The organism is Virgibacillus senegalensis, assembly GCF_000821245.2.
In the GTDB taxonomy this organism is placed as follows: domain Bacteria; phylum Bacillota; class Bacilli; order Bacillales; family Amphibacillaceae; genus Sediminibacillus; species Sediminibacillus senegalensis.
The window spans coordinates 1144871-1188803 of the sequence record NZ_LN611424.1; the positions used below are offsets into that span (position 1 = coordinate 1144871).

The following is a 43933-nucleotide window of genomic DNA, read 5'->3' on the forward strand; positions in this document are numbered from 1 at the left end:
GGAAAAAGGAATCCATGTGGTGACCGCCAATAAAGAGCTTCTTGCTAACCAGGGAAATGCATTACGGGAAAGCGCAGATAACGGTAAAGCCAGACTTAAATTTGAAGCAGCGGTTGCAGGAGGAGTTCCGGTAATAGGGACGCTGCAACAGCTGCTGCAGGTGAACGATATTTCCAATGTAGAAGCCATTTTGAACGGGACATCCAATTACATCCTTACCGAAATCGCAACAAACCGGGTAAGCTTTCAAGAAGCGTTACAATCCGCCCAGAAGCTAGGATATGCTGAAGCAGATCCCGGGAATGATATTGATGGATGGGACGCATTTTATAAGCTGATGATTTTGAGCGATTTATTGCTTGGCCAACAGCCGGAATGGACACAAGTGGCAAGGCGCGGCATTCGTGGTATCACGCTTGCTGATATTCTGGCCGTTGAGTCGGCCGGATGGAGAATCAAGCCTGTTGCCAGTTTCCGACTTAAGGAAGGAAAGGCACGCCTTCTGGTTGAGCCGATGGCGGTTCCTGCTGGTCATCCATTATATGAGGTATCAGGAGTGGATAATGCTGTATTCATTCACGGAGATTTGGCCGGCAACTTAAAATTACAGGGGCCCGGGGCCGGTGCACTGCCTACTGCTAGCGCCATTTTAGAAGACTTCGTCCAGTTATATAAGGATTCAGACAACCAAAAAGCAGCCGTTGAAGCTGTATTCTCTGCACATGATTCCAACCGATTGCAGGATTGGTTGATTACGGCTCCCTCGACACCGAGAAAAGCTGCCGTCAAACAGAGGTGGAGTACGGATCAGGAGCATATCAATACGTACCTTGTTTCGGCTACCGCTGAAGGATTGGAGAACATGGTGAGGGCCGGTGAAATAAATAATTTCTTTAGACTGGCAGGCGCAGCACAGGAGATTCCGGATAATAATCCGGTTCTGATTTGAATTTGTTTCTACTATATTTCTGAAATTCTTTAACATTGGAATACTAGGTTAAATCGCTTGAAGAACTGATAGGTAACAGGAATTATAAAAAGTAGTGGATAATATAGTTGATATTATCCACTACTTTTCTTTCCCCAAAAACAAACCATAATGAGGCGTAACTCTATTGGTTAACAGCCTCTTCATCCAAAATAGATATAGCCTTCTTTAGGACGTTCTTCTCATCCTAAACATTTGACCAAATAAAAAAGTTTTTTCAATTGAAAGAAAGATTTGTAAAAGGGTTTTCCCTTAATTGTGAAGGTGGGTACGGTACGATATAATAAATGGATAAATACTTAGAATGCTATCAAATAAGGGGTTTTTGAATGAAATCAATCGGCAGCTTTTCCTCAACAATTAAGGATTCAACTAAAATTCTTGAAGCGATTGGTGAAAATATTATTGTCGCTGATTCAGACTATAATGTTATTTGGATTAATCCAAAAGCTACAGAGTTGTTGTCGGAAATTATTCCGTATTTTGATATTGATGAGATCGAAGACCTTATTGGTATTAATATGAATCATTTTCACAAAAGACCAAGCTATCAGAATGAAATCATGGATAATTTAACGAGTACTCACAGCTCGCGGATAAATATAAAGAATCAATATGTGGCAGATATCGTCATTACTCCAATAAAAGACGAGACCACTATTATTGGTTATGTCGTCATGTTAATGGACGTTACCACTACGGTACAAGAAGAGAAAAGAAAGAATCAGATGATTCAAGATTTATCTGGACCGACTCTTCATGTATGGGATAATACAATAGCCATTCCATTAATAGGATATTTGGATGAAAAACGTTTTAGTTTTGTATTAGAGAAGTTAATGAAACAGTGTGAGAACGACAATGTCGAAAATGTCATCATCGATTTTAGTGGGATCAAGGAATGGAATGAAGAAATGCCATATCAAATCAGGGAAATGACTTTAAGTCTGTCTATGATGGGTGTTCAGTGTATGATAGTCGGTATCAAGCCAGCATTGGCTAGAAGCTTAGCTGAAAAAACTGATTATAATGTCCCGAAATTTGGAACTACCAAAGCAGCAATAAAATACATTATTTCTCAGAGTTTTGATGTCTAGTTCAGTATGATAATAACGCATGGTTGACTATTTTTTGCTGCCTAGAACAACGGCAAACGGAATAAGAACGCTCTCCTTTAAAGTTGAATTAGGATGTCCAGTTTATGAAAAAAGGAAAATCAGAAAGAACGGAAGGAGAAAGATAGTGTCTGGATATTTAACCGTTAAAAATAAGAGAATCTATTATGAAATTCATGGTGATGCCCATCTACCTGTATTTTTATATTTGCATGGCGGACCGGGGGCTGGTTCCTATGATTTCTTGGAACATCAAGGACAGCGGCTTTCAAAATTCATGAGGATTATTGCGATTGATCAAAGAGGGGTACTTCGATCAGACCGAGTCGATGATGAAGAAACATTTGGGCTGCATGATCTGATAGATGATTGTGAAGCTATTCGTAAGCAACTGGGTGTACAAAAGTGGGGGATCATTGGCCATTCTTTTGGCGGGTATGTGGCGGGATTATATCAATTNAAAAACAAACCATAATGAGGCGTAACTCTATTGGTTAACAGCCTCTTCATCCAAAATAGATATAGCCTTCTTTAGGACGTTCTTCTCATCCTAAACATTTGACCAAATAAAAAAGTTTTTTCAATTGAAAGAAAGATTTGTAAAAGGGTTTTCCCTTAATTGTGAAGGTGGGTACGGTACGATATAATAAATGGATAAATACTTAGAATGCTATCAAATAAGGGGTTTTTGAATGAAATCAATCGGCAGCTTTTCCTCAACAATTAAGGATTCAACTAAAATTCTTGAAGCGATTGGTGAAAATATTATTGTCGCTGATTCAGACTATAATGTTATTTGGATTAATCCAAAAGCTACAGAGTTGTTGTCGGAAATTATTCCGTATTTTGATATTGATGAGATCGAAGACCTTATTGGTATTAATATGAATCATTTTCACAAAAGACCAAGCTATCAGAATGAAATCATGGATAATTTAACGAGTACTCACAGCTCGCGGATAAATATAAAGAATCAATATGTGGCAGATATCGTCATTACTCCAATAAAAGACGAGACCACTATTATTGGTTATGTCGTCATGTTAATGGACGTTACCACTACGGTACAAGAAGAGAAAAGAAAGAATCAGATGATTCAAGATTTATCTGGACCGACTCTTCATGTATGGGATAATACAATAGCCATTCCATTAATAGGATATTTGGATGAAAAACGTTTTAGTTTTGTATTAGAGAAGTTAATGAAACAGTGTGAGAACGACAATGTCGAAAATGTCATCATCGATTTTAGTGGGATCAAGGAATGGAATGAAGAAATGCCATATCAAATCAGGGAAATGACTTTAAGTCTGTCTATGATGGGTGTTCAGTGTATGATAGTCGGTATCAAGCCAGCATTGGCTAGAAGCTTAGCTGAAAAAACTGATTATAATGTCCCGAAATTTGGAACTACCAAAGCAGCAATAAAATACATTATTTCTCAGAGTTTTGATGTCTAGTTCAGTATGATAATAACGCATGGTTGACTATTTTTTGCTGCCTAGAACAACGGCAAACGGAATAAGAACGCTCTCCTTTAAAGTTGAATTAGGATGTCCAGTTTATGAAAAAAGGAAAATCAGAAAGAACGGAAGGAGAAAGATAGTGTCTGGATATTTAACCGTTAAAAATAAGAGAATCTATTATGAAATTCATGGTGATGCCCATCTACCTGTATTTTTATATTTGCATGGCGGACCGGGGGCTGGTTCCTATGATTTCTTGGAACATCAAGGACAGCGGCTTTCAAAATTCATGAGGATTATTGCGATTGATCAAAGAGGGGTACTTCGATCAGACCGAGTCGATGATGAAGAAACATTTGGGCTGCATGATCTGATAGATGATTGTGAAGCTATTCGTAAGCAACTGGGTGTACAAAAGTGGGGGATCATTGGCCATTCTTTTGGCGGGTATGTGGCGGTATTATATCAATTGCACTATCCTGAAAACGTGACATCCCTTTTGCTGGAATGTCCGATGTTCGATCTCAGTAGTTCTGCTCGCTCCCTGATCAAAGGGGCTGTTCAGGAGTATAAACGATTAGGAAAAGAGGAAATGGTCAAAGAATGCCTGGCTGCTACAAAATTAACGGTTACAGAAGAGGTTTGGGATAAATGTATAGAAGTTCTTCGAGATTTGGGGGAGTATAAAGACAATTTATATGTCCATGGAGAAGATAAGCATTTCTTTGATCATCTTGTTGAAAAGTCGGGTATTCCTCAGGAAAATTGGGAACGGGCGGCGAATCATCAAGAAAAATTGTATCAAGAAGGGAAAGTATTTGAATCACTGTTACCTCATTTAGACTCTATTAATTGTCCCATGCTATTGATCAAAGGTGAATATGACTGGGTAACTAGTAAAGAGCAACTGACAGCTTTTAAGAACGGTCATTCCAACCGTAAGCTATCTATATTTAAGCAAAGCGGACATTTTCCGAGGTTCGAGGAACCAGAATTGTATGCCAGGGTGATAAAGGAATTCATCTCGGTTTACTGATACAATTAATTAATATATCTGTAATATGGGACAAGGTATAAGCGTGTTATATTGGATGTTATTTTCATGGCAAATAAAAAGTATATTAGTTGATTAGCTGTTCTATATACTGCGCAACAGTGAATTTGAATCCCATATTTTATTGATTTGCAATTGAGAAATTTAATTTATACTGTGTAACAAGTTTATACACTTTAAAAGGACTCTTAGTAACTGACTTGTCATATTCTAGTTATCCAATCATTTTTCTTAATCAATTTCTTATAATATTACTAGAACCTCCCACAGTGTGCCCATAGATATCTTTCGTTTTTTTACCCAACTGTATGATCAACCAACTACATCTTTCCACCGCATTTATCCCTAAATTGGGAGGGAGAGCAGTGGCTTATTTTTTTAAAGTGTTTATAGAAACTAGAAATATTTTTGTATCCTACTTGAAAGCAAATTTCCGTGCAGGTATGAGATGTATCCAATAACAAATTCTGGGCTTTTTGAATTCTTATTCTTTCTAGGTATTGAAGTGGGGAAACACCTAACTTTTCTTTAAAGATTCGGCTTAAATAATACGGACTTACAGCAATATGGAAAGCTAGGATGTTTAAAGATATCTTTTCTTTATAGGACTGTTCTAAAAAAGCTATTGTCTCTTCCACTATTTCTTGCTTAGGCTCGTATATGTCAGCAGACTGCTCTGGCTGACATCTTTTACATGGCCGAAAACCTTGTTGCTTAGCCTTCAAAGCATTATCAAAGAAACGTATATTCTCATAATTTGGAGTTTTAGATTTACAAGATGGTCGACAAAAAATACCTGTCGTCCTCACCGCATAAAAAAATTTACCATCATATCTTTTATCACATGTAACTATTGCTTTCCACATTAAACTGGAAGGCAATTCAGTATTGGATTTCATAAATAATCGCTCTCCACTCAATGTAAAAATTAACTTTCGTTACCCAAAAATCAATAAAATAATAATGCCAAAATCAGAATTTTTACTGTATAGGTTTCTTGATATTTGAGGACCATTTTTGAAACGTCATATAGCTAATATATAAAGCGATAACAATTACCGGCACAAAAATATACAAATGAAAAAATGGTAGCACCAGGATACAAAAGATTAGTGATAAAAAAGAGGACCACCAGGGTAACGTTTTAGTTTTAAAAAGTTTAATACCAGCAGCCATAGAAAAAATATACACTATTACACCTAACGAGGTCGGTATAAATAAAATATCATTAAACGTCATTCTAAAAGACTCAGTAAAAATAACTCCAATACATGCAAATCCAATTACAAAAACAACCATACGTCTAGGGATTTGTTTATCTGAATGTACATATGATAGACGTTTTGGAAACGCACCATCTCTGCTTAAAGAGTACCCTAGTTGGGTCAGACTTGCTACAAAAGCATTAGAAGTACCAATACATATAAAAAAAGCTAAAATAGCGGTCACAATTTGTGCACCTATTCCTAAAATTTCTCCCATTATAACACCAATCGGTGAAAGTTCTTCCTCTATATTCCCATATGTTCCGGTTCCAATTGTTACAAAAATTAGTGCCAAGAACATTACTCCTATGAGTATTACGGTAATGACCGTACTTTTAGTTATATTTTTATCAGGATTTCTAAAGTGACTAGCAAGATTACAAATGGCTTCCCATCCAAAAAATGCCCAGAATATTACTGTTATTGCCGTTCCGATTGAGTACCACCCTTTTGATAAAAATGGAGTGAAATTTCCCAAATTAATATACGGTAAAGAAAGTAAGACTACAATTGTAAGTAATAAAAGTAAACAACCACTTAAAATCAAAGCCATCCTACCACTTGTATTAACCCCATTATAATTAGATATCCCTGCAATAAATAAGATAGTGAACGCAATCCATGGTCTTGTAAAATCGGATAAACCAAAAGCCTCAGTAACATAATATGCTCCTGTTAAAGACACAATGGTTTGTCCAATCGCAGCAGTAACAAAGTAAAACCAACCTACAATATTTCCAAAATGAAATCCAAATGATCGTCGGACAAAAGTAGCTGCCCCTCCTGCATCTGGAAATTTTTGTGCTAAACAAGCAAATGTGTACGCAAGTGGAAAATTAGCTAGAATGACAATTATCCAGGATAATATGGATGCAGGTCCTGCGATTGAAGCAGTTGTTTATGGCATTCTAAAAATGAAGGGTTTGGCAATTAATTTATGCCTGCCCGGCCGGGCAGGCATAAATTAAAAAAGCCACTTGCCAACATTCCCAAATAACTTTAAACTCCTCGTTGGACCAACAACGTTTGACAGGAGGAAATTTAGGAGATGTTAGCAGTGGCACAAATGGATTATATCAGATTTGAGGTAAATCAAAAAGGCAATACATATGCTGATGTGGCAAGAAATATGGGGATTGATTCCAGAACCGTCAGTAAATATGCCAATCAAGAAGCATTCAATCAGAAAGAAAAACAAGTGAGGCCATCTCCTGTAATGGATCCGGCCAAGCCAATTTTAGACAAGTGGATCAAGGAGGATTTGAAGAAAAAGAGGAAATTTCACCGAACAGCCAAAAGAATGTACCAGCAGCTAGAAAAGTTTCATAGTTTTAAAGGGTCATATCGGTCAGTGAGAAACTATGTTTCCAGGAGAAAGAAAGAGTTGAAGGAACAGTCGGAAGCTTCGCTCCCATTGGAATCTGTATCAGGAACAGCTCAAGTAGACTTTGGGGAAGCGCCTTTCCAGTATGGCTCGGAGATTATTAACCTTCCTTATCTGGTGATGTCCTTTCCCTACAGTAACGCTTTTTATTTTCAGGTATTTCCTTCTGAGAATACAGAATGCTTACTAGAGGGGCTAAAAAGAATGTTTCATTATATGGGTGGAGTACCAAAGACGATTCGATTTGATAACCTTTCTCCGGCTGTAAAGAAAATCTTATCCAAAGGGGAACGGGAATTAACAGATACGTTTGAGCGATTTACCCTTCACTACGGATTTTCTTACGAGTTCTGTAATCCTGGAAAAGGAAATGAAAAAGGGCACGTGGAAGCCATGGTGAAATATGTGCGAAATAACTTCCTTCTTCCGGAGTGCACTATTGTACATCTTGATCACTTTAATGAAACGTTATGGGGACTGGCAGAACAAGATAGGGATCGGATTCACTATGAAAAGAAACAGCTCCAATCCCAACTATTTAAAGAAGATCAGAATGAGTGGCTTATGCTTCCGGAGAAAGAATTTGAATGTGCTGCTCGTCGAACGGTGAAAGCTGATAAATCAGGAATCGTATCCATCGATAAGAAACTCTATTCCACCTCTCCGAGGTTTGCCAAAGAAGAGGTGATCGCCAAGATCAGCTATAACTATGTTGAACTGTTGAATTCCAATTATGAGTTAATTGTTAAGCATCCAAGGTTATACGGCGCTAGGAGGAAGTCGATGATCTGGCAGCCATACCTTGAGTTACTTTCAAGGCGGCCGAGAGCTATCAAGTATACCAGTATCTTTCAGCAGTTTCCGCCTGAATGGACAGAATATTTAAGCCAGTGTACAGAAGAAGAACAAAAATCAGCTTTGCGATTACTGGGCAGGCTGTTGAAAAACGATGACTTTTCCCTATTGAACCAGGCTTTACAGAAAGCAAAAGAATATGGCGGCCATCCGACTTCCGATCAAATCAAGCATTGCTTTTATTCAATCGTTGAACAGAATGATCAATATACCACGATTACTCCTAAATCTCCATTGCCAAAAGTACCTTTGGCAACGAGAGGGCTCTCGCATTATGATGCTTTCTTCTCGAAGGGAGATGAAGCACGGTGAAAGAACTGATTCAGGGATACGCAAAACGACTGAAGCTGAGCTGGACAAGGGAACACTTTGAAGAGATCAAGGCAGATAGTAATGAGGAATACTTATTGAAATTGTTTGAACAGGAGATTTATCACCGGGAAGAACGAAAGGTTAACTTACTGTTAAAACAGGCTCAGCTCCCCAAAACGGGGACACAGCCTTTTGAGTGGCAGCACATTCAAATCCCGCAAGGGATTGACAGAAGCAGCGTGCTGGAAGGACATTTCATCAGGGAGAAAGAGAACCTCATCTTGTATGGTGGCGTTGGAACTGGAAAGACCTATTTGAGTACCTTGATTGGCATGAATGCCATACGTACATTTGGCAGTCGGATCAAGTTCTTTACGGTGGCTTCATTGGTCAATCATCTAATGGAAGCCAATCAAAAAGGGAACCTTCAGAAAGCCTTCAATCAGATTAAGAAGCTAGATTTATTAATCTTGGATGAGCTGGGATATATACCGTTAAATAAGCAAGGGGCAGAGCTACTGTTCCAAGTAATCTCTATGTGTTATGAGACAAGAAGCATCATTATCACTACGAATCTACAATTCGGTCAATGGAATCACGTCTTTGGTGATCCTATCTTAACAGAGGCAGTCATTGACCGTCTGATTCACCATTCGCACCTTCTTGTGTTTACGGGAGACAGTTTCAGATACAAAGAGTCATTATTGAGTCAGTAAGAGATCGGGAGATTGGCAGTGGCAGCATACAATTTTGTTTGCCATTTCATACATTTTTTACTTGCCAAATACAAAGCAGTAACCGATGAAATAAAAAGAACACCCGAACCAAGTACTGCAGCGAAATAAAATGCTATTCCTTCATATAAACCAATAGAACGTTTTTCCATTAGACATCCCTTCCTCAGTTTAAATTTACCACTTAGGAGGCATTAAATTCTTCTCTATTCTTGCGTTCTAATCCTAATCATTCAAACTCTCTAAATTCAATGGGTTAATAATATGGTAAGTAATGAAAAAAGTGTGATTTTTATGATTAGGAAATAGTTTAAATTAAAAGAACCCTGGATTGGCTTCTTAGATTGAGGGCTTTACTCCAATAAGAGGTAAACGATTTAACACGTTTCTAAAACAAAGGCGCTGGTTTTTTGGATGCTTTTAGCACGATAATGACAATTACAGTAGGAATTTTTATTTCTTATTTAGGTTATCTAATCGGAGTAAAACAGATGTTAACTTTAATAATCGGTTTTAAGGATAGTACATTTTACGGTGATAAAGATGAATATGCTAAAAGAGTGGGATTATCTACAATAATTTTAGGAATTGGCGTTCTCGCATTTCCGTTTATAGTTTTGTTTTTTGGTGAGGGAGTTGCACAAATATATAAATCATTATTTGTATATATGTCGTGATATTGCTTATTGTTGCTAATTATTGGAGATTCGATTTTTGATAGATGTTATAGGGGTAGCGTTGGCTGTAATTTTTAATACCTCACGAAATCGCCCTTTAACAGTTAGGGGTAATATTAAAACTTATTTAACCATAACTATAACCCATTTTCGGGGGAAGGATCAGGTATTTGAAAAAACGATAGGTGAATGGATTGGTATTATATTAGGAATGTTTTAAACATTTCATTAAGGAAAGTGGAACTATATGATAGGGAGTGGGAGATAATTTCTTTGTTAGGTGTTCTCGGAACGTTATCGTGATAAGATAAAGAAAACCATATAAGAGGAAGTGAAACATGCCCAAACATAAAATTTATACAATGAGTTTCGCAAGTGTGTATCCCCATTACATTACGAAGGCGGAGAAAAAAGGACGCACGAAAACAGAAGTCGATGAAATCATCCGTTGGCTGACAGGATATAGCCAGGAGGAGTTAGAAGCGCAACTGGAAAAACAAATAGATTTTGAGACCTTCTTTGCGGAAGCTCCCCGAATGAACCCGTCGCGCGATTTGATTAAAGGAGTAATTTGCGGAGTACGAGTGGAAGAAATCGAAGAACCAACGATGCAGGAAATTCGGTATTTGGATAAATTGATTGATGAATTAGCAAAAGGAAAAGCGATGGAAAAAATCTTGCGGTAGTATCCATAAACGTAAAAAAACTGGTTCTATAAAGAATAGAACCAGTTTTTTTACTTAGATGAGTAGTTTAAATTTTTATAAGGAGACTCATCCATCCAACATTTGGTGGCATCCTTTTTTCGAAAGTAGTTTTACTGCTGTTTCTTAGTGGTTTATAATGGGGTGTCACTAGAAGAAAAGATGGGAAGTGCCTATGAAGAAACGTAAGTATAGTGGAGATAAAAAGATGGGAACAAAACGCAATCAATCAACTAAATCCCACTCAAAAAAGCATTCAAAAGTGGCCACGCGTGATAAATTACAAGGCCAGAACCCGCATAAAAACCAGCGTCCAGGTAACAAGAAAAGCGTAACCGCGAAGGTGAACTGTACAGGCCTGACCGACGACGGGAAAGGGATTGTCCAGTGGGAAGGTAAGCAGCTGGAGGTAGAGCATCTATTACCTGGCGAAACGGCTGAAATCACCGTGTCCACTAGCGGGAAATATGTTGCTGTCGAACTGAAGCGAGTAATCACCCCGTCTGAAAACCGGGTCAAGCCAGCTTGTTCCTATTATTATGAGTGTGGCGGATGCCAACTGCAGCATATGAACGGACAGGCGCAAATGCGCTTTAAGCAAGTAACAATCGAAAAGTTAATGGAGCCGTTCGGTAAACCGCAACCGATTTTAACCATGGACCATCCGTATGGTTACCGGAACAAGAGCCATACGACTTTTGGTCTAAATAAGGACCGGCAGATCATTGGCGGCCTTTACGCTCAAAATAGTCATCGGCTTATTTCCATGGATCGGTGTCTTATTCACGATCCAAAAGCAGACGAGATCTGGCAAACCATTAAGGACATGATGAAGTCTTTTAGAATCCAGCCTTATAATGAAGATACTGGACAAGGCTTCCTGCGCCACGTACTGGTAAAGGTCGGCAAGGTAAGCGGTGAAATAATGGTGGTGTTGGTTGTAGCTTCCCCTGTGTTTAAGGGGAAAAATAATTTTGTCAAAGCCCTCAGGAAGGCGCATCCAGAGATAACGACCATTCTCATGAACGTGAATAACAAGAATACGAGCATGGTTTTAGGTGATCAGGAAAAACTGTTGTTCGGAAAAGGGACAATAACGGATACTCTTTGCGGGCTAAAGTTTGACATTTCCGCGAAATCCTTCTATCAAATCAATCCGATTCAAACGGAAAAGTTATATGCAAAGGCGATAGAAATGGCCCAGTTGACTGGAAAGGAAACGGTAATTGATGCATACTGTGGAATCGGCACAATTGGCCTGATTGCCAGTCAAAAAGCAGGTAAGGTCATTGGCGTGGAGCTAAATAAGGATGCTGTTCGAGACGCCATCCATAATTCCAAGCGTAATGGAGTGAAGAATGCCCGTTTCTATCAGGGAGATGCCGGTAAATTCATGGTGGAGATGGCAGCGCGCGGGGAGAAAGCGGATGTAGTCATCATGGATCCACCTCGAAGCGGAAGTGATGAAGCGTTCTTGTCCAGTGTGGTAAAGCTGAAGCCTAAGCGTGTCATTTATGTGTCCTGTAATCCGGAAACGCAGGTGCGTGATATGAAATATTTAACTAAGAATGGATATGAGGTGATAGGCATTCAACCAGTCGATATGTTTCCGCAAACAGTGCATGTAGAAACGGTAGCAGAGTTGGTGTTGAAGTAGTGTAATTAAAAGTTAAATAAACATTTCCGACTTAGATCCGGTTTTCGTGAAATAAACATTTCCGAATTCAGGATCTTTTTTATGCCTATCCCTTGCTTTACTTGGTTTGGGAGGAAAGGCAATTATTAAATGCACAGTGAATGTCCATCCTGAATTCCACAAACAATAACTAGAATACAATATTAAATATTCTATAGTAATCAATTCTATTAATTATCTTCGAGATTTCACTACAAGCCTTTTTGTCGAAAAAATCATTTTTATTTATTATATCTTATAAAAATAGAGTATAATTATTTTATCTATTAGTTGGAGGATTGTTATTATGGGAGGATTTTTAAAGTTCCTTTCTGTTTTATCTGGTAGTAAAGAAGAAACAATCTTAAAAGCACGTCCAGAGATTGCTCAGTCCCTAAGGTTGACGCAGATAAGTAATAGCAGGGAAAAGGAATATGTATTTAAATGCTACTTAAATTTCATGTCTCATTATACTGATCCAAATAAAGTAAGTAAATATTCGCTTGGTTACATACTTATCGAACTTACAGATTATATAACTCAAAATTTTATACACGAAAAAGAAATGTTGGAATTTCTCCAAACTGTAAATCGAGTATTAGTCCATCACTATGGTTTTATACTTGGGGATGACAAAACTCTAGTCCCGGCATTTGAAAGAATGGGAAATGAACTGGATGTATATTTTAAAAAGTTACTATAAAAGGGGGATTTATTGATGTCAAGCTTTAAAACATTACTTAAAGAGAAGTATCCAGATAAAGAAAGATATGAAAAGGTAGATTTGTATTTAATAGCGTTAGATGATGCTTTGAGTGGATTAATGGTCGAAAATAATATAAAACAACCTGTTAGCAAACAAATATATACCAAACTTTATAGTGAAGTTCTTTCAGATTATATGACCGGAAATGCTCCTCGAGAATGGTCAGACAGAGTTAATCAATTAATGAATGATATTCTAACAATCCTCACAGAGCTTGTTAAGGATTTCTACTATCCTAATTTAGAAATGAATGATATGGATGATTTCAGGAATATTATCCAAAAATCGGGTGAGGTTTTATTTAATGAATACTATTCTCAGATAAGGTAGTCTTCTAGTTTTCAGAATGACCTAAACTAGAATAGAAGTACTTTTATTAGATTACAATAAATAACATTCTCCTTGGTGTTATTTTACAAAAGGGAGTATTATTAATGAAAAACATTGAATTTAAAAACCAAAAAAATTGTTATGGAGTTTTAGCTGTAAATAGTTTTACTCAAAGTTCTCATTTATTTGGTATTTTTACCTCAGTGGATGAAGCAAAAAGTTATATTAATGAAAGCTATGATAGACATACATCTAATGGATTGATCAATTTTAAAGTTGTTAATTGGGATAGAATAAAATATGATTCTGCTGATTTTGTAATTGGTGATGCAATGAATATAATTACTTTTTCAAGTATGAAAATATAGTCAAGTAAATACATATTTGTTAACTATACTGAAAAAGGAAAAGGTTAAGTTATAATTTATTGTAAGGGGCAGTTAAGTAATTAATTTGGTAATTGATTGTAGATAGAGAAAGAGATGATAATAGAATAATACATACAAATAACTCTACATCTTATCTCTATAACCCATCTATCTAATATGTCTAACTAAAATAAACATTTCCGGGTCTTTTTCATGCCTATCCCCTGTCTGACTCGGGATGTATATTAGCAGTTGAAATCAATCCCCTTTAAGGATTCTGTCATTAAAGAAATTTCTGCAAGCCCGATTTTTTGTGATTCTTCATCATTTCAAGCCGCTGATTTATGGTGTTATCTCCTTCTACCACCCAATCAATATACTGTTTAATTCTACTGCGTGTTTTTTAAACAAATGACCGTTTCAAGTAGCGACATTTGATCTTTTGAAAATAATCGCCTTCCAACTTCATCACGCTCAATTAGTGGAAGTAATCCTTTTTTTTCATAATATCGTACGGTTGATTGTGGAATAATGAACTTGGCAGCAGCTTCACTTAATGAATAGTACCTCATTTGGAGACCTCCAAAATTTGAATGATTTCACTCCGTCGACAGAGTCATCATACAACTTAAACTATGGTTTAGGTCAATACAGAACTTCAAAAAATTCACTCTTAGAATATATAACAAAGTTTGTGAAATAGTGTACTTCAAGTAACGTACTCCTTTACTTGAATAAGTAAAATCCCTCCGTTTTTATTCACATAGTAGAGAAAAGAAAGTTCGTTTTAGTTTGTAATATTTCGTCCAAAATGTGGGACAAGAGGGAAGACGGAGAAAGAAGAGATGGCTAATTATCTTTCTCTTTAATGCGTTCTATTAAGGAATTCACACAATGGTAAATATAGGAGAATTAATAGTTTGGGAAGATATTTATAAACTAACGAGGTAAGTTAGTAAAACAAGTGAGGGGAAAGTTTACTTTTCTTTATGTGGCATTGGCATATATGGTGTATGAAGAAAATCAGAATTTAGTTTACGTCCTCACTAAATAAATTATATCCACTAAGAAACGGTTGGTTCAATTACAGTCAATGTATTTTCTGTTGCATTTAGATTCACATTAGCACCTATTGGAATAGCAGCTTTATAAATGCCATGACCTGTAGAAAGGTTGATTACCAGTGGTTTTCCTAAGGGGACTAATAAAGCATTAATTAAATCTTCATATGTTGTACCATAAGATACAGGGCAATTCGTACATTCTCCCATAATAATACCTAGACAATCTTGAAATTTACCAGACATTAATAATTGAGTTAAATACCTGAAAATCATATTAGTTGGAGCGTGGGTTTCTTCTAAAAAAAGTATTTTTCCTTGTGTGTTAATTTCGTATGGTGTACCGAGTGCATTTACTAACGAAGTCATATTTCCACCTACTATTGGTCCTGTTACATTTCCTGGTACTAAACTCCTTAGGGCTAAATTTGGTGGATTTTGAATTATTCTGGGGGAAATCAACGTAGACGTTGCTTCAAAAAATTGATTGAAGTTGTAAGCAGGTGTTTCTGGTCTAAAGTCAATAAGCATTAAACTATGGAAAGTAATTAAATTACTAAATTGATATAAACTATTTAATAATACCGTTATGTCGCTATAACCGGATATAACTTTAGGATTCTGTCTTATGACTTCAAAATTCAAATAAGGAAGAATGGTCTGAACCCCAGTCCCACCTCGTGTGGCAAGTATCATTTTGACACTCGGTTCTCTGAACATATTCATTAAATCGTCTGCTCTTTGTTGAGCTGATGCCGCTACAATGCCATCATTAGAATAAACATGCCTGCCAAATACGATATTAAAGCCCATATTTCTTAAGATTTGTACTCTCGTATTAATAGTATTTGCATCAAGAGGGCTGCCAAGTGTAACTAATCCAATTGTATCTCCTCTTTGTAAAAGTGGGGGTCTTATTGCCATATTTTCCGCTCCCTCTCCACAATTAAAATTTATTGATAATATAAGGTATTATAAAATGATTTGAAATATTCAGGATTACTTTGATGAGGGGCCTTTGTTTTTTGGATAACAGACAAATACGCTTATTACTTTAGTTTCTTGCAAAAAGGAAGATGTTTTGTTAATTTTATAATGATCGTTCAATACAAAGGAGTTGTCATATGAAAAAGTCACAAAAAAAAGAAGCTATTTTAAATGTGGCAGAACAACTATTTTATCGGTGTGGTTTTCATGCAGTTGGTGTCAAATCTATATTGGAAGAAGCGGGAGTGGCACCAATGACTATGTACTACCATTTCCAATCCAAAGAAGATCTAATCAAAGAAATACTAGTGCGTAGGGAAAATCAGTATCTTCAATTGATAGAAACTAACGTTAAAAGGGAAGACGGAATTAATTCATATATAAAGTCTTTAATAAAAATACACTTGAATTGGATAGAAAAGGATAGTTTTAACGGATGCCTTTTCCTAAGAGCCAAGCAGGAGTATGAAGGTATAAATGACGAAATTGCTTCGCTAACTAGGGAACATAAAAAAACACTGCTAAACAGGATTGAAAATGATATAGAGATATTTCATGTTTCCAGATCACTTGGTGTCCAATTACTTATAATACTAGAAGGGTTAACTTCAATAGCCCAAATCCAGCCAATAGATGAAGTAAAAGAAGCTGCAAATAGTTTAATAAAAGGTATATATGAAGGTATATATGATGCTGGAAAATAAAAAGGGAGAGGGAAACTAATGTTGAACATTGTTCCCTATTTTTTTACTTATTTATTATAATGAACGTTATACATAAAAAGGGGTTGGACGATATGTATGAAAAGAAATTGATTGTTGTTGGTTTACCAATGATTGCTGTGACATATGGTTTATCTCGCTTTAGTTATGGTTTAATGCTTCCATATATTAATGAAACGATGAATATGGCACAGTCCACTAGCGGTGTCATTTCATCTCTGTCATACATCGCTTACTGTATTGCAATCGTATTAGCGATGGTATTTTCTAATAGAATTTCCTCAAAGTCTATACTTGTCATAGCTGGATTAACATCGATAATTGGCTTGGGGATTATCTCAATCTCGTTTAATCCGGGCGTACTAAGTCTAGGGATATTTCTGGCAGGACTAAGTACAGGTTTTTCATCCCCGCCATACGCTAATATTGTTGACTTAAATGTCGAAACAAGATTACAGAATCAAACTAATTCTTGGATTAATTCTGGTACGAGTATTGGCACAGCCTTTACTGGTGCAGTTGCAATTTTAATGACAGATAGCTGGAGAGAAACGTATTTTGTATTTATGCTTATTGCTATAATAGTATTAATTGCTAATTACAAAGTACTGCCAAAGAATCAACCTTTAAAAGAAAACGTTATGGTTAGTTTCTCTAAAGAAGAGTGGAGAAGAGCCACACCATTAATTCTGTCTGCTTTATTACTAGGAATATCCTGTTCTGCCTATTGGACATTTTCAAGAGACTTTATGTTTCAGATAGAGAATGTTCCCTCATACCTCGGAGAGTGGCTCTGGGTGATTATTGGAGCAGCAGGGTTATCAGGAGGAACTGCTGGAGTATTTGTAAATAAATATGGTTTAATGCCTGCATACAGGATTTCTGTATTAGCACTTTCAACCTCGTCTCTCTTATTGGGGACAGTTGCAGAGTATCTAATAGTAGGGTGGTTATCACCAGCCCTCTTTGGTAGTTCGTATATTTTTATGACAGGTGTTTTAATCGTATGGGGCATTTCCGTGTATAAATCAAACCCATCATTTGGTCTAGGTGTACCTTTCTTAATACTAGCACTTGGTCAAGCGATAGGGTCTATTCTCTCTGGAGTGGTCGCAGATTTATGGGGATATGATGATCTTTTTACAGGAGCTTCAATCATCGGTTATGTAGCTTTAGTATTCAAACAAAAAAACAAATGATATCTAAATTTCGCACTCTCTATTATAGGTGTGTCTGTTAATAATGATCCATTTAAATCAATCTTCTTTACTACTATGTCTAACTAAAAAATAAATCTCTAGTTACCAGTCCGACCTTGATTTCGTAAAAAATACTTTTGCGAGTTCGGGGTCTTTTCATCTACAAAAGCTTGTAAGTCTGGCAGAAAAATCATTAGCGGAGTTTGAACGTTCTGCAAATGACCGTGAAATATATGGAATATTACGGGGCAAAAGAAATAATCCGTAAAGTAAAAGATTGTATATTATCTGCAAAAAAGAATCCTCTTAGAGGTTTGGAAAGAGGAATTTGAAGAATTGGAGGGAGAATTACGATGGATGGAAAAAGAGGGTGTCAACGTAACAAGTATTGCCTATGGGGAAATCGCCTCTGATTTTGCAAATGTATATTTTCATTATATGGGTGATGAAATTACAGAAGAGTATGGTGGAGGATGGATTGTATTTAGTGCAGATGATTCAGAAGTAGTAGCTGGTATTTTCTCATTGAAGGAAGATAGCCGTGCAGCATGGACGAGGCATGTAGGTTTAATAATGCCAATTACAGAAGTCATGATTCATGATTCATGATTTGTATATCATGGAAATTATGGAGAAACATAGAGAACTTTTAGAGGAAAGCTTTGGAGAAAACCTCGTGAATTTACGCCATAAATTCTCAATTCACCCAAACTTTAAAAATCATTATTTAAAATAAATTTTAGATTCCTTTCTAACATTTACTTGCTATCCTGCTGGTTTAAATGTAGGTGTTTGTCATGTTACCATTTACTTGAAACTAAAGAATTAAGGAGTAAATGAATGATGGATATACACGTACTTTACGAGGACAATCATCTGCTTTGTGTAGAAAAGCCTGTTAATGTTCCCGTACAAGAAGACAAAACGAAAGACAAAGATTTACTATCGATATTAAAAGAGGATATAAAGTATCGGTACCAAAAGCCTGGCAATGTGTACCTTGGGCTCGTTCACCGTTTGGATCGGCCTGTCGGCGGCACAATGGTTTTAGCCAAAACGTCAAAAGCGGCCTCGCGCTTATCTGATATGATGCGACGAAGAACGATTGATAAAAGCTACCTGGCAGTGGTCCGGGGGACTATGCCAAAACAGCATAATGTACTAGAGGATTATTTGGTGAAGAATCCTCGTAATAACAAGGTGTATGTTTCTTCTCCCAATCATGAAAAAGCCAAAAAAGCAGTATTGGAATATGAAGTAATAAGTGAAAAGAACGGGTTATCTCTTCTGTCAATAAAACTGCACTCAGGCAGGCCACACCAAATACGTGTTCAACTTTCCTCTCGAAACCGCCCCTTGTATGGCGATCAAAAGTATGGGGAGGAAGTTAATCATCCAGGGCAGCAAATCGCGTTGTGGTCACGATCGCTTTCGTTTAAACATCCTACAAAAAAAGAAGATATGAAGGCAGCATCTTTGCCGCCAAATACGTATCCCTGGAATTTATGGAAAGAGTTTGTTTGGTAATCAATAACATTTTCCAAACAGTTCAACAAAAACGTTGACGTAGAAATCGAAATTCCCCTCGGGCGCTAATCATGAAACGATTAGCGTTTTTTATTAGATAGGAGTCCTGTCCTGCTTTAAAAAAGAAATGAGTATTCTGTTCGTTTCTCGGCCCGACTCTCCAAGCCAAATCAAATGGCCCCAAGCGTCGAGCAGCTGAAGTTTAGCCATACGAATGTTTTCTTTCGCAAAATAAGGATGATCCAGGGACACCGAACCATCGTGTTGGCTGTGCAAGATCAACGTGGAACACGACACAGCTCGTAAATCCTGAACCGTCAGCTCGTTTATCTGTTTTAAATCGATTGCAAAACCATAACCTGACCGCTGTCGGTTATTCATTTTCCGGATTGCTACCACATCGTTTTCTCCAAGTTTATCTTTGGCTTCCTTGTATGGTAGCTTGCTGAAGGAAGGAAACATTTAATGAAGTTCGGGAAAATATTATTGAAGGTAGATAATAGTTTCCAAGTGTATTTCTCGGTTTTTGGATGGAACAAAATGTTTGCAGCTTTGTATTCGATATCTTTTGGCGTGAGCCATTCCTTTGTAACAGCGGATTGCAGGACGAGAGAACGGGTGTGCTCGGGATAATGTGCAGCAAAGTAAATCGCCGTGGGACCGCCGGCAGATATTGTAACGACATGCGCGGTATCGATGTTCAGGTGGTCTAATAGTTTTGCATAGTAATAGCAGGCAGTTGATAAGCTGCTGCCTACTTCGGGAGAAGTTGCTCCATATCCTGCTCTTGAAGGGGTAATCACGGAAAACCCATTTTTGACCAACGTTTCATATCCGAATTCTTCCTGGCAATTGGAATGACCGCCATGGAAAACGAGCACCGGTACACCTTGGCCGACAATCGAGTATTCCATTGTAAATCCGTCTATGTAGTACTCGCCAACTTTTCTATTCATCCTGTCACCTTCTTTAATAGGAATCGATTTATTGTGCTTCGATTGCATAGTGAATTTCCAACAGTTTTTTCTGCAAATCTGTATATTGTTTATACGCTTGGATGAATTCCCCGGTTTCATCAATTCGATAAAACTTTAATTCTGTTAGCTCGTTAACTAAATAGGATAGATCGGCTTTGATTCGTTTATTTTCAATTAAACTCTGAGCCTGTTCTAACAAAGTGACTTTCTGAGCGACGTGATTAATCAGTTTTCCAGATTGATTATTGTTATTCTTCTTATGTAAAAGGGCCATTTCTTCTTGATTTCCTATAAAGAACGAAGGTATCTTTTCTTCTTCCGGAATTTTCTGTTCTCCTTTGGGATTCATAGCCATTGCTGTTCGCTTCAAAAGTTCGCGTGCTTTATCAGTAGATGCTTCATTTCGATTATGCTGAAAGTAGTCTTCATACATTTCCTCATCAATGACCAATTCTCCGTTCTTTACATTTACTTTGCCTTCCTCTGCGACCTTTTCCTCCGTCTTGTCTTGTTTTATTTCTTCTGCTGTTTTTTCTCTGCTTCCTTTATCTAGGGAAAATTGAACAGAAATAATAAAAAGCAATAAGATCCCCAGTACCAAGATAATGTGTTTTCGGATACAATCACTCCTTAAAGGTACAGCATATAAAATACGAATATAGGTGCTTTCTTTAAGCTATTCGGTAGTATTGAAGGAGTTTCCTTCCTGCTTAATTCGTATTTTGTTTTGGGAGACTCCACGCATGCAGGGCTGACAGGAGCTTCCTGCTGTTTTCTTTGTAAAGATTGTGGCACAATAAAGAGGTGGAGGGAATGTCATGCAAAAAGTGGTTTTATATTCAAAGCCGAATTGTCCGTTGTGTGAAGAAGCGAAAGAGCTTTTACTCGCTATGCAAGATCAATATGGATACGAATTGGAAGAAGTGGACATTTACAACGATGATCAGCTGCTGGAGAAATACCAGTTGATGATCCCGGTAGTGGAAATTGATGGACAGGAAGCAGGCTATGGCCGGATCGACCTGACTGATTTAAGTGAATTTCTTGATTCTGAGCGCAAGTAGTTGTCGTAATTTGACGGTTCTGATACAATGATTTTTGTAAGAGGAATTTTTTTGGAGTATGCGGGACATAATACGCCTGCCAGGGACATTTTTAACCCGGTTAGCATTAACTGGTTATAAAGGAGTAATAACATGAGAGCACTGATTGATCTTCAGAAAAAATTATTCCCTGATGTTTTGGAGGTTATGCAGCGCAGGTATAAGATTTTGCACTACATACAATTGATGGGCCCGATTGGCCGCAGAAGCCTGGCAGATAATATCGAGATGGGAGAACGCATGGTAAGAAGCGAAGTAGACTTTCTAAACACCAACGGTTTTCTCGATATCACAGCGAAAGGTATGCTGCTGACCACGGAGGGCATCAACATCCTGCAACAGCTTGGGGAGTTCATGAAGGAAGTATCAGGCTTCAGTGTTTTAGAACAAAGTGTAAAGGATAAATTACACGTAGACCATGTTATTGTGGTTCCTGGTAATAGTGATGAGGTTGATTGGGTAAAACAAGAAATGGGAAAAGCCGCGGTAGGATTTTTGCGGTCGATTCTGAAAGACAATCAAACCATTGCTGTGACAGGCGGTACTTCGATGGCTGCCGTGGCTGAAATGATGACTCCTTTGGAAAATGCCCAAAACTGTATGTTTGTTCCTGCCCGCGGGGGTCTGGGAGAACGTATGGAAAACCAGGCAAATACGATTTGTTCGGAAATGGCGAAAAAAGCAAACGGGGAATACCGGCTGCTATATGTTCCGGATCCTTTAAGCGAGGAATCATATCAATCAATCATTGGTGAGCCATCCGTCAAAGAAATTCTTCAATTAATCAGACAGGCAGATGTGGTCATCCACGGCATCGGTGATGCTCAGACGATGGCCAGGCGGAGAAAGGCTTCCGAACAGGTTTTGCAAAAAATCATTGCCGGCAATGCAGTAAGTGAGGCATTTGGCTATTATTTCGACAAAGCTGGAGAAGTCATTCACAAAGTAAGAACTGTCGGTCTGCAGCTGGAAGATTTGTATAATTCCCAATGTGTTGTTGCTATTGCCGGTGGAACTTCCAAAGCAAAGGCAATCACATCCTACTTCCAGCAGGGAAAAAGCAACGTCCTGGTGACAGATGAAGGGGCGGCAAAAGAGTTAATAAGGGAGCAATCCCTTTAAATATATAGGAAAATAAGGAGGAATATAAAATGGCAGTAAAAGTAGGTATTAATGGTTTTGGCCGTATCGGTCGTAACGTTTTCCGTCAAGCATTGAAAAATGACGAAGTTGAGGTAGTAGCAGTAAACGACCTTACAGATGCAAACATGCTTGCACATCTTTTGAAATATGACTCTGTACACGGAATCCTGGAAGAAGAGGTATCTGTAAACGGTTCTAACCTGGTAGTAGCAGGAAAAGAAATCATCGTTAAGTCTGAACGCGATCCAGCTAACCTTGGTTGGGGAGATTTGGGCGTAGAAGTAGTAATCGAATCTACTGGTATTTTCACAAACCGTGACGATGCGAAAAAACATCTAGACGCTGGTGCGAAAAAAGTAGTTATCTCTGCACCTGCTAAAAACGAAGACCTTACATTGGTTATGGGTGTTAACGAAGATAAGTATGATGCAGCCAGCCATCATGTTATTTCTAACGCGTCTTGTACGACAAACTCTTTGGCTCCTGCAGCGAAAGTACTTCATGAAAAATTCGGTATCAAGCGTGGTCTGATGACAACAGTTCACTCTTATACGAATGACCAGCAAATCCTTGATTTGCCGCATAAAGACTACCGTCGTGCACGTGCTGCTGCACAAAACATCATTCCTACCACTACTGGTGCAGCAAAAGCTGTTGCAAAAGTACTTCCTGAACTGGAAGGCAAATTGAATGGTATGGCTATGCGTGTTCCAACTCCAGACGGTTCTATTGTTGACCTTGTCGTAGAATTGGATCAAAACGTAACTGCTGATGATGTCAATGCTGCACTTCGCGAAGCTGCAGAAGGCGACTTGAAAGGAATCCTGGAATACAGTGAACTTCCACTTGTTTCTTCTGACATCGTAGGTAACACTCATTCTTCTATTGCTGATGGTCTATCTACAATGGTACTGGAAGATAACATGGTGAAAGTCGTTACTTGGTACGACAACGAAATGGGTTATTCTACACGTTGTGTAGACTTGGCTGTTTTCCTTAAGAAACAAGGCCTTTAATCCCTGCAGAAACAAGAATAAAATAAACGAATGACCAGCAGGGAGGGGGAGTTGTCCTCCTCCTTTGCGTGGTTTTTGAATTAATTTAAAGGTTCCCGGTTAACAGGAACCTACATACGGGAATGATAGTATGTGGAGCCATTACAGGTAAGGAGGCTGAAACAGATGGATAAAAAGACAATTGCTGATCTAGACGTAAAAGGGAAAAAGGTCTTTTGCAGAGTAGACTTCAACGTGCCGATGAGCGATGGAGAGGTCAGCGATGATACCAGAATCAAAGCTGCACTTCCGACAATCGGAAAACTGATCGAGCAGGGTGCGCAAGTAATTCTTGCCAGCCACTTGGGAAGACCAAAAGGTGAAGTGGTCGAAGAACTTCGTTTGGATGCCGTTGCAAAACGGTTGAGCGATTTACTCGGCAAAACAGTGACAAAAACAGATGAGGTACACGGAAGCGAAGTCGATCAGGCATTGGCCGAAATGAAAGACGGAGATGTATTATTGATTGAAAATGTCCGTTTCCATCCCGGTGAAGAGAAGAATGACCCTGAATTGGCTAAAGCTTTTGCCGATATGGCAGATGTTTATGTCAACGATGCATTCGGAGCAGCTCACAGAGCGCATGCTTCCACTGCCGGTATTGCAGAGCATTTGCCTTCTGCGGCAGGATTGTTGATGGAGAAAGAATTAAGCGTATTGGGCAAAGCTTTGTCTAACCCAGAACGTCCGTTTACGGCAATCGTGGGTGGTGCCAAGGTTAAAGATAAGATCGGTGTAATCGATCATTTGCTCGATAAAGTCGATAACTTGATCATTGGCGGCGGACTTGCATATACGTTCATCAAAGCACGCGGCTATGAAATTGGGAAGTCCCTTCTGGAAGAAGACAAGATTGATTTGGCAAAACAGTTCATGAAGAAAGCCGAAGACAACGGGGTGAACTTCGTTATGCCGGTCGATGTCGTAATAGGGGATGATTTCTCCAACGATGCAAATACGCAATTTGTCGATATCGAAAACATTCCTGCTGATTGGGAAGCGTTGGATATCGGTCCGGAGACAAGAGAAAAATACAGCAAGATTATTTCGGACTCCAAACTTGTAATTTGGAATGGACCTATGGGTGTGTTCGAATTGGATATCTACGCGAACGGCACCAAAGCTGTCGCCAAAGCAATGGCTGAAACAGAAGGTTATACGGTCATTGGTGGCGGAGACTCCGCAGCTGCCGTTGAAAAATTCGGTTATGCGGAACAAATGGACCATGTTTCCACTGGCGGCGGAGCTTCCCTGGAATTTATGGAAGGCAAAGTATTGCCAGGCGTCGATGCACTAAGCGATAAATAACAGGAGAGGTGATTCTTATGCGTAAAAAAGTAATTGCTGGTAACTGGAAAATGAACAAGGTTCTATCAGAAGCCGAACAATTTGTGGAAGCAACAAAGGCTAAGATCCCAAGCGAAGATAAGGCTGAATCGATCGTATGTGCACCATACCCTTTTCTTCCTTTTTTAGTGGAAAAAGCGAAGGGATCTGATTTGAAAGTAGCCGCACAAAACATGCATTATGAAGACAACGGTGCTTTCACTGGTGAAGTCAGCCCGGTTATGCTGAAAGATTTAGGTGTAACCCATGTGGTACTGGGCCATTCAGAACGCCGTGAGTATTTTGCAGAAACAGACGAAACAGTGAACAAAAAAGCGCATGCTGCTTTTAATCATGGTTTGACACCGATTATTTGTGTCGGCGAAACACTGGAACAACGTGAAAACAATGAAACAATGACCTTAATCGAGTCTCAAGTCAAACAAGCATTGTCTGGTTTGACTGAAGAGCAAATTAAGGCTTCTATTATCGCATACGAGCCAATCTGGGCAATCGGTACAGGCAAAACAGCCACTTCGGAGCAAGCCAACGAAGTTTGTGCTCATGTCCGTAATGTCGTCAAGCAATTTTCTTCTGAAGAGGCTGGCGAGGCAGTCAGGATCCAATACGGCGGCAGTGTAAAACCTGCCAATGTTGATGAACTGTTGTCACAGTCCGATATTGATGGCGCACTTGTCGGCGGAGCAAGTTTGGAAGCCGATTCCTTTGTTCAATTAGCGGAGGCTGGTGCGAAATGAAACAAGATAAATTAGCGGCCCTGATTATTTTGGATGGCTTCGGTATCCGGGATGAAGTGAAAGGGAACGCAGTCAAACAGGCCAATATGCCGAACTTCGATCGTTATTTCAATAAGTACCCGCATACGCAATTAAATGCATCGGGCGAGGCTGTAGGTCTTCCGGAAGGCCAAATGGGTAACTCTGAAGTCGGGCACTTGAATATCGGGGCCGGCAGGGTTGTTTACCAAAGCCTTACACGGGTTAACAAGTCAATTAAAGAAGGCGACTTTTTCGAGAACGAAGCATTGGTAAATGCAGTTAATCATGCTAAGGAAAACAACAAGGCTCTTCACATTTTCGGTTTGCTTTCCGATGGTGGTGTTCACAGCCATATTGAGCACTTGTTCGGTCTGTTGAAGCTTGCTTCCACAAAGGGACTTGAACAAGTTTACGTTCATGGTATATTGGATGGAAGAGACGTCGGACAAAAATCAGCTGAAGCGTATATCCGGCAAACAGAAGAAATCATGGAAAAGTACGGGATCGGCGAATTCGCTACGATTTCCGGACGCTACTATTCCATGGACCGTGACAAACGATGGGATCGCGTGAAAAAATCCTATGACGCCATGGTATATGGAGAAGGTCCAAAGTACAAAACACCGTATGAGGTAGTCGAGGACTCTTATGAAAATGAAATTTATGATGAGTTCATCCTGCCTTCGGTAATCGTCGGTGAGAATGGACAGCCGAAAGGCACGATACAAGACGAAGATTCTTTAATCTTTTATAACTTCCGTCCAGACCGTGCGATCCAGATTTCCCGGACTTTTGCCAACGAAGATTTCCGTGATTTCGATCGCGGCGACAAATACCCGAAAAACCTTTATTTCGTGGGACTTACCCAGTTCAGTGAAACGGTCGACGGCTTTGTTGCCTATAAGCCTGTTAACCTTGATAACACTATTGGGGAAGTATTGTCCCAAAACAACTTGAATCAGCTGCGGATTGCAGAAACGGAAAAATACCCGCACGTTACATTCTTTATGAGTGGCGGTAGGGAACAAGAATTCCCTGGGGAAAAACGAATCTTAATCGATTCCCCGAAAGTCGCTACCTATGATTTAAAACCGGAAATGAGTGCATACGAGGTAACTGATGCACTATTGAAGGAATTAGATGAAGGCAATCAAAATGCCATCATCCTCAATTTTGCCAATCCGGACATGGTGGGGCACTCAGGTATGTTGCAGCCAACCATCGATGCGTTGGAAGCAGTGGATGAATGCCTTGGCAAAGTAGTCGATAAAATCCTTGAACTGGGTGGCGAAGCAATTATTACAGCCGACCACGGTAACTCGGATGAAGTGGTAACATTGGAAGGAAAACCAATGACAGCCCACACAACCAATCCTGTTCCGGTGATCGTGACAAGAGAAGGGATTGAACTCCGCGAAGGCGGAATCTTAGGTGATTTATCACCAACATTGTTGGATTTACTTGATGTAGAACAACCGAAAGAAATGACAGGCCAGTCATTAATCAAAAAATAAAGGAGAGATTTACATGCCTTACATTACAGATGTTTATGCACGCGAGGTATTGGATTCCCGCGGCAACCCTACAGTTGAAGTAGAAGTATTCACAGAATCAGGAGCATTTGGCTCTGCATTGGTTCCAAGTGGTGCATCCACTGGGGAACATGAAGCAGTAGAACTTCGCGATGGTGACAAAGAACGCTATCTTGGAAAAGGTGTTCTACGCGCAGTAGAAAATGTTAACGAAACAATTGCACCAGAACTTATCGGAATGGACGTTACCCGTCAAATCATTATCGATCAGCTATTGATGGAACTTGACGGAACAGAAAACAAAGGCAAACTAGGTGCTAACGCTATTCTTGGCGTGTCTATGGCAGTTGCACACGCGGCAGCAGATTTCCTTGGACAGCCATTGTACAAGTACCTGGGAGGATTCAGTGCCCATACATTGCCTACTCCAATGATGAACATCCTGAACGGCGGTGAGCACGCAGACAATAACGTCGATATCCAGGAATTCATGATTATGCCTGTCGGCGCTCCGACTTTCCGTGAAGCATTGCGCATGGGTGCAGAAATTTTCCATTCCCTTAAGGGAGTATTAAAATCAAAAGGCTACAATACCGGTGTCGGTGACGAAGGTGGATTTGCTCCAAACTTGAAGTCCAATGAAGAAGCTTTCCAAACCATCATCGAAGCAATTGAAGCAGCTGGTTATAAGCCTGGTGAAGAAGTGAAACTTGCAATGGATGTTGCTTCTTCCGAATTCTATGAAAACGGTAAGTACAACCTGAAAGGCGAAGGCGTAGAACGTACTTCTGAAGAAATGATCGACTGGTTTGAAGAAATGATCAACAAGTATCCAATCATTTCGATCGAAGATGGTCTTGATGAAAACGACTGGGAAGGTCACCGTATGCTTACAGAGCGCATCGGGGACAGAGTACAACTTGTTGGAGATGACTTGTTCGTAACTAACACAGTACGTCTTAAGCAAGGAATCGAGCAAGGTGTTGGCAACTCGATCTTGATCAAGGTGAACCAAATCGGAACACTTACCGAAACATTCCAGGCAATCGAAATGGCTAAGCGTGCAGGCTACACTGCCGTTATTTCCCACCGTTCCGGTGAAACGGAAGATGCGACTATCGCTGATATCGCTGTAGCAACAAATGCCGGCCAAATCAAAACGGGAGCACCTTCTCGTACAGACCGTGTAGCGAAGTACAACCAGCTTCTTCGTATTGAGGATGAACTAGTTGGTACTGGCGTTTACGGTGGACTGGATTCTTTCTACAACCTAAACAAATAAATTAGTATTCCTTCCTTTAAACGGGAGGCAGGCTGTCGGGTGATAAACCCGGCAGCCTTTTTTAAATGCTTTTTTGCAACCATATATGGGCAGGAAACGGTCATTTTACATTCCGTAAAGTTTGATAACATCGACGAGCTTGTGAGGAACAAGGGGGAAGAGAAGTATGTTTATAATAAAACATTCCGGCACAGGGTTGACTGGTATGTATTCAGGGTATAATTACCGTATATTGGGATCATCCTGAGAAGAGGGAGGCGGATAATATGTTGAATAACACGGAGGAACTGAAAAAAAAGGCTGGTAAAAAAGCAGTAGATTACATAGAGGACGGCATGACAATCGGGCTTGGTTCGGGTTCTACCGTCTATTGGATGATGAAGCAGCTGGGGGAGCGAATCGCTCAAGGACTACAGGTAAGAGGAGTTCCCTCCTCGGTCAGGACGGAAGCGTGGGCCCGAAAGTTCGGAATTCCGCTTGCCTACTTCTCGGAAGTAAACAGACTCGATTTGGCTATCGATGGGGCAGATGAAGTGGATCCGGATTTTCAGCTGATCAAAGGAGGCGGGGGATCTCTGCTTCGGGAAAAACTGGTGGCTGATGCTGCAAAGAAATTAATCATCATAGTTGATGAAAGTAAGCAGGTACAAAAACTGGGAAATTTTCCGCTTCCGGTCGAGGTTGTCCGTTTTGGTTGGGAAAACACGGCAAGGAAGCTATCAGCGCTTGGATGCAACCCCAAATTGAGAAAGGTAGAAGGAGAAGCGTTTGTTTCCAATAATGATAACTATATATTGGATTGCAGTTTTGATGACCTGTCAAAACCTAAGGAAATACATCAACGGCTTAAGCTAACGTTAGGAGTCGTCGAAACAGGATTATTCATTGGAATGACAAATAAAGTCATAGTCGGAAGAAAGCGTTGTGTAGAAGTTCTGGAAAGATAAAAAACAAACGTGCAATGGACACATGATCGGGTGGTCCTGTTATGCCTCCAATATGCTGACTGCGTATCCACCTATGTGCTGCCAAAGTATCGGTAACTAATCCATAGTCTGCTGGTGTACTAGTCTGTTGAAGATTCCGATAATCGTTAGCGACTTCCAAACATTTTTGTATAAGAAATGAAATAGATTCCAGCTATTAAAAAGCATTAAAAATGGAAAATCCCCGAAAACCTGGTTCCGGGGATTTTTTGATTCTTATTGGTTATTGATTTGTCTTTTCGCGAATGAACTGTTCGACTTCTTCTGCCGTATTCATGGACAATAGCTTGTCCTTGAAGGAAGCAAGCTCTTGTTTCGATAGATCTTTGATCTGCGTACGGGCAGGGAGAATCGAAGTTGCACTCATGCTGAATTCATCGAGACCGAGTCCAAGAAGGATTGGGATAGCGATAGAATCGCCGGCCATTTCTCCGCACATTCCTGCCCATTTCCCTTCGGCGTGGGCTGCTTCGATTACATTGTTGATCAAGTTAAGGATGGAAGGGTTATATGGTTGGTACAAGTAAGAAACCCTTTCATTCATCCTGTCTGCCGCCATGGTATATTGAATCAAGTCATTTGTACCGATGCTGAAAAAGTCAACTTCTTTGGCAAATTGACGAGCAATTACGGCTGTAGATGGAATTTCCACCATAATACCGATTTCGATATCATCGGAAACTTCGATACCGGCTTTTGTCAAATTGTCCTTTTCTTCCAATAGAATGGCTTTTGCCTGACGGAATTCATCCAGTGTAGCAATCATTGGGAACATGATTTTTAGGTTGCCGGAAGTGCTAGCACGCAGTAAAGCACGCAGCTGTGTACGGAAAATATCATCCCGTTCCAGGCAAAGACGAATCGCACGGAATCCAAGGAATGGATTCAATTCTTTCGGCAATTCCAGGTAGGAAAGTTCCTTGTCTCCACCGATGTCCAAGGTACGAACAACTACTGGTTTATCGCCCATTTGTTCCAATACGGACTTGTAAGCTTCATACTGTTCTTCTTCGGTAGGAAGCTCGCTTTTTCCCATGTAAAGGAACTCGGTACGGTATAGGCCTACACCTTCACCACCGTTATTGATAACACCTTCTACGTCTTCCGGCGTACCAATATTGGCCACAAGCTCAACGTGTTCACCTTCTGCTGTTTTCGTCGGCTCATCCTTCAGCTTCGCCCATTCTTGTTTTTGCTCTTCAAAATCAGCCTGTTTTTGTTTGTAAGTAGCCAATTGCTGCTCATCTGGATCGACAATTACTTCGCCATCGATACCATCCACGATCACTAATGTGTCCTCTGAAGCTGTATTGGTGATATCTTTTGTTCCTACAACTGCCGGGATTTCTAATGATCTGGCCATGATGGCAGAGTGGGACGTTCTGCCGCCAATATTGGTCGTAAAGCCTTTGACGAACTGTTTGTTCAATTGGGCTGTATCTGATGGTGTCAAGTCCTCAGCGACGATGACAACTTCCTCATCGATCAGTGCTGGATCCGGGAAAGTCACTTTAAGCAAGTGAGCCATCACACGCTTGGTAACATCCTGAATATCTGCTGCACGTTCTCTCATGTATTCATTGTCCATGTTTTTAAACATATCAATAAACATGTTTGCTGTTTCGTCCAAGGCCGCTTCTGCATTGACGTTTTCTGATTTGATTTTATCTTTTATCGGGTTGATCATCTCTGGATCACTTAATACAAGCAGGTGGGCCGAGAATATTTCAGCATGTTCATCGCCCAGTGATTTTCTGGCATTTTCTTTGATGATTTCCAGTTCTTGTTTTGAAACGGCTAACGCATCGTCTAAGCGCTCGATTTCCGCTTCTGGATTTTCGATTTTTTGCTTATCGAAAGAAAGTTCCGGGACCTCTAGTTTGTATGCTTTGGCAATCGCGATCCCGCTTGATGCTGCAATACCCTTTATGTTGTTCATTATGTTTATTCTCCTAGCCCTTCATTTTTAATGGTGTCGACAATTGTCTGGAGCGCTTCTTCTTCATCAGAACCGTCCGCAGTTACTTTGATTTCGGCATCTTTTGGAATACCAAGGGACATTACTCCCATGATCGATTTAAGGTTGACGGTTTTTCCGTTGTACTCCAGGTTGATGTCTGATTCAAAGTTACCAGCTTTATTAACTAAAACCGTTGCAGGACGTGCATGTACTCCTGTTTCGTCTGTGATAGTCATTGTTTTTTCTACCATAGATAAAACCTCCTAAAAATTTATGTGAAATGAAACAACGGGCAGTCTCCCTGTCCTATTTTACTCTTTTGTCAGGTCTTTTTTCAAGAATCCAATGATGACAGCACTTACTATAGAACCAATCAGGATAGCCAGTAAGTATAACAGTGGATTACCCTCTACAAGCCCAGCTACTACAATACCACCATGCGGTGCTCTTAGTCCAATATCAAACAACATCGTCAGTCCGCCGGCAATAGCAGAACCGAGGGCTACAGACGGGATGACCCTGGCTGGATCGGCCGCTGCAAATGGAATGGCTCCTTCCGTAATAAAGAAGGCACCAAGTGCATAGGCGGATTTTCCTGCTTGTTGTTCTTGTTTGGTGAACTTGTTTTTGAAAAACGTCGTTGCCAAGGCTAGGGATAGAGGCGGCACCATTCCGCCTGCCATGATTGCTGCGATGAACGAGAAGTTATCGGCATCAAGCATGGCAATGCCAAACGTATAGGCTGCTTTGTTAATCGGACCACCCATGTCTATGGCCATCATACCGCCTAGCAGCAGTCCAAGCAATACCAGATTGGAACCTCCAAGACTTTCCAGCCAGTTGGATAGTCCTGTGTAAATAGTCGTTAACGGGGGATTGATCAAGAGCATGATCAATCCGGTAATACCGATCGAAAATACAGGATACAGTAACACGGTCTTTAATCCATCAAATATGGCCGGTAATACTTCCATTGCCTTTTTGACGAGTATAGTGATATATCCCGCAAGGAAACCGGCAATCAATCCACCTAGGAATCCTGAGCCGCCGTCTGCACCTTCTACCCCGGAAGTAATGGCGATCAAACCGGCAACCATCCCTGGGGCGAAGCCAGGCCGGTCGGCAATACTGGAAGCGATAAACCCTGCTAACACTGGAACCATCAGGAAGAAAGCATTTCCGCCGCCGATTGTATTCAGCATTTCGGCAAACCGGTTATAATCCGTACTCTCCGGATCAGCCGAATGAATGCCCCATAAGAAGGAAATGGCAATCAAAATCCCGCCACCTACAACGAAAGGAAGCATATTGGAAACACCATTCATTAAATGTTTATAAAAGCCGGTACGGCCTTTATCGTCTTGTTGTCCCTCGTCCTTTGCTGATCTACCGTCACCTTGATATATCGGGGCATCCTTTTGAACGGCTTTGTTGAGCAGTTCCTCCGGCTGATGAATCGCTTTGCCAACTGGTACTTGAATTAATGGTTTTCCACGAAAACGATCGGTTTCTATTTTGGTATCGGCTGCGACAATAATCGCATCGGCAGCTTCTATTTCTTCTTTAGTCAAACGGTTCTTCACTCCACCAGATCCATTCGTCTCAACTTTGATGGATACGCCCATTTCAGAAGCCGTTTCTTTCAATTTATCTGCCGCCATATACGTATGGGCAATCCCGGTAGGACAGCCGGTTACTGCCAAAATCCGACTGGAAGTGCCAGCATCTACGGTTTCTTCTTCAGATGCTTCGTCTTGTTCTTTTGCATCTACGACAGCCATCACTTCTTCAGCTGTAGACGCTTCTTCCAGATTTTTACGGAAACGTTTATCCATTAAGAAGGAAGACAGCCGTGACAGGGTTTCCAAGTGTGTTTGATTAGCGCCTTCAGAAGCTGCAATCATGAAAAACAAGTGGGAAGGGGCTCCGTCCAAAGCCTCGTAATCGATTCCTTCTGCAGACCTTCCGAACACGATAGCAGGTGTTTTTACAGCTGCGGTTTTTGCGTGAGGAATGGCGATACCTTCGCCAATTCCGGTCGTACTTTGGACTTCCCGTTCCAAAATCGCATTTTTATAGGTTTCCTTATCGTGCAGGCGACCTACTTCGTCCAGCTTGTCAACAAGTTCGTCTATGACTTCTGATTTGCTAGTTGCCTGTAAATCAAGGATAATCGTATCTTTTTTCAATAAATCAGTGATTTTCACTATTAGAACCTCCCTTAATCTAGTGGATGAACCGTTACTTGATCGAGCAGGCGGTCAACGTCTGCCTTTTCACATAAATCATCTTGAAAGGCAGTGGCACTTCCTGCAGCCACCGCTGTTTGAAAAGCTTTTTCCGGTGTGGAGCCGGAAGCGATGCTTGCGATAAATCCTGCTACCATCGAGTCACCAGATCCGACTGTATTCTTTACCTCTCCTGCTGGGACGCTTGCCTGAAGGGATGTGTTGCCGCTCACATAAACTGCTCCCTGTCCACCCATTGAAATGATGACATGTTTGGCACCCTGTTCATGCAGCTGCCTGCCATAATGGAGAGCTTCTTCTACATTGGAAATCGTAGTGTCGAATAATTCCCCTAGTTCATGATGGTTTGGCTTTACCAGAAAAACTTCCTGACCAAGCATTTTTTTCAGAGCACTGCTGGAAGTATCGGCAATCATGTTGACCTTGTTTTGACTGCACAGTTCAGCAGCCTTGATATAAAAATCAGGAGAGATAGTAGTAGGAACACTTCCCGCAGCTACCATATAATCGCCTTCGTTGAGTCTGGCAATTTTTTGGAGTAAATCGTTCTCCTGTTGTTCAGTTATGGCAGGACCTGGCCCATTGATCTCTGTTTCGTTTGTTGATTTTAATTTCATGTTCACTCGCGTTGTGCCGTGAACCTGGATGAAATCGTGGGCGATATCGGCTTTATTCAGTTCTTGCTTAATGAAATCACCTGTAAAACCGCCGAGGAATCCAAGGGCGGTATTTCGCTGGCCGAGCCGCTGAAGCACTCTGGATACGTTGATTCCTTTCCCACCGGGATAATAAGCGGTATCCGTCCCTCTGTTCAATCCCCCTTCGGTAAACTTTTCGACATGAATGATGTAATCCACAGATGGATTTAATGTACATGTATAAATCAATTGCTACACAACCTTTATGTTTGTCTTATTCTGATAAGGAGAGAGGGTCTGTTTGTCCATTTTATTGGTAATAAGAAACGTTTCCTCCAACTCTGCAATCTTGCTGAATGACACCTGACCGAATTTCGTATGATCTGCCAATACATACCCGTGTTGGGCAGAATGCAGCGCTTGTTGTTTGATCATTGCTTCTTCCGGATCGGGGGTAGTAAGCCCGTATGTCAAATCGATACCGTTTACTCCGATAAAACATTTATCAAATCGATAATTTTGCAATCCAATCAAAGCTCCGCGACCAATCAGCGCTTTTGTCTTATGTTTTACATAACCACCCGTCAGATACGTTGTTATCTGCTGCGCGCTCAATGCGTCCAAATGGGTGAGGCCGTTAGTCACCACGGTGATGTTCTTGTCTTTTAGATAGGGAATCATCTCGAAAGTCGTGGTGCCGGCATCCAAGTAAATATATTCATCTTGTTTCACCAATTTCGCTGCTTCGGCAGCAATCCTCCTTTTTTCTTGAAGGTTTTTGGTTGTTTTCTCGGGAATGCTCAATTCCTGGCTGATTGTTTGCTTTGATGCTGCGCCACCGTGGACCCGGATTAACTTCCGTTGTTTCTCGAGTTCGCTCAAATCTCTGCGAATCGTCGATTCAGAAGCTTTAGTCAATTTAATCAGCTCATGGAGTGAAGCGGTTCCATGTTTTTCAATATGTTTTATTATTAGTTGATGTCGTTCTGGTGTCAGGATAAGTCATCACCTCTATTTTCGCTGACCAACTAAATCATAAAGCAAACCCTTTCATTTTTCAATCATAAAAATTCAAAAACAATCAAAAACGTTCATTTTGTCACAAAATAGTCACGAACAGGGAGAATGTCCTCACGTTACTAGTCGAGAAAAAAGCAGAGAGAATCGGGAGAAATTCAAGTGAGGATAACTTTTAAGTGGGTTAAATAGACAATAGACATGGATAAGAGCGAAGTAAAGAAAGGGGACTGAAAAGAAGTGGTGTTCCAATGCGGAAGAACACAAGAGCTCCAGTGGGAGAATGGTCAGGTGAGGACCCAGGAGCATACACTCGATGAGGCTCACCCGTTTGCAGTGTTTGAAAGGGAGCTGTTTTTTACTAATTGGTTTTCATTGCCCATCCAATTAAGAAAGAACATGATGGATCCACCTTACGATGTCGGCAAAAACTTCTTCTTTATTTAATTCATTCAACATTTCATGACGTCCGTTTTCGTATATCCGAACAGTAATATCACGGATGCCATGCTGATAGTAATTTTCAGCGGAACGGAAGACGCCTTTGGTTTGATTTCCGACTGGATCCATATGTCCCGAAAAAAACAGCATGGGCAGATCTTTGGCAATGGATTTCACTCCGTCCGGGTCGTCCATGCGGTCAAAACCAGTGAATAAATCAAAAAAGAAGGAAGGTGTCGGTACAAAACCAGAATATGGATCATCGATGTAGGATTGGACTTGTTCCCGATCACTACTCAACCAGTCAAACTTGGTCAGTTGATTGTCCAGCTTGCGATTATAATTTGCGAATACGAGCTGGTTGAGGAAGTTGGAGGGCGCTTCTTTTCCGATACGTTTTGCTTCAACAAGTGCCAGCCCCTTTCCTAATTGGTTTATCAAACCTGGGTGACTGCCTGTTCCGGATAAAATAACACCTGCAAGCGCATCGCTATGCTGTTGGATGTAACGTCTTGCCAGGAATGAGCCCATGCTATGGCCCAATAAAAAAAGTGGTTTACCGGGATGGTGCTTTTGGATGGATTTCGTTACGGTCCATAAATCTTCTGTTGTTTTGTCAAAGCCTTTGTCGTCGGCTAAAAAACCAAAAGTCCCTTGTTTTTTTCCGGTATATCCATGTCCGCGATGGTCATTGCTGTATACGGTAAAATGTTGACTAACCAGAAATTCGGCGAATTGCTGGTATCTGCCTGAGTGTTCGGCCATTCCGTGGGCCAATTGGATGATGGCTCGAGGAGACTGCCCGGGTTCATCCCATTTTCGGACAAAAATCTTGTGCTGATCCTCCGTTTCCAGCCAAAACGTTTTTTGCTCCATATTTTTCCTCTCCTTTGTTTTATCATAATAGTATTTTGCAAAACCGTCTATTCTCAGCTTGCTAAGAGCCGGGAAATTATGCTACATTACTAATATGTAAACGTCCGTTTTGACGAGATATTTTCGATAAGAGATGGATTGGACAAGGATAATTGCTGGATGGACTTATAATCGGCGGTATTCAGCCGACAGTTTATTAGGGGGTGTAGCGGCATGTATGCAGCTGCGATTACGATTTTAATCATTGATGCAATTGCACTTATCGTATTGGTTTTACTTCAGTCGGGTAAGAGCGCGGGGCTTTCCGGAGCAATCTCCGGAGGAGCGGAGCAACTGTTTGGCAAGCAGAAAGCACGGGGAATGGATTTGGTTCTTCATCGGGCTACCGTAGTAGCTTCGGTTATTTTGTTCGTGCTTGCGTTTGTCGTTGGCTTTATCTTGGAACCTTAAGGCGATGGCCTGAACAGGGCTGGCTGAATTTGAATATGGTATTCTAACGATCCCTTGCTGCAAGTGCGGCAGGGGATTGTTTGTTTTTGACGAAGAAAAGACCTTATTTCGTTACAATCGTTCATAAGAAAGCTAAAATAGGGGAAGAGAAACTGGAGGGGCCTTATACAAAAACAGTAAAAAAGGTAAAGGTGTATCGTTTACACGAGGCTAAAACCTTCATTATTCATTCTTCAAAGTAACAGTTACCAACAAGGAGTGAACGGAAATATGAAAATCAAACTGCCTGAACCATTTACGTTTGAAGGTGGAGAGCGTGCGGTATTATTATTACATGGTTTCACTGGCCATACGGCCGATGTACGGATGCTGGGAAGGTATCTGCAAAAACAGGGATATACTTGTCATGCCCCGATTTATCGCGGGCATGGAGCACCACCGGAGGAATTGATCAAAGCCCATCCTGACCAATGGTGGGAGGATGTGCAAGCAGCGATGCGGCATCTTGAGGACCTTGGTCATAAGGAAATTGCCATCGCCGGCCTGTCCCTTGGCGGCGTGCTTGGTTTAAAACTGGCACACTCCCGGCCGGTCAAAGCAATCATCCCGATGTGTGCACCGATGTTTTTTGATAACGAAAAGCAATTGACGAAAGGGTTCCAGGCTTTCGCCAAAGAATTCAAGCAGCTGGAGAAAAAAGATGAGCAGACAATCGAACACGAGGTTGAGGAGTTGCTTGAACAATCGGACCGTATGTTCAAAGACTTAGGCGGACTGATTACCGAGGTGAAAGAAAAGGTGGATGAGATTTATGCACCCACCTTTGTGGTCCAGGCTAGGAATGATGAAATGATCAATACGGAAAGTGCTTCTTACATATATGAAAATGTGGAAGCAGACCATAAAGACATCAAGTGGTACGAAAATTCTTCTCATGTGATTACGTTGGATAAGGAAAAAGAACAGCTTCATGAAGATATTTATCAATTTTTAGAATCCTTGGAATGGACTTAAGGAATAATAGAAATACTTATACCATGCTGAAAAAATACCGAACGTACCAAGTAACGACAAGCGAAAGAAGGTGAGTGTTTGGATAACGAAATGAAACAGCAGATTTTGGATTATTTTAAAGAGAACTCGTCCAAGCCGTTGTCTGTGCAGGAAATCGAAGAAATTCTCGATTTGCAGGAAGCGGACGATTTCAAAATACTGATGAAAAATCTAAATGAGCTGGAAGAAGCAGGGGAACTGGTTAGAACGAGAAAAAACCACTATGGTCCTCCAGAACGAATGAATTTAATTCGCGGAAAAATACAAATGCACGCAAAAGGCTTTGCGTTCCTCATACCGGAAGAAGAAGGGCTTGATGATGTCTACATCAATCATGCCGATTTACAGTCTGCTATGAATAACGATAAAGTACTCGTCCGAATTGAAGGCAGAGACGAGCATGGTAAGCGACCGGAAGGGGTCGTGGTCCGAATATTGGATCGAGCTGCAACCGAAGTTGTTGGGACCTATGATGATAATGGGAATTTTGGTTTTGTCATTGCCGATGATAAACGGATCCCCAATGATATTTTTGTCCCAAAAAGTGCTTCAAAAGGGGCAGTTGACGGCCATAAGGTGATCGTTAAAATCACCAAGTTCCCTGAAGGGCGCATGAGTGCCGAAGGAGAAGTGTTGCAAATCCTCGGCCATAAAAACGATCCCGGAATCGATATCATTTCCATCATCTACAAACATGGTATCAAAATCGATTTTCCGGAGGAAGTTCTCCAACAAGCGGAAAATACCCCGGAAACGATTCGTCCGGAGGAAATCGCCAATCGAAGAGACCTGCGGGATGAAACGATTGTTACCATCGACGGTGCTGATGCCAAGGATTTGGATGATGCAGTCACTGTGAAACAATTGGATAATGGTAACTATAAATTAGGCGTCTATATTGCAGATGTCTCTTATTATGTGGGGGAAGGATCTCCGATAGACGAGGAAGCAAAAGAAAGGGCAACGAGTGTGTATTTGGTTGACCGGGTGATCCCGATGATCCCTCACCGGCTGTCTAACGGGATTTGTTCATTGAATCCGCAGGTGGACAGGCTGACGCTCGGGTGTGAAATGGAGATTACGCCACAGGGAGAAGTCGTCAATCACGATATTTTCCAGAGTGTCATCAAGACCAATGAACGTATGACTTACCATGATGTCAATAAGATTTTAGTAGATGATGATCCGGATTTGAAAGATCGTTATGAAGCATTGGTTCCCATGTTCAAGGATATGGAAGAGCTTGCGGCTATTTTGCGTCGAAAGCGGATGAACCGTGGAGCCATCGACTTTGACTTTAAAGAAGCACAAGTTCTGGTTGATGAAGAAGGGAAAGCGACCGATGTAGTATTGCGTGAACGTTCGGTGGCAGAACGTCTAATTGAAGAATTCATGCTTGCAGCAAATGAAACGGTGGCTGAACACTTCCATTGGATGGATGTTCCGTTCATCCACCGGATTCACCAGGACCCGAACCCAGACAAGCTGCAGCATTTCTTCGAATTTATTGCCAACCTGGGTTATGTGGTGAAAGGGACTTCCAATGAAATCCATCCGCAGGCACTTCAGAGTGTCTTGGAGGAAGTACAGGGTACTCAGGAAGAGATGATTATTTCCAAACTGATGCTTCGTTCCATGCAACAGGCGAAATATGATCCGCAAAGCATTGGTCACTTTGGTTTGGCGACAGATTTTTATACGCACTTTACGTCTCCAATCCGCCGTTATCCCGATTTGATTGTTCATCGACTGATCAGAACTTATTTGGTAAACGGCCAGCTCGATCAGCAAACCCAAAAACATTGGAAAGAAAACATGCCGGAAATCGCCAGACATTCTTCTGAAATGGAACGTGCAGCGGTCGATGCCGAGCGTGAAACCGATGATTTGAAGAAAGCCGAATATATGCAGGATAAAATCGGTGAGGAATACGACGGTGTCATTAGTTCGGTAACCGGGTTTGGCTTGTTTGTCGAATTGCCGAATACGATTGAGGGACTTGTTCATGTCAGTTATTTGACGGACGACTATTACCACTTTGATGAACGGCAGTACGCCATGATCGGAGAACGTACCGGGAATATTTTCCGAATCGGGGACGAAATCACGGTGCGAGTCGTTAATGTCAATTTGGATGAGCGTGTAATTGACTTTGAGGTTGTTGGCATGAAGCCCCGAAAGGCCAGGGTCACACCAGATCGTCCGAAGGTGATAACAGCCAAGCGGGAACGGTCCAATAAGCAAAACGGCAAAGCAAAAAAGAAAGCCCCGAAAGGCTCTGCGAAAAAGAGTAATGGAAAACGGAAGAAAAAGAAAAAGTAGAAGTTTGGTTTTGTGGCTGTCGGAAAAATTACCGGCAGCCTTTTTGCTTATCTTTCCATACGGTCTGACAGTGCATTAATTTGTTGTTGATACAAAATACGACATAGTGAGAATTTAAGTTAGATGCTGATACGTGTAAGTCCGGCGCTGCGGAAAAACACTCGCTTTCCGCGGGGAACGCTTCAGTCTCCTTACTGGCAAAAAGCGCCAGTAGCGGGGTCTTCAGACTGTTCCTTTCCCACAGGATATTGAAGTGACATCCTTGAAATCTCACCGCACGAAGAAAATGCGGGGGCATTTTCGAGGATCTCGCATTTTTCCGCAGCTTAGTATGATTTTTGGGATAGAAGGAGAGGAATTCCAACATTCAATTTGAGAAGTATTACTATTCGAAATTCTTAACAGCGAAGGTAGAACATTTATAAACATTGAAAATCCAAATTGATTTTTTCACTGCAGCAGCTTTCCTTGTCCAGCGGGAGGAAAAGTCTCGGTGAGATCCCGAAGAGATTAAGCTCAAGGAAAGATCACCAGCCGCCCGCGGAAAGCGTAGGGTATTTCCGCAGCGCTAAACTCCAAATCATGGTGTAGGAGATTAGGAAGACTCCTTCAACATATGACACCGTTTCTATCTTTCGCGAAAGAGCAAGTATGTTTGAGGAGGAGGACCATAGAAAAAACACTCGCAATTTTTGCGAGTGTTTTCAACGCTCAGGAAAGCAGGAGTGCCAAGCAAATGAACAATATGGCCGATATCAAATAAACAAGTCCGAGGATGCGTGATTTTGTTTCCTTTTTCCGAACGGAAATGCCTCCTGTAATCAAAAGAAACAAGGTGAATACGGTAAAGGCTACCCAGCCCCAACGGTAAGGAAGGCCGAATTGAAGCCGGATTAAGAACAAAATGTTTGCCGGAACTGCTATGATCAACGGGATATATAAGGAGTTAAGCGTAAGTTGTTTGTTCTGTTCCATCCTAACCTCTCCTTATGAATTAATCTTCCTATATGTTTACCCGATAAGTTTTTCCGTTAAATCCAGGTACCATACAATACCCATGCATCTTCGATTCGGAAAGCATGCTTATTCGGAATTTTTTCAAATGCCGATTGAGAAAAGTCGAACCAGGCAGTCGGCTGAAGGGCATCATTGTCCACATGATTTTTGACAGTTTCCAGGAACCCGGGCTGTTCAAAATGGTCGTTCCAAAAGTATTTAACTTGAGCAAACCACTCTCGTTTTTGATCATTCTTGATGGTGAAGAATCGCTGTTTATCCGGACTGACGTAAAAAGCAGATTCGGCTAAGTAGTCATCCGTCAGCAAACCTTCAGTCAATGGAAGCGGATAATAGCATTCATATGGGAAAACATTTATCGCATTTTCCTTTAATGAATCGAGTAAAGCACGTTTATCCTCCAGGTTATCGATGCGCTCCCATTTTAGACCAGGCATTCCGTAAACTAAATGGGGTTCAACAAGCGGCAAGGAATGCAGTTTTGTGACGACCTCCAGGTTCAGCTTCTCCAGTACGCGCCTTGCAGGAAAATTGTGTTCGTTTGTGTTGGCTCCTGCCCATTGAATCGCTGGATCCTCTTTTAATTTGGCTAGGATGTAGTTTAAAAGCTCCGTTGCATGTCCTTGCGATAGGAAACGATTGTCACTTCGAAGCCGGCCGAGCATGGCCATACCACCGGGAAACAAGGTGTAGCCTGCAATCGCTGCAAGTTGGTTACCGGAAAAAAGTCCGTAAATCTCATGGGCGTTTGAGCTAACTAAATCCGGGAAAATATCAACGACGTAATCGTATTCTAATTGTGTTTGCATTTGTTTTACTAAATTCCAGTCATCCGTTGTCAGTTTTCTGATTTGCAATAGTTCGTGAGGCAAGGTCATCGTACTCCTTCTGCTGATATTTCTTTTGGTATTTTCTCACAGAGAGAACTGATTTGCACTAAAAGTGATTGAGCTTCACGTTCAGGAAGGAGGCTGTTAAAAGATTGGAATAGCAAGGTTTTTTTGTTAAAATGAAAGGTACGGAATAATAGGAGGAAATAGGGATGCCAAAAGGACAAGGGAATACAATCGCACAAAATCGCAAAGCAGGGCACGATTTTTTTATAGAAGAAACATTTGAAGCCGGCATCGTTTTGAAAGGAACCGAAATTAAATCGATCCGAGCCGGCAGGGTGAATTTGAAGGACAGCTTTGCCCGTATTGATAGAGGAGAAGCCTACTTGATGAATATGCATATCTCTCCTTATGAGCAGGGCAACCGTTTCAATCACGATCCCACCAGGACGCGAAAGCTGTTGCTTCACCGTAAAGAAATCGATAAATTGATCGGTGAAACCCAGCAGCAAGGATACTCGCTAGTACCGTTGAAGGTGTATATTAAGAATGGGGTCGCGAAAGTCCTTATCGGGTTAGGAAAAGGGAAGAAGAAATACGACAAGCGGGAAGACTTGAAACGAAAACAGGCAAAACGTGATGTCGACAGGGCTATGAAAGAAAGCCTTCAGTGATTGGTAAGGGTTGAAAATAGCCGTATTTATGATATAATGGGAATTGTCTTAGGGACATTTACAACTTCATATGATAATGAGTGATCATATATTCCGTTGTACCCTTCTTACATGGGGACGTTACGGATTCGACAGGGATAGATCGAGCTCAGGTTGCGGGTCGAGGTTACGTCTCGATAACCGTTATTCGCCTAAATATAACTGGCAAAGAAAACAATTACTCTTTAGCAGCTGCGTAAGTAGCACTAAAGGATCCTTCCTGCCATCGCCCGTGTGGCAGATTGAAGGGTCTCAACTGAAGCGGGCTACGCTGGCATCCACCGTCTGAGGATGGCAGAAGAGACTAATCAGACTAGCTCCCCGGAAGCCTGTTGGTAGGCTGAAAGGGTAGTGAATGATAATATACCAACTACGCTCGTAGATGCCTGAGTGGCGATATCTCTGGACGTGGGTTCGATTCCCACCGTCTCCACCAAATACATAGAAGATGCTTTGGTGGATTTTCCTATATCATAAACCGAAAAAGCATAAGCCTTCCTTAAGGAAAGCTTATGCTTTATTTTTGCGGATTTTATGATCATTCAAAAATAGAGGGCTCTATACTGAATGTGGTGGTGTCCCCTGATGTTTGAAATGGATGCGTGCTTCAAACATAGAGGCATTTCGCCGTGTAAGAAAAACGTTCATGCGTTGGAAACAAGAGATTTTACCAATCCATGTATCCATTTCATAATGGGTATATCGAGGGAATAAACAATACGATAAAGGTTTTAAAACGAGATTCCTTTGGAATCAAAGACGTTGAACGATTAAAGCATAAAATTTCATGGCAGCAAGCGGTTAAAAAGGCTCTGTAGAGCGAAATAGCGTAACAGAGGAGATAAGAGACTCCTGCGGAAAAACGGGCGGCCGAGACCCCACAGCGGACTTTGCGAGGAGGCTCGGGCGTTCGTCCGCGGAAAGCGAGTTTGTTTCCTCTGCGGTCTGAGTAAAATAGCTGTTTTTAGAATGAGCCTTTCGATAAAGAGAGG

At 40.9% G+C, this 43933-nt stretch carries 41 protein-coding genes, 1 other RNA gene and 4 pseudogenes; 31 read left to right on the forward strand and 15 right to left on the reverse strand.

Features of this window, described 5'->3' with window-relative positions; all coding sequences use genetic code 11:
- From BN1067_RS19870 to BN1067_RS09685, 5 genes are all read left to right on the forward strand, one after another.
- Positions 1 to 949, forward strand: a 949-nt coding sequence (locus BN1067_RS19870) for a homoserine dehydrogenase (RefSeq protein ID WP_053218657.1), incomplete at its 5' end; no start/stop codon positions are given.
- 368 nt (positions 950 to 1317) lie between these two features.
- On the forward strand, positions 1318 to 2085 hold the full coding sequence (locus BN1067_RS09670; protein ID WP_053218658.1) for an STAS domain-containing protein: 768 nt from the start codon (positions 1318 to 1320) through the stop codon (positions 2083 to 2085).
- A 19-nt stretch (positions 2086 to 2104) separates the two neighbouring features.
- Positions 2105 to 2578 (forward strand): alpha/beta fold hydrolase, encoded by a 474-nt coding sequence (locus tag BN1067_RS09675; RefSeq protein WP_110943411.1) that lies wholly within the window; start codon positions 2105 to 2107, stop codon positions 2576 to 2578.
- Between the two features lie 217 nt (positions 2579 to 2795).
- Positions 2796 to 3563, forward strand: a complete 768-nt coding sequence (locus tag BN1067_RS09680) for an STAS domain-containing protein (RefSeq protein WP_053218658.1) — start codon at positions 2796 to 2798, stop codon at positions 3561 to 3563.
- A 145-nt stretch (positions 3564 to 3708) separates the two neighbouring features.
- A complete protein-coding gene (locus tag BN1067_RS09685; protein ID WP_053218660.1) occupies positions 3709 to 4605 on the forward strand; it encodes an alpha/beta fold hydrolase in 897 nt (298 codons plus the stop codon).
- Between the two features lie 338 nt (positions 4606 to 4943).
- On the opposite strand, the gene BN1067_RS09690 is transcribed toward BN1067_RS09685, so the two are convergent.
- Positions 4944 to 5522, reverse strand: coding sequence for a bifunctional transcriptional activator/DNA repair enzyme AdaA (locus tag BN1067_RS09690; protein ID WP_053218661.1), 579 nt, complete (start codon positions 5520 to 5522; stop codon positions 4944 to 4946).
- A gap of 82 nt (positions 5523 to 5604) precedes the next feature.
- Positions 5605 to 6783: pseudogene (locus tag BN1067_RS09695) on the reverse strand (APC family permease); the annotation flags it as partial.
- Positions 6784 to 6936: 153 nt separating this feature from the next.
- Here BN1067_RS09695 and istA point away from each other — a divergent pair.
- Together istA and istB are read left to right on the forward strand one after the other, a co-directional pair.
- On the forward strand, positions 6937 to 8439 hold the full coding sequence (istA, locus tag BN1067_RS09700) for an IS21 family transposase (RefSeq protein ID WP_053218662.1): 1503 nt from the start codon (positions 6937 to 6939) through the stop codon (positions 8437 to 8439).
- Entirely contained in the window at positions 8436 to 9155 is a 720-nt protein-coding gene (gene istB, locus BN1067_RS09705) for an IS21-like element helper ATPase IstB (RefSeq protein WP_053218663.1), read from the forward strand. Before istA ends, istB begins: the two co-directional genes overlap by 4 nt.
- Here istB and BN1067_RS19875 read toward each other — a convergent pair.
- Positions 9149 to 9325, reverse strand: a complete 177-nt coding sequence (locus BN1067_RS19875) for a hypothetical protein (protein WP_199868519.1) — start codon at positions 9323 to 9325, stop codon at positions 9149 to 9151. The two genes, istB and BN1067_RS19875, sit on opposite strands and share 7 nt — an antisense overlap.
- 279 nt (positions 9326 to 9604) lie before the next feature.
- Between BN1067_RS19875 and BN1067_RS09710 the strand changes: the two genes are divergently transcribed.
- The 6 genes from BN1067_RS09710 to BN1067_RS09740 all read left to right on the forward strand — a co-directional run bounded on the left by BN1067_RS09710 (position 9605) and on the right by BN1067_RS09740 (position 13693).
- The gene (locus BN1067_RS09710) at positions 9605 to 9850 is read left to right on the forward strand and encodes a hypothetical protein (RefSeq protein ID WP_053218664.1); all 246 of its coding nucleotides are present in this window, start codon (positions 9605 to 9607) and stop codon (positions 9848 to 9850) included.
- 338 nt (positions 9851 to 10188) lie between these two features.
- The gene (locus BN1067_RS09720; RefSeq protein ID WP_053218666.1) at positions 10189 to 10536 is read left to right on the forward strand and encodes a DUF2200 domain-containing protein; all 348 of its coding nucleotides are present in this window, start codon (positions 10189 to 10191) and stop codon (positions 10534 to 10536) included.
- 193 nt (positions 10537 to 10729) lie between these two features.
- Positions 10730 to 12211 (forward strand): 23S rRNA (uracil(1939)-C(5))-methyltransferase RlmD, encoded by a 1482-nt coding sequence (gene rlmD / locus BN1067_RS09725; RefSeq protein ID WP_053218667.1) that lies wholly within the window; start codon positions 10730 to 10732, stop codon positions 12209 to 12211.
- A 325-nt stretch (positions 12212 to 12536) separates the two neighbouring features.
- Complete coding sequence (locus tag BN1067_RS09730) at positions 12537 to 12932, forward strand: hypothetical protein (protein WP_053218668.1); 396 nt, start codon at positions 12537 to 12539, stop codon at positions 12930 to 12932.
- Between the two features lie 15 nt (positions 12933 to 12947).
- Positions 12948 to 13325: a hypothetical protein gene (locus BN1067_RS09735; RefSeq protein ID WP_053218669.1), complete on the forward strand. Its 378-nt coding sequence runs from the start codon at positions 12948 to 12950 to the stop codon at positions 13323 to 13325.
- Between the two features lie 104 nt (positions 13326 to 13429).
- A complete protein-coding gene (locus tag BN1067_RS09740) occupies positions 13430 to 13693 on the forward strand; it encodes a hypothetical protein (RefSeq protein ID WP_053218670.1) in 264 nt (87 codons plus the stop codon).
- Positions 13694 to 14082: 389 nt separating this feature from the next.
- Here BN1067_RS09740 and BN1067_RS20190 read toward each other — a convergent pair whose 3' ends face one another.
- Both BN1067_RS20190 and BN1067_RS09750 read right to left on the reverse strand, forming a co-directional pair.
- The gene (locus BN1067_RS20190; protein ID WP_234400664.1) at positions 14083 to 14265 is read right to left on the reverse strand and encodes a MerR family transcriptional regulator; all 183 of its coding nucleotides are present in this window, start codon (positions 14263 to 14265) and stop codon (positions 14083 to 14085) included.
- A gap of 492 nt (positions 14266 to 14757) precedes the next feature.
- Positions 14758 to 15678, reverse strand: coding sequence for a S66 peptidase family protein (locus BN1067_RS09750; RefSeq protein WP_053218671.1), 921 nt, complete (start codon positions 15676 to 15678; stop codon positions 14758 to 14760).
- 200 nt (positions 15679 to 15878) lie between these two features.
- Between BN1067_RS09750 and BN1067_RS09755 the strand changes: the two genes are divergently transcribed.
- From BN1067_RS09755 to BN1067_RS09770, 4 genes and pseudogenes are all read left to right on the forward strand, one after another.
- Positions 15879 to 16445 carry a TetR/AcrR family transcriptional regulator gene (locus tag BN1067_RS09755; protein WP_053218672.1) on the forward strand — a complete coding sequence of 189 codons (567 nt, stop codon included), beginning with the start codon at positions 15879 to 15881 and terminating at the stop codon, positions 16443 to 16445.
- 92 nt (positions 16446 to 16537) lie between these two features.
- On the forward strand, positions 16538 to 17662 hold the full coding sequence (locus tag BN1067_RS09760; protein WP_053218673.1) for an MFS transporter: 1125 nt from the start codon (positions 16538 to 16540) through the stop codon (positions 17660 to 17662).
- Between the two features lie 181 nt (positions 17663 to 17843).
- Positions 17844 to 18398 (forward strand): annotated as a pseudogene (locus BN1067_RS20515) (TrmB family transcriptional regulator sugar-binding domain-containing protein); the annotation flags it as partial.
- 107 nt (positions 18399 to 18505) lie between these two features.
- Positions 18506 to 19189 (forward strand): RluA family pseudouridine synthase, encoded by a 684-nt coding sequence (locus BN1067_RS09770; protein WP_053218696.1) that lies wholly within the window; start codon positions 18506 to 18508, stop codon positions 19187 to 19189.
- Positions 19190 to 19282: 93 nt separating this feature from the next.
- Here BN1067_RS09770 and BN1067_RS09775 read toward each other — a convergent pair.
- Together BN1067_RS09775 and BN1067_RS09780 are read right to left on the reverse strand one after the other, a co-directional pair.
- Positions 19283 to 20145, reverse strand: a pseudogene (locus BN1067_RS09775) (alpha/beta fold hydrolase).
- A 28-nt stretch (positions 20146 to 20173) separates the two neighbouring features.
- The gene (locus BN1067_RS09780) at positions 20174 to 20749 is read right to left on the reverse strand and encodes a hypothetical protein (RefSeq protein ID WP_199868507.1); all 576 of its coding nucleotides are present in this window, start codon (positions 20747 to 20749) and stop codon (positions 20174 to 20176) included.
- Positions 20750 to 20984: 235 nt separating this feature from the next.
- On the opposite strand from BN1067_RS09780, the gene BN1067_RS09785 reads away from it, so the two are divergent.
- From BN1067_RS09785 to rpiA, 8 genes are all read left to right on the forward strand, one after another.
- Positions 20985 to 21230 carry a glutaredoxin family protein gene (locus tag BN1067_RS09785; protein ID WP_053218676.1) on the forward strand — a complete coding sequence of 82 codons (246 nt, stop codon included), beginning with the start codon at positions 20985 to 20987 and terminating at the stop codon, positions 21228 to 21230.
- A 132-nt stretch (positions 21231 to 21362) separates the two neighbouring features.
- Entirely contained in the window at positions 21363 to 22391 is a 1029-nt protein-coding gene (locus BN1067_RS09790; RefSeq protein WP_053218677.1) for a sugar-binding transcriptional regulator, read from the forward strand.
- Between the two features lie 29 nt (positions 22392 to 22420).
- Positions 22421 to 23428 carry a type I glyceraldehyde-3-phosphate dehydrogenase gene (gene gap / locus BN1067_RS09795; RefSeq protein ID WP_053218678.1) on the forward strand — a complete coding sequence of 336 codons (1008 nt, stop codon included), beginning with the start codon at positions 22421 to 22423 and terminating at the stop codon, positions 23426 to 23428.
- 165 nt (positions 23429 to 23593) lie between these two features.
- Positions 23594 to 24775, forward strand: a complete 1182-nt coding sequence (locus BN1067_RS09800; RefSeq protein ID WP_053218679.1) for a phosphoglycerate kinase — start codon at positions 23594 to 23596, stop codon at positions 24773 to 24775.
- A 17-nt stretch (positions 24776 to 24792) separates the two neighbouring features.
- Positions 24793 to 25551: a triose-phosphate isomerase gene (tpiA, locus tag BN1067_RS09805; RefSeq protein WP_053218680.1), complete on the forward strand. Its 759-nt coding sequence runs from the start codon at positions 24793 to 24795 to the stop codon at positions 25549 to 25551.
- Positions 25548 to 27086 carry a 2,3-bisphosphoglycerate-independent phosphoglycerate mutase gene (gpmI, locus tag BN1067_RS09810; RefSeq protein ID WP_053218681.1) on the forward strand — a complete coding sequence of 513 codons (1539 nt, stop codon included), beginning with the start codon at positions 25548 to 25550 and terminating at the stop codon, positions 27084 to 27086. Before tpiA ends, gpmI begins: the two co-directional genes overlap by 4 nt.
- Positions 27087 to 27099: 13 nt before the next feature.
- Positions 27100 to 28386 carry a phosphopyruvate hydratase gene (eno, locus tag BN1067_RS09815; RefSeq protein ID WP_053218682.1) on the forward strand — a complete coding sequence of 429 codons (1287 nt, stop codon included), beginning with the start codon at positions 27100 to 27102 and terminating at the stop codon, positions 28384 to 28386.
- A 266-nt stretch (positions 28387 to 28652) separates the two neighbouring features.
- Positions 28653 to 29333: a ribose-5-phosphate isomerase RpiA gene (gene rpiA / locus BN1067_RS09825; protein ID WP_053218684.1), complete on the forward strand. Its 681-nt coding sequence runs from the start codon at positions 28653 to 28655 to the stop codon at positions 29331 to 29333.
- A gap of 262 nt (positions 29334 to 29595) precedes the next feature.
- On the opposite strand, the gene ptsP is transcribed toward rpiA, so the two are convergent.
- The 6 genes from ptsP to BN1067_RS09855 form a co-directional block, all read right to left on the reverse strand.
- Positions 29596 to 31311: a phosphoenolpyruvate--protein phosphotransferase gene (gene ptsP / locus BN1067_RS09830; RefSeq protein ID WP_053218685.1), complete on the reverse strand. Its 1716-nt coding sequence runs from the start codon at positions 31309 to 31311 to the stop codon at positions 29596 to 29598.
- Positions 31312 to 31316: 5 nt separating this feature from the next.
- Positions 31317 to 31583 carry a phosphocarrier protein HPr gene (locus tag BN1067_RS09835; RefSeq protein ID WP_053218686.1) on the reverse strand — a complete coding sequence of 89 codons (267 nt, stop codon included), beginning with the start codon at positions 31581 to 31583 and terminating at the stop codon, positions 31317 to 31319.
- Between the two features lie 60 nt (positions 31584 to 31643).
- A complete protein-coding gene (locus BN1067_RS09840) occupies positions 31644 to 33539 on the reverse strand; it encodes a PTS fructose transporter subunit IIABC (protein WP_053218687.1) in 1896 nt (631 codons plus the stop codon).
- Positions 33540 to 33553: 14 nt separating this feature from the next.
- A complete protein-coding gene (pfkB, locus tag BN1067_RS09845; RefSeq protein ID WP_053218688.1) occupies positions 33554 to 34468 on the reverse strand; it encodes a 1-phosphofructokinase in 915 nt (304 codons plus the stop codon).
- Between the two features lie 3 nt (positions 34469 to 34471).
- Entirely contained in the window at positions 34472 to 35218 is a 747-nt protein-coding gene (locus tag BN1067_RS09850) for a DeoR/GlpR family DNA-binding transcription regulator (RefSeq protein WP_053218689.1), read from the reverse strand.
- A 405-nt stretch (positions 35219 to 35623) separates the two neighbouring features.
- Positions 35624 to 36553 carry an alpha/beta hydrolase gene (locus BN1067_RS09855; protein ID WP_053218690.1) on the reverse strand — a complete coding sequence of 310 codons (930 nt, stop codon included), beginning with the start codon at positions 36551 to 36553 and terminating at the stop codon, positions 35624 to 35626.
- 213 nt (positions 36554 to 36766) lie between these two features.
- On the opposite strand from BN1067_RS09855, the gene secG reads away from it, so the two are divergent.
- From secG to rnr, 3 genes are all read left to right on the forward strand, one after another.
- A complete protein-coding gene (secG, locus tag BN1067_RS09860) occupies positions 36767 to 37003 on the forward strand; it encodes a preprotein translocase subunit SecG (protein ID WP_053218691.1) in 237 nt (78 codons plus the stop codon).
- A 270-nt stretch (positions 37004 to 37273) separates the two neighbouring features.
- Positions 37274 to 38017, forward strand: a complete 744-nt coding sequence (locus tag BN1067_RS09865) for an alpha/beta hydrolase (protein WP_053218692.1) — start codon at positions 37274 to 37276, stop codon at positions 38015 to 38017.
- Positions 38018 to 38107: 90 nt separating this feature from the next.
- The gene (gene rnr, locus BN1067_RS09870; protein ID WP_053218697.1) at positions 38108 to 40378 is read left to right on the forward strand and encodes a ribonuclease R; all 2271 of its coding nucleotides are present in this window, start codon (positions 38108 to 38110) and stop codon (positions 40376 to 40378) included.
- Between the two features lie 711 nt (positions 40379 to 41089).
- Here the strand turns inward: rnr and BN1067_RS09875 are convergent.
- Both BN1067_RS09875 and BN1067_RS09880 read right to left on the reverse strand, forming a co-directional pair.
- The gene (locus tag BN1067_RS09875) at positions 41090 to 41353 is read right to left on the reverse strand and encodes a hypothetical protein (RefSeq protein ID WP_053218693.1); all 264 of its coding nucleotides are present in this window, start codon (positions 41351 to 41353) and stop codon (positions 41090 to 41092) included.
- Between the two features lie 56 nt (positions 41354 to 41409).
- A complete protein-coding gene (locus BN1067_RS09880) occupies positions 41410 to 42273 on the reverse strand; it encodes a GNAT family N-acetyltransferase (protein ID WP_053218694.1) in 864 nt (287 codons plus the stop codon).
- A gap of 164 nt (positions 42274 to 42437) precedes the next feature.
- Here BN1067_RS09880 and smpB point away from each other — a divergent pair, with 164 nt between their 5' ends.
- The 3 genes and pseudogenes from smpB to BN1067_RS20720 all read left to right on the forward strand — a co-directional run.
- Positions 42438 to 42902: an SsrA-binding protein SmpB gene (gene smpB / locus BN1067_RS09885; RefSeq protein ID WP_053218695.1), complete on the forward strand. Its 465-nt coding sequence runs from the start codon at positions 42438 to 42440 to the stop codon at positions 42900 to 42902.
- Between the two features lie 113 nt (positions 42903 to 43015).
- Positions 43016 to 43377: a transfer-messenger RNA gene (gene ssrA, locus BN1067_RS09890) on the forward strand.
- 150 nt (positions 43378 to 43527) lie between these two features.
- Positions 43528 to 43759 (forward strand): annotated as a pseudogene (locus BN1067_RS20720) (transposase); the annotation flags it as partial.
- Positions 43760 to 43933: the final 174 nt, after the last annotated feature.

Coding starts and splice junctions, on each gene's coding strand:
- BN1067_RS09800 (WP_053218679.1), top strand. CDS start 23,594: ATGGATAAAAAGACAATTGCTGATCTAGACGTAAAAGGGAAAAAGGTC.
- BN1067_RS09720 (WP_053218666.1), top strand. CDS start 10,189: ATGCCCAAACATAAAATTTATACAATGAGTTTCGCAAGTGTGTATCCC.
- istA (WP_053218662.1), top strand. CDS start 6,937: ATGTTAGCAGTGGCACAAATGGATTATATCAGATTTGAGGTAAATCAA.
- BN1067_RS09710 (WP_053218664.1), top strand. CDS start 9,605: ATGACAATTACAGTAGGAATTTTTATTTCTTATTTAGGTTATCTAATC.
- gpmI (WP_053218681.1), top strand. CDS start 25,548: ATGAAACAAGATAAATTAGCGGCCCTGATTATTTTGGATGGCTTCGGT.
- BN1067_RS09730 (WP_053218668.1), top strand. CDS start 12,537: ATGGGAGGATTTTTAAAGTTCCTTTCTGTTTTATCTGGTAGTAAAGAA.
- BN1067_RS09735 (WP_053218669.1), top strand. CDS start 12,948: ATGTCAAGCTTTAAAACATTACTTAAAGAGAAGTATCCAGATAAAGAA.
- BN1067_RS09760 (WP_053218673.1), top strand. CDS start 16,538: ATGTATGAAAAGAAATTGATTGTTGTTGGTTTACCAATGATTGCTGTG.
- BN1067_RS09875 (WP_053218693.1), bottom strand. CDS start 41,353: ATGGAACAGAACAAACAACTTACGCTTAACTCCTTATATATCCCGTTG.
- BN1067_RS09855 (WP_053218690.1), bottom strand. CDS start 36,553: ATGGAGCAAAAAACGTTTTGGCTGGAAACGGAGGATCAGCACAAGATT.
- BN1067_RS09790 (WP_053218677.1), top strand. CDS start 21,363: ATGAGAGCACTGATTGATCTTCAGAAAAAATTATTCCCTGATGTTTTG.
- BN1067_RS09835 (WP_053218686.1), bottom strand. CDS start 31,583: ATGGTAGAAAAAACAATGACTATCACAGACGAAACAGGAGTACATGCA.
- BN1067_RS09750 (WP_053218671.1), bottom strand. CDS start 15,678: ATGGCAATAAGACCCCCACTTTTACAAAGAGGAGATACAATTGGATTA.
- BN1067_RS09770 (WP_053218696.1), top strand. CDS start 18,506: ATGGATATACACGTACTTTACGAGGACAATCATCTGCTTTGTGTAGAA.
- BN1067_RS09865 (WP_053218692.1), top strand. CDS start 37,274: ATGAAAATCAAACTGCCTGAACCATTTACGTTTGAAGGTGGAGAGCGT.
- BN1067_RS09670 (WP_053218658.1), top strand. CDS start 1,318: ATGAAATCAATCGGCAGCTTTTCCTCAACAATTAAGGATTCAACTAAA.
- secG (WP_053218691.1), top strand. CDS start 36,767: ATGTATGCAGCTGCGATTACGATTTTAATCATTGATGCAATTGCACTT.
- BN1067_RS09740 (WP_053218670.1), top strand. CDS start 13,430: ATGAAAAACATTGAATTTAAAAACCAAAAAAATTGTTATGGAGTTTTA.
- ptsP (WP_053218685.1), bottom strand. CDS start 31,311: ATGAACAACATAAAGGGTATTGCAGCATCAAGCGGGATCGCGATTGCC.
- BN1067_RS20190 (WP_234400664.1), bottom strand. CDS start 14,265: ATGAGGTACTATTCATTAAGTGAAGCTGCTGCCAAGTTCATTATTCCA.
- BN1067_RS09755 (WP_053218672.1), top strand. CDS start 15,879: ATGAAAAAGTCACAAAAAAAAGAAGCTATTTTAAATGTGGCAGAACAA.
- eno (WP_053218682.1), top strand. CDS start 27,100: ATGCCTTACATTACAGATGTTTATGCACGCGAGGTATTGGATTCCCGC.
- BN1067_RS19875 (WP_199868519.1), bottom strand. CDS start 9,325: ATGGAAAAACGTTCTATTGGTTTATATGAAGGAATAGCATTTTATTTC.
- BN1067_RS09880 (WP_053218694.1), bottom strand. CDS start 42,273: ATGACCTTGCCTCACGAACTATTGCAAATCAGAAAACTGACAACGGAT.
- BN1067_RS09680 (WP_053218658.1), top strand. CDS start 2,796: ATGAAATCAATCGGCAGCTTTTCCTCAACAATTAAGGATTCAACTAAA.
- BN1067_RS09690 (WP_053218661.1), bottom strand. CDS start 5,522: ATGAAATCCAATACTGAATTGCCTTCCAGTTTAATGTGGAAAGCAATA.
- rlmD (WP_053218667.1), top strand. CDS start 10,730: ATGAAGAAACGTAAGTATAGTGGAGATAAAAAGATGGGAACAAAACGC.
- gap (WP_053218678.1), top strand. CDS start 22,421: ATGGCAGTAAAAGTAGGTATTAATGGTTTTGGCCGTATCGGTCGTAAC.
- tpiA (WP_053218680.1), top strand. CDS start 24,793: ATGCGTAAAAAAGTAATTGCTGGTAACTGGAAAATGAACAAGGTTCTA.
- smpB (WP_053218695.1), top strand. CDS start 42,438: ATGCCAAAAGGACAAGGGAATACAATCGCACAAAATCGCAAAGCAGGG.
- rnr (WP_053218697.1), top strand. CDS start 38,108: ATGAAACAGCAGATTTTGGATTATTTTAAAGAGAACTCGTCCAAGCCG.
- BN1067_RS09785 (WP_053218676.1), top strand. CDS start 20,985: ATGCAAAAAGTGGTTTTATATTCAAAGCCGAATTGTCCGTTGTGTGAA.
- rpiA (WP_053218684.1), top strand. CDS start 28,653: ATGTTGAATAACACGGAGGAACTGAAAAAAAAGGCTGGTAAAAAAGCA.